This window comes from candidate division WOR-3 bacterium (genome assembly GCA_029858255.1).
In the GTDB taxonomy this organism is placed as follows: Bacteria; Hydrothermota; Tepidihabitantia; order SM23-42; family SM23-42; genus SM23-42.
On the sequence record JAOUFJ010000019.1, the window covers coordinates 1 to 48,625 of the forward strand.

Below are 48,625 nucleotides of genomic sequence, written 5' to 3' on the forward strand. Positions count from 1 at the left end.
TAATCGCTTGCATTTGCAGTTCCATTGTACCGTCTGACCCACGCAGTGTCGACCTGGGCAAACAAAGTGGTGATACAGAATAGACAGGTTAACACGGTCAATATTTTATTTACTTCAAAAGGTTTTTTGTTATACATGATAACCTCCACGTTGTCTTAGCGACCAATAATTCTTGGCCTTTTACTCCGCAATCCGCTGTTTTTCCGGCTCGCGGGATCCTATATTTATACAACCCACTCTAGTTATTCAATCACCTCCTCTCCATATTATTATAGTCTGATTTGTATTTGAATACCAGTGTTATATTATCTGAAAAATGTCTTTCTGAGGTTTGTTGTGCGTGGGGACAGCCTTGCGGAGCCAGGCACCATAATATCCTAATTCGTATTGCGAAATGCGGATTTAAACAAATACGTTTGGAACGTTATTCTCGCTAATTGCGTTATTACCGTTACTTTCGTTGGTATCGCTCACCTGCTGAGATTGTGCCGATTTTCGTCCTTGGAAGTTTCTGATACAATGAAAATCGAACATCCCGCAAGGCGGGACTTCGCCCTGGTTCATTGAATTCATGAAACAAGGTGAAAACCGGGGCTCGCAATGACGTTTCTTGCGGGCGAGTCAAAAGTTAACATCAGCAAGCTGCTATATTCTGTTTACTTTCACTCTTAGCGATGCATTTGGTATGTTCTCGATGCGCCGCTCAACAAACTCGCGGCTTACTCGAATAATAATAGAGACCATAGAGTACTGAGGTGTACAGCGTCGCCTGTTGACTTTACCCATATTTTTGTAATAATAGTAGGGGAGTCATTGTGGGGTATAGCATAAATGCAAGCACCAAGAACAGCATGAAAGATTTTTCTTCCAAAGGACAAATACAAGTGGTCACAGGGGGGCTGTCTTCTTCCCTTTATATGATGCCTGGAAGGACTAAATGACACCTTCTATCGACGCCAAGATATCCCGTGCAGAAGCATTGCTGAACGAGGGGAAAAACGAGAAAGCACTCGCATTGCTGAAGAAGATCACTGCGCTGAAAGGGTTATCCGAGGAGAACCGGCTCGCTTGCGCGTTGCTAGAGATTAGGATCAAGCTAAAGCTTGGCGAATCTAAAGATGCTCTAAAATTGTCAGACAAGGCTCTGCAAACGGCACTCAGGCAAAATGATGTTATGAGTGCCTTAGAATTGTATGCGTTGCAGGTCGAAATCGCCTGGCGATCAGGGGAATTTGACATAGGCCTCAGAGCTTTAGATGAAGGTGAGAGACTGATCAGGGGGATGCAGTTTACTCATGCAGATAAAAAAGCACGAGCATTGAGCAGAAGAAAGGCTGAATTGTTGTGCAACGGCGGGGTCATTCACTGGTATAAAGGTAATCTCGACAAGGCGGTTGAGTATCACAAATCGAGTCTCGAGATCATGGAGGAGTTGGAAGATCTGCCAGGTATGGCCAACGTGTTCAATAACCTGGGTCTTGTTTACTGGTCTAAAGGCGATCTTGAGCGATCAATAGAATACCACCAGCGGAGTCGCACGATGAATGAGGTTATTGGTGACAAACGGAAAATTGGTGCATCGCTCAACAACCTGGGCAATGTTTACATTATGAAGGGGGAACTTGACAGTGCACTGGAGGCTTATCAGCGAAGTCTGGCAATCAAAAAGGAATTTAATCTCACTCAGGAGATCGGAACTACCCTCATTAACATTGGAACGGTCTACCACCTTAAAGGTGAATTGGACCTTGCAATGGACTATTACCAAAAGACTCTCGTCCTGAGTGAGGAATTGGGGAATAAACCGAACATCGCACTGGCGACCAACAATCTTGGTGATATTCATATGCTGAGAGGGGAACTCGGCCAGGCGCTGGAGTACTTTCAGAAGGCTATCGAACTCTATCAGGAACTGGGATTCAAACAAGAAATCGCCCTGTCACTGAGCAATCTGGGTGAGCTCTACTGGAAAAAGGAGAACATCGAACAATCATTGCAATGCTACGAGCAGAGTCTGGCAATTTATCAAAAGATGGAGAACGCCCCGTATACTGCTTTGGTGCTGTTTAACCTGATCTGGATAGCCCTTGAACGAGAAGACCCATCCCTGGCACAGGAGTATCTCCTTAATCTGGAGCAGATCAATAAAAACTATCAAAACAAGGTGCTCGATCAGCGCTTTCGTATTGCCAAAGCCCTTTGGCTGAAGTCGAGCAAGCGATCTCGGCATAGATTGGAGGCTGTGAAGATCCTCGAAGAGGTGATAGAGGAGAAGGTTGGAGACCATACGCTGGCCGTCACTGCCATGGTTCATTTGTGCGACTTATTGCTAGCCGAGTTGAAAGTCACCGGGGAGGAAGAATTATTTGATGAGATCAAAGAATTGACGGGCAGGCTTCTTGACATTTCCAAGAAGCAGGCTTCACATGCTCTTCTAGCCGAGGTATATTTGATGCAATCAAAACTGGCGCTTATTGAACTCGATATGGGGCAGGCAAAGAAATTGCTCGCACAGGCCGGTACAATTGCCGAAGAGAAGGGATTGACGTCTCTGGCGCGATTGGTAACGCGGGAGAGTGATTCACTGCAATCTCAGGTGAAAAAGTGGGAATCGCTCGTGCATCAAGAGCCATCTTACCAAAGAATGATCGATATGACGAATATCGATGCACTCCTCGAGCAAATGATTCAAAAAACAATAACCAGTGTTATTGAAGAAAGACGGACGTCGGATGATGAGATACAAACGAAGAAGTACAAGCTCGTTCATCTTGACCGTCTTACGGAGTTTCAGAAAATTGAAAAAAGCAGATTCCGGATTGGCATTGCTCAGATCGGATTGTCGAAGGCAGGTGACATAGTTCACGAAATATACACTGAGCTGGCCCCTGGTCTTTTTGGTTTTAGAGAGGAGGCAGTAGATACTATTAGAAACAAGATCAAGAATATGGTTGAAGCTGCTTCAAATGAGGACATCGATCTCCTGATTTTCCCGGAATTGAGCATCGATCTCAATTACCTCCAGCTCCGTGAGGACGTAGTTTCTCTTGCAAAGACCTACAATATGGTGTTGGTGCCTGGGTCCTACCATGACCACAATACAAAAAGGAATCTCAGTATCGTTATGTCACCAAACGGCATCCTCTGTGAACAGGCAAAGCACATTCCGGCCAATATTCACTTCGCAGGAACCCGATTAACAGAAGGGATCATTGGACCTTCTTCCCCACAAAAGACCATTATCTGTAGCACTGAATTTGGCAGGGTGGCGATCATCATATGTAGAGATTTTCTTGATATGGACTTGAGGGTGGAGCTGAAGAATTCTGATCCGCCGGTAGATATCATTATTAACCCCGCCTTTACTCCCGTCACAGCCGATTTCAAGGCTGCTCATTTTGATGCACGCAGGTCTATCTATGCCTACTGCTTCTTCGCCAACGTCGCTGAGTTCGGTGATTCTTTTATCTATTCTCCCGAAAAGGAACGCGTCGAAAAAAACATCCCGGCGCGGGAAGAAGGTTTGATCTGGAAGGAAGTTGATCTCTTCAAACTCCGTTCAGAGCGGAAGAAATGGGAGATTGAGCAGGCGAAACGCAAGCCGTTCATACAAAGCACACGATAACATGCCAACGGAGTTGGCTGAATACACGCTTGCATGCTGCAAGCTGAAGATACGTCTGCCGATGGCAGACTGCAGACACGCTTCGCTGAAGTCACGTTCGCCATCACTCACTGAAGACACATCAACGCCCTCTGAGTTGCTAACAGACGCGGGTAGTGAGTAGATAGTTGACAGAATCGGCCTGTTTGCTATTGTATATTAGGTGTAGTTATTGCAGGGGGTGATCAAGTCGCAGGGGCATGTTTGCTCTTTGGTGAAGCGACTGGGATCGTAGAGATAGGCGGCTGCTTGAAATTAATGGTAAGAACTCCGCTACGTAATCATCGATCACGGTCATCCTTTTGCTGCTAGGTGATCTCAAGAATAATAGATGCATGACATTGATTATTTTCATATATGTTTGTTTGCCCGGTATATAGAAGGAGGTATGCAATGGCAAAAGAACAAAAAAAACTGACCAACAATTTTGGTAAACCGGTCGATGACGATCAGAATAGCATAACTGTGGGCATTCCAGGACCCACGATTTTCGAAGATATCCACCTTGCTGAAAAACTGGCGCACTTCAATCGTGAACGTATCCCCGAGCGGGTAGTGCACGCTAAGGGCGCCGGGGCCGGTGGATATTTCGAGGTTACGCACGATGTTACGAAATACACCAGGGCCAAATTCCTCTCCGAGATCGGCAAGCGTACCGAGGTCTTTGCGAGATTTTCCACGGTCGGTGGGGAAAAGGGTTCGGCAGATACGGCTCGTGATCCCCGTGGGTTTGCCGTGAAATTCTACACGGAAGAAGGTAATTTCGACATGGTGGGCAATAACACGCCGGTATTCTTTATCCGCGATGTCATCAAATTCCCCGATTTTATTCATACACAAAAACGCAATCCAGCCACCAACGCCAAGGATCCGGACATGTTCTGGGATTTTCTATCTCTGACTCCAGAATCGATCCATCAGGTCACGATTCTCTTTTCGGACCGCGGTACTCCGATGAGCTACCGCAATATGAATGGCTATGGAGGTCATACCTTCAAATGGTGGAATTCGAATGGTGAATATTTCTGGGTGAAAATACATTTTAAGACAGTGCAAGGTGTCAAAAACTATGGACGGCAGGAAGCAACGCGGCTTGCTGGCGAGAATCCCGATATCGCGACAGATGATCTATATCAAGCGATCAAGAGCGGTAAATATCCGGCTTGGGATGTGCAGATCCAGGTCATGAAGCCCGAGCTGGCAGACACCTACAAATTCAATCCTTTTGATGTGACGAAGGTTTTACCGCATGGTGATTTTCCGGTGATCCCGGTCGGTCGTATGGTTCTGAACCGGAACCCACAAAATTACTTTGCCGAGGTAGAGCAATCAGCCTTTTGTCCAGGCAACTTTGTTCCGGGTATGGGTCCTTCTCCGGATAAGATGCTGCAGGGGCGGATAATATTCTATCATGACGCCCATCGATACCGTCTTGGTCCTAACTATCATTTGATCCCGGTCAACTCGCCAAAAGGTGTGAAGGCCGACAACTATCAGCGTGACGGTGCCATGCGCGTAGATGATAACGGTGGTGGTGGTCCAAATTACTATCCAAACAGCTTTGAGGGTCCTGAACCGCAGCCGGAATTCTCAGAGCCGTCGCTGGAATTTTCGGGTAAGGGAGCTCGACAACCTTATGTTCATCCCAACGACGACTTCGTTCAGGCCGGTAACCTCTACCGAAAGGTTATGACTGATGTGGACCGGGAACACCTGGTCGGGAATATCATTGATCATTTAGGGAATGCGCAGAAACGTATCCAACTTCGCCAAACGGCGCTTTTCTACAAAGCTGATATCGAGTACGGGACCAGGGTTGCGCAGGGTTTGAAACTTAGTCTGAAAGATGTCGAGAACCTGGCGAAGATGTCACAGGAGGAACGGGCAGAAGCGACGAAGTAGAACCATTTTAACCGGGGAGTTAAGAACTGGGATGTAAGAAGTTGAAACAAAATTCCAGATACGTTTAGTTCGCTATTATCGTTACGTCCGTTAATCTCGTTATTTCCGTCAATTTCTCTGCTTCCACTAAACATGTTACGTAACAGGTGATGCGTCAAACGTCTTGACAGTTAAGTTGTTTGGTCTAGAATACTGCTGAATATAGCTTGTGGAGAAAAGCCTATGAAATGTATATGTAGTATTCATATTATTCTTTATTCATTTCGATCGGGTACCCCGGGTTCAGAAATATATTCATATTCTCGAATTGATGTAGTAAATACAAGGCATGTGAATGAGAGTTAAACGCTGTACCAAGTGCATTTTGCCCATAGAGTACCCGGGAATCAACTTTCGTGAAGATGGTGTTTGTTCATTCTGTGCTGACTTCAGACAGACTGATTGGAAGGTCCAGAGGTCTATACTGGATGACATTGTTCAACAAGCCCGATCGAGCGGTTCAAAATATCAGGCTGTCGTTCCGTTCAGCGGGGGTAAAGACAGCTCATATGTTTTGTATTACATGCGTAAGATTTGTAACTTGAGGGTCCTGGCGCTGAATTTCGACAATGCATTCCGTAGTGAAGCTGCTGGGGTGAATCTTGAAACACTGCCAAAGACGCTTGAGGTAGATTATACTTCGATACATCTACCGTGGCCCTTGATGAAGGGGCTTTACGCCGCGTTCATTAAGGATGCAGGTGAGTTTTGTACGGTATGCAATTCCGTCGGTTATCTGACTATCATGTCATACATAGTAAACCATGCCGACGTCCTTGGTGCCAATCCGCTTGTGGTCAGCGGATGGGTGCGATATCTAGAGGAGATGCCAAACGTCTATGCTTTTGATATAAAGTATTTTAGCGACATCATTTCCCGCGCTGGGTTACTTGGTCCTTTGATCGAGTCGGGGTTCGTAGATCAGAGATGTCTCGATGTTTTGGCGAACGTGTCTGATCCAAGGAAACTTAGTAATGACACCAAAATACCTCTCAATTTCATTGCACTACCTGAGTATATTTACTGGGAAGTTAATGCAATTTCCGAAACGCTTAAAGCGTTTGGATGGAATGCCCCGTCTTCCACCACCGGGGAAACACATTTTGACTGCACAATGTATCCTGTAGCGAAATACCTGGAGAAGAAGAAATATGGGTTCAGCCAGTCTACAATTACGTATAGTGCGTTAGTTAGACACGGTCAAATGACCCGTGAAGATGCGTTGAAAGAATTGGATAGAGAGTCGAATGACAGACCAGTTGAATTCGCGGATTTTCTCGGAATGCTCGGATTAGAGGATGATCAGGTGAATTGGAAAGGCAAATGGTATCCAGAAAGAAAGTGATGTAGATTCATGCTATTTATTCCCGCAAGGCTAACATCATTCAAACTGCCGAAGAGATATGTCCTGAAATCATGGTTCTTCCCGGGACGCTGGCTTTCAGACGCTGAGTTGGATATCCTTCGGCAGACGATCTATTCAATCACAATGACGAAATTAGGGGTATTGCCAAAATACGGCGTATATTCGAAGTCGCGTGAGCCGTACAAAAATCGCATTATATCAATTGCATACGACAAAATTACGCGAACACCAATAGGCTTCACTGCTATGGTGCATATCCAATTGCCGACCAATACAACCCGGGAACCTGTGATACATCTGGGTCTAGTGATAACGACGACGAACCGTTTGGGAAGAGCATTGTTATTCTTTATTTATTTCTGGCCACTGTTATATTTTCTTACCATAAGAAAATTCAAACCGTTCTGGATCACTTCAGTATCTATGGAGCCGAGCATAATAGGTTCGGTTTCCGATAATTTCGGGAGCGTTTTTCCACATTATCTTCAAAACACCACAGCAACAGCGGCGCAATGCGAGATAGCACAAAGACTTTTCTGTGAGCATGGTGACGAATTTGGAATGGGTCAGCACGCGCATCTTGATCTGCAGAATTTTGTAGTTAGGGGCAGTTGTCGAGGTCCCAGCGATGCGTTGCGCGTTAAGTACGATAATTCCGCAAAATATATCACCCTCAAATGCAACAAATTCTGTGAGCTCACACTTGATTATGAACGAGGTGACGAAATACTGCAGGTCGGTCATGTCAGCTTGCGTTCTAGTTTATCCGTTTTCGCTCGACTATTTAGAGATCAAATGGGACGGCTAGCATGCGCAATAGAAAAGCGGCGTCGAATCTGAAGATCCGTCCAATAAAAGAAACTGACAATCGTCAGTTGATCTCGCTTGCGCGATCAATCGGGGTTCCAGCAAGAGTTAAACTTGGGGTGGACAGGGCGCCGATTTTTTGGGCCTTCAGCGAAATGCAGAGTAAAACATGGGATATATTGGTTGCCGAGGATGGCAATGAGATAGTTGGGTTCATAGATTTGAGTCACAGGAAGTTCCGTCTAAGCAAAGTCGTTAAGCAGGTTACCTATGTCGGTCTTACTGGGGTTCATACCGGATGGCGTGGATCAGAGGTATTCCCCAGGTTGCTAAGGGCAAGCGAGAGATTAGCCCGGAAGCGCGGCTCAGAATGCGCCATTGCGCTCGTCAATGTCAACAACATGAGGTTTAACAAGTTATTGAGGTTCATATATAAAGATTCGATATGCTGTGAGAACCTACGAGTGTCATGCGTTTTGCTTGGACCTCGTTACAGGCGTAACAAGAATGTTCGTGTCGAGAGAGCGACACAAGAGGATATGCAAATGATCATGGATCTTATGATGCGATATTATTGCCGGTATCAGCTCGCACCTATATTGGATAGAAAGCACTTTACAGATTTGTTTAACTCGCAGTTGCTTGATCTTCTCGTAGTACGCGATGACAAGAAGAAAATAGTGGCGACCATGGGTCTTTGGGACCAGAGCCATATGAGGAGAATTATTGTATTGGATTACGCGCCACCCATGTTATGGATAAAAAGATTAATAAATGGCAGCAGATATTTTACTCGTATCGCTCGTGTGCCCGATCCAGGTAGTCACTTCGAATATTTCTACTCAGTCTTCGCCGCGTTTGAAGAAGGCTTTGAAAATTCGTTTTGTGAAATCTTACGTTTTGTCTGCAATAAATATGCAGACCGTAATTACAACTTTCTGATACTAGCAATTCCTGAATCTTCAAAGGTTATGAAAACATGCAGTGATTTGTGGATCATTTCTAATAACAACGTTCCAGTAGTTATTCCTTTGACAAATGATATGGTGACTTTTCTTAAGGAAATCGGATCTTGTAGTTTATACCTTGAATACGCTTTGTCGTAACTGGTTCGGAAATTGCAGCATTCGGACGTCGCCACAGGAGACTTTGTCAGTAATGACGTGATGCAAGCATCTCAACACTTTTGTCAAGCGGTGGATTTTTCTGCCCATGGTTATAGCTGGCAATGACTTGCATCACAGGATCGGGGGTAACCCTTTGGGTTTGCGACGTTTAATCGCAGAACTGATGCTCTGCCCTGCCTTTCTGGCAATGCTTCACAGGATGTGAACGATTGTTAGTCCCGTTACTATCGCTACTGCCTTTCGGTTTCTCAATTTCTTATCCTCTTAAGTTCTATCTCATCGGGGCTTCCTATCTTCTCGTTATGCGTGTCGCGTCATGCGTCCGGCGAAAAGTGTTTAGCGTATTGCGTTGAGGGTTCTTGACCTCCTGTGATTAAGCGGTATATTGTAATATAATATGAAGAAAGAGGATATTAACGCAAAGGAGTTGAGACAAGTCATTGGGGTATGCAAGATCAATGAGATCGGGAAACACCATTAGGAACGTAGTTCAGATTCTATTGAATAATAGGGGGTCACAGTGCCGGATAAGTCATCGGATGAGTGCGCAATGAATGTTTCTCCAAGCTTCCAATATGCATACAGTACTATTTCTATCAGGTATTTTGACGCGTTGCTGGCTGACATCGATAAATTGGATAGGGATGGCAAACTCAGCACAAATACAGTCTATAGGAAGTATTTGAATCACGCAAAGTTTCAAATCCCTGAAAGCACTACCGATTTTCAATCAGTAATAATCGTGGCTGTTCCTGGCAGTCCAATGCTGGTGAATTTTCATTTTAAAGGCGCAAAACACGAAATCATGCTGCCACCTAATTATTATGATGACGGATTAACAGAAGAGGATTTGTGCCGCACGATACAGAATGATGTTATACAAACTCCAGGATACAGCATCGAAAGGGCCAAGCACGTTTATTTGAAGCTTCTGGCGGTTAGAAGCGGACTTGGCAGGTACGGCAGGAACAATATTTGCTATGTCGAAGGAATGGGAAGTCTACCTGCGCTATATGCCTTTTTTACTGATTTTCGTTTCAAGTCGGATAATTGGCTCGAAATAAAGATGATGGATATGTGCGAAGAGTGTGAGGCGTGTATTCGTCAGTGTCCTACTGGTTGTCTGAGCAAGGCTGATTTTGTCATCGACGCGGGAAAGTGCCTTACCCTGTATAACGAAATCAAAGGAGAATTTCCCGGGTGGATTGACCCGCAGGCACATAACGCTTTGATGGGGTGTATGAAGTGTCAGCAATGCTGCCCGGCGAATCGGGGCGTGCTGAGACGAAGCGGCAGGATTGCAGAAGTAACCGAAAAAGAGACGGAAAGCATACTGAATGAGAGCCTCGACGATGAAACGGCGAATTCCTTGTCCGATAAACTCCGAATGTTCTCCCCCGAAGATGCACATCATTTTCTTCCGATTTTGGCAAGAAATCTGCGGGTTTTGTTGTTCAGATAAAAATGCCGTTTGTTTAACAGATTATATTGGAATTGTGGGAGGGGTTGAAATTCCAATGAAATTCGTTACGATAACGGTATAGGAGGAAGAATGGACGAACAAGGAAACAGGATAATTATCAGATTGTCTTTTCTTGTTTGTATACTCCTGGTGATCGTCAGCTGTGTCGGTTTGTTGTTCCCTAACACATATTCTGCTGATACTCCGAGCTGGACCGCGCAAGCATTGGGTCAGGATATTTTCGATCTGTTCCTGGTCGTTCCTTTTTTATTGATCACGGTGACATTCATCCGCAAGAGGAGTCGAAAAGCCTTGTTGATGTGGAGCGGTGCGGTCCTCTACCTCATCTATTCTTTTGTGATATATTGCTTTGCCGTTCATTTCAATAACCTATTCATAGTCTATTGTTCGATACTCGGACTATCGTTCTATGCTTTTGTGTATTATCTCGTTAGTCAACTCCGCCGGTCTGCTACAGATTGGTTCGGAGAAACAGTGTCTGTCAAATCAGTGGGTTACTACTTTATCGCTATTTCGTGCATTTTCTACCTGCTTTGGCTTTCGGAAGTAGTGCCTAGCATAATGGCTGGCACAATACCGAAGAACATAATTGAAATGGGGCTGCTTACAAATCCTGTCCATGCGCTGGACCTGTCTATTACTCTACCCGGAATATTAATCGTAGGTATATTATTGCTGAGGAGGAAGACATCAGGTCTATTGCTGGCGCCATCAATACTCATTTTCATGATCCTGATGGACATAACGATAGGTGGGTTGAATATCATCATGCAGATAAGAGGCCTTGAAGGAAACTACATAATATCTATGGTCATGGCGGTGCTTGCGTTGGTCAGCGCGTGGCTCTTGATCAGGTTTTTGAAGAGTGTAAAGCCAATTGCTGACTAGAATATAATATGGATAGATTGAAGAGGACTGCGGGCGAATTACTTTCCCTCGCGGGCGTAGAGATCAACGGAACAAATCCGTGGGATATACAGGTTCATAATGACAATTTCTATCGCAGGGTCCTGAGGCAAGGCTCGCTCGGTCTTGGCGAGTCTTACATGGATTCTTGGTGGGACTGCGCCGAGCTCGATCAATTTTTCTGCCGTGTTCTGGGTGCGAATCTTGAAGACAAGATCAAGGGGAACTGGAGATTGCTGCTGAGGGCACTTGCGGCGCGTGTATTTAACCTCCAATCAGGACGGCGGGCATTCCAGGTCGGCGAGAGGCATTACGATCTTGGCAATGATCTATTCAAAAATATGCTCGACAAGCGCATGGTCTACAGTTGCGCTTACTGGAAGAATGCCCGTTCGCTCGACGAAGCCCAGGAAAACAAGCTCGACCTGATTTGCCGGAAGATCGGCTTGAAACCCGGCATGCGGATACTTGATATTGGCTGCGGCTGGGGGAGTTTTGCCGGGTATGCAGCCGAGAAATATGGTACAGAAGTGGTTGGTATCACCGTGTCTAAAGAGCAGATGGCTCTGGGGAAATATACATGCGAGGACCTTCCAGTAGAAATAAGACTGCAGGATTACAGGGACCTCAATGAATCATTCGACCATATCGTCTCAGTCGGGATGTTTGAACATGTCGGCTACAAGAACTACAGGACTTTCATGGAATTTGTTAACAAATGTTTGAAAGACGGGGGTTTCTTCTTATTACATACGATCGGATTCAACATATCAGTAAAAACTCCCGAGCCCTGGACAAGCAAGTATATTTTTCCAAATGGTTTGCTTCCTTCGATTAAACAGATAGCGGCTTCGATTGAAGGCTTGTTTGTCATGGAAGACTGGCATAATTTCAGTGCCGATTATGACAGAACGCTCATGGCATGGTACCGTAATTTTGAAAAGAACTGGGATAAAATAAAATCAAAATACGACGAGCGGTTTCACCGGATGTGGAAATATTTCCTGCTGTCGTCGGCCGGCGGATTCCGGGCAAGAAGGAACCAATTGTGGCAGATAGTACTTTCTAAACAAGGTGTGCCGGGCGGGTATACTTCGGTACGGTAACCATATATACGGTCGCTTCACTCCCTGAGGGTATGCCTAACTTCAGGAAGTTGAAAACTTAGGAAGATGCGAACTTAAGACAAACTCCAAATTCCAAAACACAGAACTCAAACAAATCACAATTTCCATTCCGCTTCTAATTGGCAGTACCAGAAGGTTGACTGGTCGAGTTTTTTCCATATCATAATACTCGGGAGGATTATGATGATGAGAACATACAAAAAAATCCACTTTATACATATTGTTCTGGTCGTTTTTTTGATCTCTGGTTTTGTGTTTGCCCGGCAGAACAATACATTGACCGAACTGCAGCAGAAAGCGATAATCGATGAACTTTGTAGGAAAATAGAAAATATATATCCGTTCCCGGAAATAGCCGAACACACTGTATCTGGGCTGCAGGAATACTACAAACAGGGGAAATACAGAGACTATACCGACAAAAGCGAGTTCGCCAGTAATCTAACAGTAGACCTGGAGCAATTGAGTAACGATACGCATTTTTATCTTGCATACAATCCTGAGTTTGCGGCCGAGTTAACAGCGGCGGAAGATGAGGAAGTTCTGTTGGATTCGCTCACCGCACACGGGGCAGATATTGAGAGATGGAACAATTATGGTTTCAGAGAATTGAAGATATTGGATGGTGCTATAGGTTACATGGATTTGAGATTATTTTTTGCGCCCTACTATGCAGGGGACGTTGCTGTTGCAGCAATGAATTTTTTCACCAACTGCAACGCGATTATCATTGATCTCCGGCACAACGGTGGTGGCTGGGATTATATGGTGAATTTCCTTTTGAGTTACTTCGCCGAATCCCACGATGAGGTTATTTTTAGCGTAGAGCAGAATACTATAGATAGTATGTACTATGCTGGAAAGACCGTCTCTTATGTACCTGGCAAGCGGCTTACCGGTATTCCGGTCTACGTGCTTATCTCGAGCAGTACGGCTTCGGGGGCCGAGGCATTTGCGTCAAAGATCAAATACATAAACAGTAAGGCAGTACTGGTGGGTGAAACGAGTGCCGGCGCCGAGAATCCGATCGGCACAATCGTAATTGCCGCTGAATACATTTTGGACATTCCTTCATGGCGAACCGTGTACCAGAAATACGCGACGGACTGGGAAGGTGGTGGAGTTGCACCGGACATAGAGGTCGCGTCTGAAGACGCGCTCGCCGCGGCTCATATTCACGCACTCCGCAGATTGGGCGGGACGGCGGTTGAGAAGAAAGCCAAAGATAAATATGAGTGGGCGCTGGATGGGGTTCTGGCGATCTATGAGCCTGTATCGTTGCCGGGAGAAGTATTAAAATCATATGCCGGTAATTATGGGAATAGAGATATCTATTTTGAAGATGGCATGTTGTATTATCAGTACAAGAAGAGAACAAAAAGATTAATGCTGCCGGTACGAGAAGATTACTTTGTGATTGAAAATTACGATTTCTTCCGTGTCAGATTTGCGAAGGATAAAGGACGAGTTACTGTTCTCGAAGAGATATTCACCGACGGCAGTGTTACGCGGAGTACGAGAACTGATTAGTGGACTGTAAGCGCGTTTAGTTCGTTGCTCTTGTCATTTCGCTGCATGGTGATGTAACTATTCTGTAGACTGTTGTGTAATGACTCAGATAAGGTAGAAAGGAGTTTAATATGCAGCATGGTACGATCTTCAGAGGCAGGAACCCAGGTTTAGTTTTGCTCTGGACGTTTGGTCTGTACATTTTGATGCAGGCTCATCAGTATGTGGGTATTCTGTTGTCGTCCTTAATGTGCGGCGCCAGTTTTGATGCGATAATAGAGGGAGAGTTCAGTAATCATTGCAGCGTGCTATGGAAAGGCCTGGCTGCTGCTGTTCTCGGGATTCCATTGGTCATTCTTGTAACCAAGTATTTATGGAGACGGAGCTGGGAATGGATGCGTTTTCGGTTCTGCGGAAGGTTTTTCGGTTATGGCATTATGCTCGGGTTCATCTTGCCGGCGTTTATTCTCTTGATTCATTTTTCACTGGGCATGGCTGCGATAATTGCAACACCTGCGAGGTTCGGATTCATTGAATTGCTTTCGATCGTAATCGGAACGGTAGGTTTTACTATAGTAATTGCACTATCCGAAGAACTCATTTTTCGAGGAATGGCAATACGGGAGTGGGCATTGAAAATGGGATGGCCTCTTGCGACGCTTTTCGGTGGTTTGTATTTTGGGTTTGTACATCTGATTGGACTTCTCCCCCGGATTTCCGCTTTAAATAGCGTATGGATCATCATAAGTGCATTGATCGCCGGTGTCCTTTTCACGGCGATGTATATCAGAAGTAAATCACTATGGTTGCCGATTGGTTTTCATTTTGGCTGGAATCTTTGTTTGCGGCTCTTTTTCGGTACTACCATCAGCGGGCAGGAAGCAACGTTGGGCTTATTTCGTACTGAACTGTCGGGCCCTGCAATTTTGACCGGTGGAGCATTCGGCATTGAGTCATCCGTGATAACATACCTTCTTTATATAGTTGTTGCCGTTCTGTTCCTGAGATACTCCAGGCTCGGCAGACCGGCGTTATTGGACTCAAGGCTAGCGTAGATAATTCACGTCGGGTGTAACGCTATTGCCGCCGGCTTCTATCTTCCCGAATTTATCTTCTTGTTGTGCGGCGTCCGGAATACATGTCAGAGCGGTTCGTTGAAGTGTGAGTTGGGTTTGAGGTAAAGCGCCTTTCCTTTGTAGTCAAAAATAATGTTGAATCGTCTCAACGAATTGTTGCCGAGGATACCGTCGGCATTATCTTGTTTTGACCTGATCTCAGCAGGAGCAAAGGAAGTCGTTACATCGTTCAGGTGAAAAAAACCCAATTTCAGAGATGCGATCCTTCCGCTTTGTCCGTGAATATCGCCGCTCAATCCAGTGCCAAGGTAGGCATCCTCCAAATTGTCCGGCAGATGGAACTTCATATCTTCTTTTACCAGTAATTCTAGGGCACCGCCAGAAGCCAGATCGATATAGAGTGACACGGGTATTTCCTCAGCACCATCTATATTGACGGCGCCTTCTATCCATGGAATGTTGTTGGTTTTAAAGGTCATGGGAACGGCTTGCCATGAGGAGTCGACTTTGAGAGGTGGTTCATACAGCGCTATGATCATATTGTCATAGTCTATTTCGACGGCGTAATTGCCAAAGAGTGAGTATCCGGTAACACCTTCAGACGAAAAACCTTCCATCCGATCATTCTGGACAACAATTATCTTTTGGTTCTTACACTCCAGCCTGCCAACAAAGAAGGACATTGAATCGGCCATGAGCGCGGTGGACGGTTCGTCGCCTCCTGCACCGGGGACAAGAACCTGGACTGGCTTCTCCAGAGCGACACTGTCTTCGGGATCTATGTTGTACAGTAAAAGCCCTTCAAAATGCATGCCGGTGTCGAGTATGACTTTGAATTCACGAGAATCGCCCAATCTTACGGGCAAGATGATTACATTGTTTATCAGCTTAAACGGAATCTCGATCCTATCGGCCGCTGATGATGTTGTTGTCGGCGCATCGGATTTACACGTTGTTGCGATAATCAATGCGACGATTAGTCCCATGAAGGTCATTGTTAGCGTGTTTTGTCTTGGTATCATAGTATATCATATCGAAGACTCTCGGTTTGGCAAGGACGACTTCCGTAGTGTTGAATCGGGAATGTATAGACCAAACAGTTTGATGTGAAACTTTTCTACCTCGGGTGCGTATAACTTAACGTATATCGAAACCGCACGTTTGCGGAACCCTGTATCCATGAGCGCAGGTCATAAAGAAAGGAGGAGCTAGTGAGACCAGTGAGTAATGTGTTGCTCATAGTAGTCACAGCAGTATTCTCCATATCTGCTGCAGAAGCACAGAAGACAGTTGCCCCATCAATCAATGCCGTTCGGGCCGAAGAAGAGATAATCATTGACGGCGACCTGAGAGAATCAGTCTGGCAGGGTGAAGGTTATTCTGCATTAGTGCAGAAAGAACCCGTTGAGGGTGCCGCACCGACCGAAGAAACGAGTGTCTATGTTGCGTATAATGATGAAGGCATATTTGTTGCAGCGCGGTGTTATTATTCGGATATGAGTTTTTGCACCGGAGGACTCGGCCGGAGGGATGAGATGCTTCAATCTGACCGGTTCTGGGTTTGGATCGATCCCAACAGGAGTGGACGGAATGCTTTTGGTTTTGCAGTGAATCCTGATGGTTCAATTGTCGATGGTAAGTGCTATCAGGATATTGCCTGGGACGATAGCTGGGATGGTGTATGGCAGTCGGCTGCAAAGAGGCACGTAGACCATTGGACAGCCGAAATGTTCATTCCGTTCAACCAACTTCGCTTTGCTAAGAAGAATGAATACATAATGGGTGTTAATTTCGATCGATATATCATTTGTAAAGCCGAGGATGACTATTTTTCTATGGTACCTGACACCGAAACCGGCTTCGTTTCGAAGTTTGGATTACTAACCGGGATAGCAGGGATTGAACCTCCAGTTAGACTGCAGATCCTGCCTTACGTCATGGGAAAGGCGAGCTATCTGGCTGAGGGAGAGGATAGTCCATTCTATGAAGATAACAGATACGACGGCAGTGCAGGACTGGACCTCAAGTACGGACTGACAGGAGACCTTACCCTTGATGCAACAGTGAATCCCGATTTTGGCCAGGCCGAAGTCGACCCAGCCGAGATCAATCTATCTGCTTTTGAGACCTACTACGCTGAGAAGAGGTCATTCTTTATTGAAGGTTCTGATATTTTCATCTTCGGCGATAATCCTGCGGGTGGGGTATGGGGTTGTAACTGGCAGGAACCTGAGATTTTCTACAGCCGCCGTATCGGCCGAGAGCCAAAGGGATATGTTACGCATACGGGATTTGTCGACCGGCCTGAGCAGACCACCATAATCGGTGCTGCTAAAATGAGCGGACAGGTTGGCGATTGGGCACTGGGGCATATCAGTGCTGTTACAGACCGGGAATATGCGAGAGTTGATTCATCGGGCACGATCTTTGAAGAGGAAATAGAACCTCGTACATACTATGGTATTATCAGAAGCTACAAAGAATTCAATAAAGGGGATCAGGGTTTGGGTTTCATGGCGACCGGAGTTGCGCGAGATCTGAGGACCGAAGAATTGAGCCGGATAAACAACCGAAACGCGCTTGTCGTTGGGCTTGACGGGTGGTCATTTCTCAATGATGCAAGAGAATGGGCATTCATGGGACATACAGAATACTCTAATGTGAACGGGTCCGAAGAGAGAATGCTGGACTTGCAGCAGGAACCGGCGCATTACTATCAGAGTCCGGATCTCGATTATGTTTCCCTCGATTCGAGCCGCACTTCCCTGTCCGGGTATATGGGTAGATTTGCAATCAAAAAGACGAAGGGGAATTTGGGCTTCCATTCAAGCTTGGGTATCATCTCTCCAGGGTTTGAGACGAACGACCTTGGATTTACCTGGATCACCAATGTGGTCAATATGCATGTTGCAGCAGGGTACAACTGGTATGCACCGACCAACTGGTATAGGGACGCCAGTATCTGGTTGATGACATCAAGGAATTATGATTTCGACAGCAGAAAGCTGTTCGAGCAATACTACGCTATGGCGAACGCTACTCTTCCCAACTACTGGAGCGCTGAATCATGGGTCCAGTATACGCCGGACGGTCTTGATCTGCACGAGACAAGAGGTGGTCCGGCAATTGCCTATCACGGATATACAGCAACGTATTTATCGGTCGGCACAGACGAGAGGAAGAAATTCAGACTGAGTGGAAGCATTGGTTATGATTTCATCCAGGATGGAGGCTATGGGAGGAGTTACGGTCTGCAGTTTTCGTATAAGCCTTCGCCTTCTGTCAAATTGACTTTCAGTGCTGATATACTTGATCAGCTTGAACATCAGCAATGGGTGGCGAATATTCCTGACCCAACCGCAGTGTCGACCTACAATACTAGTTATGTGTTTTCGGACATCGACAAGAAGGTGACATCGGGGACGATTCGGCTTGACTGGGGATTCACTCCTGAACTTTCCCTGCAGATGTATGTTCAGCCATATATAGCGGCGGGTAGTTATTCGAACTACAAAAGACTGCTTGAAGGCGGAACGTACAACTTTGAGCCCTATGATTACCAGGGTGCTGATCCGGATTTCAATTTCAAATCGTTCAAGGCAAACATCGTACTGCGTTGGGAGTACCGCCCTGGGTCCCTGATCTATCTTGTATGGACGCACGGACGTTTGAACTATGATAATCCGGGTGTATATGATCTGGGCAATGATATAAAATCTCTGATCGAAGAGGATGCGGATAACATATTCCTGGTGAAATTATCGTATTTGTTTACGATATACTAACTTATGAACGAGAACGTTATTTTCGTTATTCCCGTTACTTCCGTTAATTCCGTTAGGTCCGCTATTCTCGTTAATCCCGTTGATCTCGTTAGCCTTATTCTTCGAGCGAACAGAGTGAGTCGAGAAGTGGAAACCCCGGGGACAGGCACCTTGCGGATTCCCTGTCATTGCGAGGACTCCGAGCTTGTCGAGGAGGACGAAGCAATCTCCGTTTCTAGTGTATGGAACGATGAGATTGCCGCGTCGCCCCGCCTCCTATTAGAAAGAATATCGGAGAGCGGTACTCCTCGCAATGACGGGGCAGGGCGTGAGGCATTACGGCTGGATCCCCCGATCGAGTCGGACGTTCAACGGGGACAGGCACCTTGCGGAGCCAGTCCCCCTCTTGACGTAATGTGATGAAGTGATATAGTGTAATATATGAAGAAAGATGATAATAGTGCAACAAGATCAAAGAATGTGGTTGGTGTGTGGCAGGTGAAGGAGATCGGAAGACAGAATATTGAGAGTCCGGTCATGGACAAGCCGGTCCCTAGCTTGTTTATCTTCACATCCCATCACTACAGCATGGTTTGGGTTCTGGGTGCTGATCAGCCGTTCGCTGAGCGCTGGAAACCTACTGATGAGGAGAAAATCAGGCGTTTTGATTCAATGGTTGTTAATGCAGGTACTTATGAGATTGATGAAGTTGCGCTCACCGTGCATCCAATGGTCGCACGGATCCCTGATTTCATCGGTGGCAAATTGATATGTGAATTTCAGGTTGAGAATGATACTCTACGATTGAAGTTTGTGGATGAGTATTCATTCGACGGAGTGCAGGCGCCATGGGTTGCGCAAGGCGGGCTTTTTCTGACACTCGTGCGTATTGGTTGACGGATTTCGAACGTTGGATCAATAGAGACTATCAACATTAGCGTGATTTTGTATTCTCGAAAAGTTGAGTAATAAAGCAAAGGAGGAAACAATGAGCAAAATGGCAGCGTTCGTTTTTGCGTTATTAATGTTTGCGCCATCGGGTTTTGGTCAGGCAGTCAAGAAAATGGTAACCGATGTCGACATGGTTCGGCATCATTTGAGAGAGTACCGAGAGGAATATGGTATCCCCGGTATTGCTGCTGTGGTTCTAACCAGTGATTCAATACTGATTATTGCCGTTGACGGGGTCAGGAAGTTGGGTGAGCCGGATTCGGTCCAAATCGATGATAGATTTCACATTGGCTCTAACACCAAGGCAATGACCGGCTTTGTAGCCGGAGTGTTGGTTGAAAAAGGTCTCATAAGCTGGGATACCAGGATACTTGATGTATTCCCCGAATTCGCGGAATCATCAAAGGATGTATACAGAGACAAGACGCTGAAAGATCTTTTGTCGCACCGCGCAAGAATAATGCCTTTTACGAGCGGAGTTGAATTCGCGAATTTGCCTGAATTTGAAGGCGGTAAGTCGGAGCGGAGGAGGGCATTCGCTGGTTGGCTCTTGCAGCAGGAGCCCGTTGAGGTCGATACGGTTCGTGGTTACGTATACTCCAACGCCGGTTATGGTATTGTGGCAGCAATGATGGAAAAGGTGAGCGGGAAGTCCTGGGAACAACTGATGACAGATGAACTTTTTGGTCCGCTTGGGATAGACGGTAGATTTGGCTGGCCTGCGTACGAAGATGCGGATCAGCCATGGGGACATTATTACGAGACAGACAGCCAGAGGGTATTTCCGCATGACCCGCACGATGAGTATCAGTTGCCAGATATTGCCTCTGCCGCCGGAGATGTGAGCCTATCGATTCTTGATTACGGCAAATTTTTACAGGCAAATCTGATCGGGTTGAATGGCAAAGATAGGGTTCTCACGGCGGCAACGTATGAAGTTCTCCATCCTTGTGTTGATTCTATGATACAGTACGGAGTTGGTTGGGGCCTGAGAGAACATGAAGGATACAAGGTGAGCCGTCACAATGGTAGTGCCGGGACATTTTATTGCACTGCGCTGGTTTTCAGAGATAAAGACCTCGCGCTTGGCATCATGACGAACGCTATTACGACGGAGGCAGAGAAAGCACTTGCTGATTTGCGGGTCAGGATTATGGAGGATTATCTGGAGTAAGTTTTCACGGTGCTTTGTATTCTGCTTAGTTAGGTTGCTTTGATACTGTTTATTAGGAGAAAATGTGGGATTTAAGATGTCAAAACAACGTTTATATGCTTGTTTATTGATTCTGGGGGCGTGCATCTTGCTCTTTCGTACGATCATGATGGTCTCTGATGGATCGCTGGGTGTGCTTGTTTTGTGGGTATCAGTCTTGCTCGTTCTGGAGATGTTGATCGACACTTGTTGGCTGGTCAGTGCAACCGTATGGTTGACCAGTGGTGAAAAAACCAAGGCCAGCGTTACATTGAAGCTTGCTGCAGCGGCGATCACATTGCATGCAATACGCGTCTTGATTTTTGTGATGGGACGGGTCGGGCCATGGGTTAATTTTGATGTTAGGCCGGAGCAGAGATTGCTGCATTACACACGTTGGACATGGTCCGGAGTATATTTTGCGGCAATCATGGCGGTCTTGGGTGTGCTGGGGGTGATAGTTGTCTGGAGAATAAGGCGACGCTCAATCTTGCATTCGCATACATAATCATTATTCTTGGATTGAGTAGCCCACAAAGTAAGCAGAGAAGAATAGGGAGGACAGTTTTGAAGACTATGATGGGTGTTTTTTTGTTGATTGGCTCATTAGGCGCGATCGAGGAAACGACAGCAATTACCGGTAATGGCGCAACTGTGACATTGCGGGATGATAAGACATGGATGCTCCTCGAATTGCCTGACAGTGCTGAGATGAAGGTTGCGCCGATCGCGATGACTGAGGACAGTCAGCTCGTGCTCCTGAAAGAACGGAAATGGCAGTTCGTGTCTCCAGATGACACGGTTGGAGAGTCATACGACACCATATTCAAACCGGTTGTGCCCTATTACAACTTATCCAAGGAACCTTACTTAAGGGATATCCCGGGCGTAGTCTATCCGTCGAGCGCTGCGCAAAAGCGACAGCAAGGTTCGGTTGTGCTTGGGTTGTTGCTCGATACTGACGGCAGCGTGCTGGATGTTAAGGTTCTTATATCGACAGGGTTCATGGAACTGGATAACGCGGCGAAGAAGAATGGCTGGAAGGCGAGATTCAGCCCTCCCGAATTCAACGGTATGCCGGTGAGGGTGTGGGTGTCGATGCCGATCGATTTCGAATTGCAGGAACCGTAACCACAGAAACGCCGATCTCGTTATTTTCGTTAGTACCGTTAATCTCGTTAGTCTCGTTATTGTTGTTACTTCCGTTAAGATAATGATAAGTAATGCTGGATTCTTGATAGACGGACGTTGAGATCGTTATTATCTCCGATACCGTTATTTTCGTTAGTCCCGTTATTATCGTTATTCCCGTTGCGTTCGTTACTATCGTTAATTTCGTTAATATCGCTGAAAAATTTATTTCGAAACCATACCTTTGTAATCCAATATTTTTATCGATGTTCTCAGATAAATCCATTGACATGTCCATTATTCTTCGTACAATGTGTTACTAATCATGAAAAAGTGGCACGTATTGAACACTTTGCCAATTCCTGGAAGGAGGGAAAATGAAAACAAGTTTCTTAAAAGTCGTCATTTTTGTTCTGCTGGCGATCATGCCGGTGGTGGGTCATTTTCAGATGATTATTCCGAGCGAGGATATTATTGAGGAGCAGTCCAAAAGCACGATAACTATCGATTGTAGGTTTTGTCACCCGTTTGAGGGTGAAATACTAAACATGGCATATCCCTTGGAATTCGGCGTAGTAATAAGAGGCGGCGATAAGGTGGACCTTCGTAAGACACTTTCTGAATACAAGCAAGAGGGATTATCCGCCTGGCAGACCAATTACAAAGTGAATCAACCAGGCGATCACGTTTTCTACGTTGTGCCAGAGCCCTATTGGGAGCCTGCAGAAGAGACATTCATCATCCATTATACCAAAGTTGTCGTCAACGGCTTTGGTCTGGAATCAGGGTGGGATTCCGAAGCTGGCATGAAAACGGAGATCATACCCCTTACCAGACCTTATGGTCTTTATGCGGGTAATGTTTTTCAGGGTCTGGTTCTTGTGGACGGAAAACCCGCATCGTTCACCGAGGTCGAGGTTGAGTACTATAATGAGGCCGGTAAATACATTGCGCCGGCAGCCCCGTTCATTACTCAGGTAGTTAAAGCAGATGCCAACGGTGTTTTCTCGTATGTTATGCCCGTGGCTGGGTGGTGGGGGTTTGCTGCGCTTAATGAGGCGGAAGCGAGGATCCTGAATGAGAAAGACGGAGAGTCATATCCGGTTGAGATAGGCGCGCTCATCTGGGTCAAGACGGTCGAAATGAAATAGCGAGAAAGAATATGCATATTTCCGAGGGAGTGATCGCTGCACCAGTTCTTGTTTCCGGTGCAGTTGGAGCCTTTGCCGGGTGCGCGGTGGGTTTAAAGAAGATGGATATCGAGAACACGCCCAAGGTCGCCGTCATGTCTTCTGCATTTTTTGTTGCATCGCTGATACACCTGCCGGTTGGTCCTACCAGTGTCCATCTGGTGCTCAGCGGTCTGGTCGGCATTCTGCTCGGGTGGATGGCCTTTCCTGCAATACTAGTTGCGCTGCTCCTGCAGGCCATTCTCTTTCAATTTGGAGGCATTACCACGTTGGGAGTCAATACTATGGTGATGGGAGTGCCCGCATTGGTATGCTATTTGCTGTACGCACGATTCGTGAGGGGACGGAATAAAGCGATCGCTGCGGTTGCGGGTTTTCTCGCTGGGGCAACCGGAATATTCCTGGGCGGCGTGATCGTCGCGCTCTTTTTAATTTCGACCGGCGAGCAGTTCATTGTCGTGGCAAAATTGTTCGTTATCGCTCACTTCCCCGTGATGGTCATCGAAGGAATTCTTACGGCATTCATTGTCACTTTCATTAGAAGGATCAAACCCGATGTATTGGGAGGTATTGTAAAATGAAAAAGACCAGGATCGTCTTCCTGATTGTGGTTCTACCTTCGTTGCTCGCTGCGCACCGTGTTAATATTTTCACTCAAGTTGAACACGATAGTGTAATTGGGCAGTGTTACTATAACGACGGGGCGCCGGTACGCCAGCAAAAGGTAGAAATCTTTAGACTATCGGGCGAGAGGTTGATGGAACTGAAAACGGACAGCGCCGGTTATTTCAGGTTCGCTCCGCCAATTAGGGAGGATCTGAAAATCGTGCTCTATGCAGGAATGGGGCATCAGTCAGAGACAATATTAGCAGCTGCTGACCTGCCGGAGATAAAAAAGCCGCGCACCGAGAAACCGAAAAATCCGCAAAAGGTGACTGTAACTAATACTGAGGAACCCCGTGTTGATGAGGAACGCTTGCGCAAAATAATCGAAGACGCGGTGGAAGAGAAATTCAACGCACTTAGAGAGTTGATCGTGAAACAACAGAGGTCGACATCGCTCATCACAATAATTGGCGGTATTGGCTACATTTTTGGCATTTTTGGTCTCCTGCTTTTTCTCCGAAACAGGAAACGGCAATGATCGAAGAGCGGTTTTCAAAAGGCGAAAGCTTTGTCCACGGTATTGATCCCAGGGTGAGGATATTGAGTGCCATTGTTTACTCGGTAATAATTGCGGTAACCGGTAAGTTGGAGGTGGCGTGTGCCGGGCTTGCTGCAGGATTCGTTCTTATCGCACTCGCGCGGTTGAGTGCTAAGCACGTGTTTTATCGTCTGCTTGTCGTCAATACTTTCATTCTTATGTTGTGGTTGATACTTCCTTTTAGTTATCCCGGAAGAATGATCTACAAGATCGGTGCACTGGTCATGACTGACCAGGGTGTCCAGTATGCTCTGATGCTTACGGTCAAGTGCAATGCGATCATTCTCATCAACATAAGCTTGCTCTCTACTTGCGGCATTTTCAATCTTGTTCATGCGTTGGATCATTTGAGAGTTCCGAATAAGCTCATTCATCTATTCTTCTTTGTCTACCGCTATGCTCACGTGATGCAATACGAATATTATAGACTAAGAGATACGCTGAAGATTCGCGGGTTCAAGCCAAGGACATCGGTGAATACCTACAGGACGTACGGAGCCATCATCGGAACACTCATGATACGGGGCTACGAACGCTCGGAACAAATTCATAAGGCGATGATCTGCCGCGGTTTCAAAGGACATTACTGGTTATTAGATCATTTCGTCTGGGGGAAATCAGATCTATTGGCAGCCAGTATGATGATGCTGGGTGTTATTTTACTACTTACACTACAATGGAAGACAATATGATTATCAATCTGAGCAATATATACTTCGGATACAATGGAGATTCTCCGTTGCTAAAAGATCTGAATTTCGCGCTCCGTAAGGGTGACCGCATAGGGATAATCGGACCTAATGGCTGCGGGAAAACGACGCTGCTCTATTTGATCATGGGGTTGCTGAAGCCGCAAGCGGGCGCGGTAGAAATTTTTGGTAAGAAACGATTGAGAGAAGATGATTTCACCGAGGTAAGGGAGAAAATCGGCTTTCTTTTTCAGAATTCCGATGACCAGTTGTTCTGTCCAAGCGTGCGTGAAGAAGTTGCTTTTGGCCCCTTGAATTTCGGCAAGAGAGGAAAAGAGGTAGAGAATATTGTCGATGAATCCCTGGGAAGTGTTGGATTGGAAAGTTTCAAGCAGAGAGTTCCTTATCACCTTTCCGGTGGTGAGAAAAGAAGGTTGGCGATGGCAACGATCCTTGCCATGAAGCCGCGTGTGTTGCTGCTCGATGAACCGACGCTTGGGCTTGATCTGCCGACGGTTGAAAAGATCGTAGAGATACTTGGTGAACCAGGACTTGCTTACATCATAATTTCACAAAACCGTGATTTCTTGAAGAGAACGACGCGGCAGCTGATTACGTTTGAGGACGGTACATTGAAAACGCTAGACTGAGAGACAAACGTTCGTTACTTTCGTTTGGCTCGTTAATCTCGTTATTATCGCTAAAACTTAGTAAAAGGAGAAATGTAGGGCAAACCTTTAGGTTTGCGATGATTTGCATGGCTAAAGCCCTGCCCTACGTACTTTCTCGCAGAATATGGTAGTTCTCGATTCGCTCGCTCACTCGAACAATAAGGCTCAAGGTCATTGCGAGTCGTGTCTGTCCTGAGAGAAGCGAAGGGAGCGTGTTGAAGGCGAAGTTCCGCGAAGTGAGAATCCTTGTGCTTGGCACGGGACAATCTCACCCTCACCTTAATCCTCTCCCATCAAGGGAGAGGAAAAATAGGGTGGGCGTATTGCGTCGAGCGTACTGGCTGGATTCCCCGGTTGAACCGGAGAATGACCCTGCTACGCAGGGTATCACCCTCACCTTGCTCCTCTCCCCTCTGAGAAACGGAGAGGGGGAGACAAGGAGAAATAGAGAACCTATATCGAATTTCGAATATGGAATTTCACAATAACGTTTGCCTCATTAATTTCGCTAATGTAGTTAGTATTGCTTAGCTTCTGAGGTTCAGAGGTTCGTATCTTCCGGTGGTTAGGCGTGTCGCGTAGGGCGTACGGTGACAGGCACCTACGGAGCCAGTCCCCTTGTCGCCAGCGTGCCTTGACGGATGGTCGGTGTCGGGTAGAATTGATGAGCAAGGAGGCTTATTATGGTAAATGTGACTGCGCTTTCATTATTAATGTTGTGTTTTGCAGTGCCGATTATGGCAGAGGGTCAGTTTGAAAAGGACGTCATCGAGACATCTGCAGGAGATCTTGAAATTACTTTCATCGGGCATGGTACGTTGATGTTTGAAGTTGATGGCAAAGTCATCCATGTTGATCCCTGGAGCAGACTGGCAGATTACTCGAAATTGCCGAGAGCCGATCTGGTTTTGGTGACTCACCATCACGGTGATCATCTTGATCCTGCTGCGATTGAGAAGATCAGTAAAGATAACACGATAATTGTGCTTACAGAAATCTGCGCAGAAACCTTTGAAGGTGGTGTTGTCATGAAAAACGGCGACGCACAGAATTTCATGGGGATCGATGTTCTTGCTGTACCGGCTTATAACATTGTGCACAAGCGGGACAGCGGAGAACCATTTCATCCCAAAGGTGAGGGCAACGGTTATATTCTTGCTTTTGGAGATACTCGTGTCTATATTGCCGGTGATACGGAGAATACGCCCGAAATGAAAGCCCTGGAGGATATTGACATTGCTTTTCTGCCGATGAACCTTCCGTATACCATGACGCCTGAAATGGTCGCAGATGCGGTAATTGCGTTCAAACCGAAGGTGTTGTACCCGTATCATTACGGGGAAACAGACCTTTCTAAACTTGATGAATTACTCAAGGATAATAAGAATACAGAGGTGCGGATACGAAAAATGGAGTGACTAAATTACGAACGTTGTGCTCGTTATTTTCGCTAGTCTCGTTATTATCGTAATACCACTGAAGGTACAAAGCGAATTGCGAAATGGAAGACCCTAAAAACGTTTGGCTCGTTATTTCCGCTAATATCGCTCAAGATCAAGGAAGAAAGAATATAATGTCATGATGTTTACTAGAGCAATAGTCAGGACGCCGGGGCGGTCAATAATCAATGGTGTGACGACTGCGGATTTAGGAATACCCGATTACAAAAGGGTTTTACAGCAGCATGAGAGGTATATTGAGGCGCTGAGACAGTGCGGACTCGAGGTGACGATAATGCTACCGCAGGAGGAGTATCCCGATTCCACGTTTGTTGAAGACTGCGCCGTGCTTGCGGAAAGATGCGCGATAATAGGAAATCTCGGAGTTGGCAGCAGAAAGGGAGAGGAGTCCAGCATCGAAAAAGCCCTGCGGAGTCATTATGCTGACATCAGATTCGTGAGACACCCGGGAACACTTGAGGGCGGTGATGTGTTGAGAGTTGGTGAGCATTTCTACGTCGGTATCACTAGAAGGACGAATGTTAAAGGAGCAGAGCAATTGATTAGTATTCTGGGTGATTTTGGCTATACCGCGTCAACGGTTCCCGTGGTCAGCGCCTTGCACCTTAAGACCGGGGTGGCGTACCTTGGTGACAATAATATTGTTCTGGCAGGCGAATTTGTCGATAATCCTGCTTTTGCTGATCATAACGCGATTGTCATAGATGACGACGAAAGTTATGCGGCGAATTGCATAAGAGTTAACGATTATGTTCTTATGCCGGCAGGATATAGAGAATCCAGAAAGAAGATCACAGGCGCCGGCTTTTCGGTTATTGAGATCGACGTTTCAGAATTTCGCAAAATCGACGGCGGAATCAGTTGCCTGTCCCTTAGACATTAGACGATTATCTTCATTATTAAGTACATAGTTTATTAATGCATGAATCTGCACTTTCATTTACCGCGCAGTCATGGAAGTTATTGACAGGTGGTGAGGATATCATATAATCACTCAAGGTCTATGGATAAGGGAGGAATTATGAAAAGTGTTATGCTGGTGTTTTTTGCGGCTTTTTTGCTGCTGTATGTGGGTTGTGGAGGTGAAGAGGAAGCTGGTGTTTCGCTCAGGTTGACAAACCCGCAGGGTCTATCAGTACCGTTTTACGGTTCTTACATGATATCATCGGCGACCGACAGTGTCATCATGGATGACTACACTGATATCGAATACAACTTCACGCTTAGCAGTGGCGAGAGCGCAGAGGGATGGGTACGCAAGGATACTGTTGATGTAGTTGATACACTGCATTTCCAGGCTTTTGTAAACGGCGAGGAGGAAGTGAGTCTCAAGACCACATTGATAATCGAGCTTATTCAATTCTCGGTAAGCGCACAGTAACTAAACACTGACCTGACTTAGAAACGGAGAGACGGAGCGCCGGAGATACGCTCTAGGACAAGAAGTTGAGAAATTGAGAAGGTAAGAAGCGGAGAAACTATCGAGAGCGTAGGGCTTGGCACAGCGTGTGGCGTCTCGGCTATCTAATCTTCGTTATCTTCTGCCGGTATTCCTTTGAAGCGGTTTTGATGACAATGTAGTAATTGCCTTCAGGCACTCTCCTTCCAATCTCATCAACACCATCCCACTTTACCGATGAGTGATAACCGATGGCTGATAACTGCCCAAAATCCCTGACCAGCCTACCGCTTGCGTCATATATCCTGAGCCTTACACCCTTTTCGCCGTTCACAATCCTGTTATCCGTTATCTGATATCGTATATCAGTCGAATGGCTGAACGGATTAGGATATGCACTGAGCGACTGTGTGGCACCACTGCCGCTTTCGCCGATCCCCACAGGTTCCTGTCCACCTGAGAAGACCATGAGCGGTAGATCTGTGGCCGGTATGCCCAGAGCATTGATTATTGCCGTTCTTTCTGTCGAATCGAAGCCGGCCGTAAAATATCCCTGCAATTCCATTGAGCTCGCCTGAAGCAGCGCACCGGCTGCGCAGTATCCAGCTTCGATCAGTTGCCATCGGTCTGCCGTCGCCGCACAGTAAACAAAATAGGCGGGTGCGGTCTGCGGGATGCGTGGTACTGCGGACCGCAGTTGCGGTCTCCGGTCTCCATCGGTCACGCGTTCGATACGGTGATCCCTGGTTGATGGTTGGCCCGAAGGCAGGCGAATATGATATCTTTCAACGCCCTCAGAACGAACCATGTAGATACGACCGGTCAGGTAATAATTTGCCACGGCCGAAGCTGCTGTCAGGCCGCCGCGATTATTGGATGTAGTGTGGGGCGTATTGCCATAGGATGCCCAGGCGAGTTGAGAGAGCTGCTCAAGGTTCAGCTCAGTGCTCATGAACTCGTCACCATAGTTGAGGTTACCAAGAGCAGTTTCCAGAATTACTGGGCCGTCAGTCGACGGATCCGGCAGACTGCCGTTTGATGAAATGGCGACGCATTGTGAAGTCACGCCGCTGACCGTACCCATCAGTCCGTAGCAATTGGCTATCTGAACGCTCTGGCTTGGGTTCCAGGTACTGTTGGCATTATTCCGGGCGCTTTCTTTTGGACAACAGGAAGGCTGGCTGCTCGTGGTATTCCAAAAGGATATCGCCGCCAGGTGTGCATAATGAAGCGCTGTGCCGGCATCTTCAGCAAGGTTGCTGGCAACACCGATCTCAAATGCGAGGTTTGATTCAGATAGATGGTTACCCGATTGATGTAGTATGATGTCGTGCAGCACCGGATCATATTCGTATACATTGTCCGGCAGTGCTACATATATCGTACGGTCCGTACCGATGACAGGTGCCCTGGAACCTGCCCACAGCGCATTTGCAAGGATCTGTTCGGATAATGTACCGCTGTATCCGCCGTGATATGACCTGCGGCTGTTCATTATTATCTCTGACGAAAATGTGTTGACCTGAGGAGGTGGTAAGGTTGCCGAACGCTGGAGTAGCGAAGGTAGATGATGAGCATAGGTACGGTTAAGTAAAACACTGGCTCCCCCTCCCAGCAAAATCTTTATGAATTCTCTTCGGTTCATAATGCCTCCGGTCAACTATAGCCGATATCGACCGATTGTCAATTTGGGATTTAACAGAAAAACGTTACGTGCGTTAATTTCGTTAATACCGCTATTCCCGCTAAATGACGATACTTAATACTGAGCCGTCACCAACGGGAGCCTTAGGCCTCGAGCGAACGCAGTGAGTCGAGAAGTAGGAAGATTGCCGCGGCTGGCTACGCCAGCCTCGCAATAACAGTGTTAGATGTTTGGTGTAGAGCGTCTTGCGTCAAGCGTGTAGCGTGAAGCATCGCGAGTCGTTCTCAGCAGCAGCCGCAATCGCAAGTGGGTTCTTTAGTTCGCCTAAGGGCGGCGATCATCTGCGCGGTGGCGCAGCCGGTTCCTGAGTCAACAGTGATGGCGCTGACCGGACAGTTGAGTGCGCACGCGCCGCATTCCATGCAATCAGCTGGTCTGACAAGTTGGGCAGTGCCGTCATTTTGAGCGAAGACACCGTGCGGGCAAACAGTGCTGCACATGCCACAGCCCGTACACAGTTCGGCATCATATTTCAGCGTGGGTTCGAGGTATTTACTTCTCATTTCCTTCCCTGCTAGCGGACAAACCTGAACACCAACCCGATGATTGCGCCAGCACAAAACATCCAGAACATTATGGGAAAATACGAAAATATCTCCCGTGCCACGCCGCTTTTTGAGGTAAACGGCGTCGCACCTGTGTAATTGAGGGTTATAAAAGCAACGAGAGATGGCATGACCAGTAGATAGGGGAACGCCCAGCCGATGCTTTTCCACCACGCTGCCATTGGATTGGTTAAGAGCACTATGAGAAAAAAGGGTAATGCGACAATTCCACCAAGTATGAATCCCTTAGTGCTGAAGTTGGGTGTGGGAATCCACGGAATGACAATTGGGAATATCATCAGACCGGTTACGATAATCACGAGCGCGGCGAGAGCAGGAATCGGACCGCTAACATAATATAGTATGGCCACGAGAAGTGCTGTCGGCAGTATCATGTGAGTTAACTCGACGGGGACCAATGTCAATCGGTCCGATAGGTCAAAACGCACGAGACGCATCTGAGGTGTTGCCTTATGAGTTTCTAGATATGCAGGAATATCGTCTGCTCTTACCGGACCATACTCAACTTTGAAACCGGTTCTTTTCTCTGTTTCGTGGGCCGCGACTCCTGAAGCGCCGAGTTGAGGCAGGATAAGCAAACGGTGACTGACGTACTGTTCAAGCTCCACATCCTTTATTCGATGGATGAGTTCTTCAGTACCGAAGGTGCCCTTTCCGGCAGCGCACCATACGTTGATCCCTTTTGTGTCAAGAACGAGAATGTAACAATCGACCCCGGCAAGAGCTTCGCGGAGTTTGTTAAAACTGAGACCGTAGTTTGCAGTTACGAACACATGTGATTCTTTGTTGGGTTTTCCTAATGTGTAAAGACCTGGTTGGACGCGAAACCTGTTACGTCTCAAGCCGACACGCGCGAAAAAGTGTTGAAGTTTGTCGCTCAAAGTAATGTTGCTTGTTGTCGGTTTTATCATTTCAGGATCAGAGGGAACTCAGGTCATTATAATGCAGAGTAGAAAAAGGTCAAGGTGATAGGTGTATGCTGCAAACCATGATTGCGTCCGCTATTGTGTCCGTGTCTTCTTGCGCAGAGCTTTGTGCAGATATGGACTCTTGACATGTATGTAGAATCTTATAGGATGGTGCTGGTACAGCTGTAGAGGAGGTAGTATGAAGCGTACTGTTTCGATTCTGGTTCTTTATTCTTTTCTGCTCAACTGCACATTTGCTCCAAAGTATGACATTCAATATGAGGTAAAAAGACGGGTTACTGTCAGCGAAAGAGTAGGAGATACGATCGATTCTGAAGAGCGCGAGCACTTCGGTCTCTTCCTACCTGAGATATATGTGAGGCCAATGACCTATAAGTTTGAGTCGGCAGCTATCTACGCGATACCTGGTAGTGGGTATGAATTGAGGTTGTCTGCGGCGTCAAAAACCATATTGGTGGTGAATAAAGACCCCCGTGGTATCGATATCCTAACAGATTATATAGACAATTACGAAAGCGTGGCAGAGTCGAGAGAGGACTTCGAGAAGAAATGGGGTGTTGTCGGTTATGACAACTTGGGGTTGTTCATTACGACCAGTGAATTAGAAATAACAAGAGAATATTTTGTTGCTGAACGGAGTCGGTCAGCAAGACGCGACCCGTTGATCTGGGGCACTACTGCAGGACTGTGCGTGGGTGGAGCGGTGGGTCTTGCGATATTCCTTAATACAGAGAGGGAATATGACATGAATACCAACGACGACTTCGGATGTTTTTATTCAGGGGCTGAAGAGACTGCTATTCTCGGGGTTGCTGCTTGTGTTTCTGGTGGTTTTTCACTAGTTGGCTTGGCAATCGGGGCAGTAATTGGACATGCGAGGGGAAAGGCAATGGAGTCAAAGGCGGCCAATGCTGAAGATTCAGAAATCATTGATTTTATCAAGGAGCAGAGAATGCCGAGGATCCTGGACTGACCAGTTGAAAAGGAATCATGAAGCGTAAAGTGGCGATCATTGCACTTTGTGCCTTTTTGCCAAACTGCACATTTGCTCCAAAGGGCGACATTCAACCCGTGGCAAAAAGCAGGGTCGTTGTGAGTGAAAGAGTAGGAGATACGATCGATTCCGAAGAGCGCGAGCACTTCGGTCTTTTCTTGCCTGAGATACGCGTTGGATCCGGTACTTACCAGTATGAGGAAGCGGTTATCTACAGCATACCTGGGGGTGGCTGCGAGATAAGATTAGCTGCGTTGTCCGATACTTTATTAGTTGTGAATAAAGATCCGTGCGCCATTGATATCTTGAGAGATTATATAGACAACTATGACATTATTGCCGAGTCCCGGGAATCATTTGACGTAAAATGGCGCATTGTAGATCATGATTACGTCGGTATGCCAATCACAGAGAGGGAGATAAATACAACCAAAGATTATTTCATCGCCGAACAGAAAATGGTCGCACGCTCAACTAATCAAAAAATTCTGTTTTGGAGCGCAGCGGCCGGTTTTTTGTTTGGTGGGGCGGCATTTGCGATAGTTCTTGCCGCGGACAGGGAATTTGAAACAAGCACTCAAGACGAGTTCGGGTGCGGTGCTGCGCTGGAAAAAGAAATGGCAACCTGGATGGTTGCGTCGTGCGTATCAACCGGTGTTTGGTTGACCAGTACACTTGTTGGTGCTCTTATTGGACGTGCCAGAGAAAAAGCGATAATATCGAAGGCGTCCGGTATTGAGGATTCGACAATAATTGATATCATAAAGGACCAAAGGATGCCGAGGGTACTGAGATCGAACCGTTAACTACCGTCTTTTTATGTCATAATTTCTGTGGTGTCAGATGAGTATGATTTGATCTGCGCGATGCGTGCTGGTTGCGACGTCGCGCATCTGGTCGGCTTGACTTCTGTGGAAGACGTAGTACAATGATCCAGAGTTTTCTTGCACAATATCAGATAATATGACGCGGTTGACTCAAGGGAGGAATGAGATATGAAATTACTCTTGATATTTGGGTGCATGGTTCTATCGCAAAATCATTTGGGTTTTGCCCGGGAGAGAAAAAGCGGTGTCCGTGGCGACCCGTTGGCGATTGCTGAAGCCGAGGCAATGGTCGCAACCATGGGCGGAATTGAAAAGTGTTCATTTCGTTCACGAATGGTATCCTTGGTACAGGATCGATTCTTATGTTGAGAATGAGATACTCGACCTTACCGGCCCCCGGTCATGGGTAGAGGAGAAGAGTGAGGTTCAGCACAGGATACGAGCATACAGTCCGGAACACAAATACTGGTCGATCACTGACGGCAAGTTCGCGTTCGGTAGTGAAGAATCTTTCAAAAACGCCATGGAGCGGGCTCCCTACAGTGTCTACCGTATTGCCCGGGGCATTGCGATCGGTGATTCATACTATGAAGTACGGTTCGGTGAGGGAGACATACCGAGGAGCCGCCGGCTCGAATTCTACGGTCCGGACGGTGTCATGCACGGTTGGATAATATTGAACGCAAGGAAAGAGCCTCTGGTGTGGGCTACTACGCAATACCGATATACGTTCGGACCGATGAAGAGATTCGGAAATCTTCGAGTTCCAAATTGGGCTGTGTACGAAAACGGGGCGACCATGTACGAAATGATATCACTCACTGGTAGTAATCAGCCTCCGGATCCTTCCTTGTTCGTGCCTCCTCGTGAGTGACCGTTGGTAAAACAAGAAATTCAGAAGATTGGAGGATAGAAATAGTTTGTTTTTGTGCAGTGAGAGGAAAAGAGGCTAGCGGAGACAATGGATATTCTTGAAATAATCTTGTTCATCGCCGCACTATTGATCATGATAATTGGCCTGGCTGGTGTTATTCTACCAGTGCTGCCTGGTATCCCACTCATCTTCGGCGCCACAGTCCTGTACGCAATTCTGACCCGGTTTGAAAATATAGATATCTATTTAATTCTTGTGTTTTCCGGTCTCACGATATTTGGTTTGATAGTCGACTACTTGGCAAATTATTTTTCCGTGAAGAAAATGGGTGGAACCAGAGCAGGTGCACTAGGCGCGGTGATCGGTTTAATGATAGGAATTTTTGTTGGCTTGGTTTGGATCATTGTATTGCCGTTTGTATTTGCAGTTACGTTTGAACTGATAGCAGGCAGAGAAACACATCAGGCCTTGAAATCAGGTATTGGTTCTTTTGTCGGTTTGTTGTTCGGAGGACTCACGCGATTCATCATAGGTTGTGTGATGATCGGTATCTTCGTCTGGAAAGTTCTCTTTTAGAGCAGGGATAGGCATACACTTTTAAACTTTCCTGCTTTGCAGGTCGATGACAGCGATAAAAGACAGATTACAGTGATAATAAAATTATGAAAAGTGTATGCCTGTCCCCGGGTACTTATTTCACCATCACGATTTTTTCCTGAATTCTCTGCCCGTCGAATTCCATGACACAGAAGTACACGCCATTAGAAACAACACTATGGTTATCGTCGGTTCCGTCCCACATTACCGATGACTGATAACCTGGAACAGATATCTGCCCAAAATCCCTGACCAGCCTGCCGCTCGCGTCGTATATTCTGAAACTGACACCTGTCTCGTTGTTCGCAATCCTGTTGTCCGTTATCTGATATTGTATATCTGTAGAATGGTTGAACGGATTTGGGTATATGTGGAGTTGTATCCTGTTGGCGATGACTGCATCGTTTTCTCCAATGCCTACCACGGTTTGGTATTTAGCTGTGGCCATGTCGTAGTATGTGCCTACCCCAATGCTTCGTCCGCAAACATAGATACCGCCCAGTGTGTCGACGTCAATATCCAGCGCAGTGTCAACACTGTCACAGCAGTTATATCCCGCGACCCATTGCTCGACGCCGTCCGGATCATACATGATCGTGACATAATCGTTGACAGATGTTACGCCGCGGCTGATCCCTGTGACATAGATATTGCCTAACTGGTCAACTGCCATGCATTTACCGCCGTCTTCCGTTGAGGGAGTATCATAATCGTTTGCCGGTCCGTTGTATCTTGTCACCCATTGCTGATTTCCAAGAGAGTCATACTTAATCGTAACTATGTCCGATCCAGTGCCGAGACCCTGACTTTGGCCGACGACGAAAACGTTGCCTTCAGCATCGGCTGCAATTCCATACCCGCCGTCGCTCAGACTTGTATCGGGATTGTTATACCGGGCAGTCCATTTTTCAGTTCCGAGCGAATCGTATTTTATCGTGATTATGTCGCCTAGCGTTCCCGTGCTTCTGCTCGATCCGGTCACGTATACATTGCCTACTGCATCGACTGCAATGTCTCGTGCCATATCAGTGCTGTCAGCTGTACCGTTGTATGTTCTTGCCCAGACCGTATCGCCTGTCTCAGTATCATATTTTATTGTTATGTAGTCCCAACGCGTACCCGTACCATACGGGTTGACATGTCCAACGACATAGATATGGCCGTTATTGTCGGCGATGACCTTGTACCCTTCGTCGCTGTAATTACCGGGCCCATTGAATAACGCGACCCACAATTGTGTGCCGCTTGAATCGTACTTCACCGTGGCAATATCGTTCTGATAGGAAAGGGCCCTGCTGTATCCCGTGATATATACGTTTTCTTCTGAGTCGACAGTGACCCAGTTGGCAAAATCGTAACCACCGCCTATTCCGTTGTACCTTCTTGTCCATGCGGTATCACCGTCTGGCTTGTACTTTATGGTGAAATAATCGCCTGAGCCCGAACTCATTGTATAGCCCGTAAGGTATAGTCTCCCTGATGGCCCTATTACTATTGAGTTTGCCCGCTCGTTGTAACTTCCCGGGTTGGCGAAATTCCTCACCCATGCGGTATCGCCGTTTGCCTTGTATTTTATCGTTGTCCAGTCATCCTCGGTTCCCGCGTTGTTAGTCTTGCCGGTGACATAGACGCGACCCTCGTTGTCGACCGTGAGGGCGTATGCCCAGTCTGATTCGGCCCCGGGACTGGTCCACCTGTTCACCCACACTGTGTCAACCAGTTGGGCAACCAGGAATGCGGGCGCCAGACACACCGCAAGGACCAGAATTGCAGTAACCGATCCTAGATTTTTCATATTTTCCTCCCTTATTTTGGCTTAATGAAGTCTGATACATAAAAAGGCTTGAACAGGGTTCCTCTCCGTACTCCATATGATATGCCCTGCTGCCTCAATGTCAAGGGCTTCTTTGGAAACGGCGAACTTCCGTGCGGCAGAAATCAAGAAGATGGGAGGTCTTTAACAAGAAGAAGTCAGGAACTTAAGAGGGTAAGAAGTTGAGGTAAAATCCGGATGCGCTTAGATCGTTAATCTCGCTACTTTCGTTATTATCGCTAGCTTCTAGAGTTCTGAGCATCGTGTCTTCTCGTTGTTGGGCTACTGGCGTTTAGCGTGAGGCGTGAAGCGTAGGGTGTACGGGGACAGGCATCTTACGGAGCCAGTCCCCTTGGGGTGCGGTCCCCCACAATAACGGTGCCGCGTTAGGCATGTTGCGTCAAGTGTAGTGAGTGCTTGACTTCGTCCCGTGATTCTGGATAATTAATGGGGAGGTGAAAATGAGAGTTATGATTTTGTTGTGTCTCTTCGCGGTTGGCAGCTTGGTGGCCGGTGATTTCCAGCATTTTGTGCTGGATGTTGAATCAGGTATCACATTCCTCGGTTACAGTGATATCCAGATACCAAAATCGACCGGCACCTTGATATCGTTCTCCGATGAACTGGAGACCGACCCGGCATTTTTCATACGCGGACGGTTCACCTATTACTTTAATAAGGGTAACATGATATCAGTTCTCTTTGCACCGCTCACTCTGAATGCCGCTGGAAGCGTTGACCACGACGTAGTATTCGAAGGAGAAACTTTCGCGGCAAATACTGCATTGAATACCGTGTATACATTCAATTCATACCGCCTGACCTATGAGCACCTCTGGTTTGTCGGCGAAAGATGGCGCTTGGGGTTGGGAATAACTGCAAAGGTCCGGGATGCAGCGATCAGTATTGCCGTTGCCGACTCGGCAAAGATTTCAGAGAAGACGGATCTGGGGTTCGTGCCGTTGATAAAATTCAGCGTCGCCTGGCAATTCATTCCAAAATTCGCTCTTGTTCTGGACGGCGACGCGCTTGCTGCTCCGCAAGGCCGGGCCGAAGATGTGTCCCTCGCGGTTCAGGGTGATGCCAGTCCAAATCTGTCGTTAAAACTTGGCTATCGTGTGCTTGAAGGCGGTTCGGATATCGAGGAAGTATACAGTTTTACCTGGATAAACTATCTTTTCGCCGGCGCCACGCTAAGGTTCTGAGCCATAAGAAGTGGCAACCACTTGAAATCCACCACTTCATTATTCGTATAATCCCGTTGAGGGTAATGAGATTTATCGACAAGTATCTCCTGATGAAACCCGCGATAAGAATGGTCATTGAATGGCCGGTGTTGATTGCCTTTGGTATTCTTGGTGCGCTGTTCACACCCTGGAGGATCCCGCTCTTCCCTGTTTCGAATATTGTCGGCATCGTCGTTTTTGTCTCGGCGATGTCATTCCATATGAAGGGACACGCCGTCCATAAACAAGCAGATCAGGATTCTGAAAAGATCGAGGAACTGGTGACAGGCGGAATGTTTTCGCGCGTTCGTCACCCCATGTACTCGAGTCTCATTCTGATTATCCTCGGCATGACCATTGCATCGGGAGTAGTAATAATGATTTTGCCAGCCGTGATCCTTTCGTTATTGACCATCCTGACCGCGCTCAAGGAAGAAGAGTTCCTGATAAAAAAATTTGGGGGTGAATACAGGGAATATATGAAGCGAGTGCCGTATAGGTTTATACCGAGGATTTTTTAACAAAAAATGCGAATTTTGAAATTTGTCCAAATGATTTGTCACGAATGTGTCGGAAGGGAGTGTTAGATGAAGTGTTTGAAATACGTGCTTCTGCTGGTAGGTGTTGTTATCTTTTTCTCAAATCTTGCTGTCGCCTGTACGACATTTTGTTTCATGAACAACGGTGAATGGGTGTACGGTAGAAACTATGACTGGTACACCGAACACTGTTTGATAATGGTCAACAAACGAGGGGTAGCCAAGACCGCGTTGACTCGAGACGACCCCGCAAGTTGGGTGTCAAAATATGGTAGCATCACGTTCAACCAGTACGGCAGAGAGTTTCCGCTCGGCGGCGTGAACGAAGCCGGACTGGTCATTGAGATCATGTGGCTTGAGCAAACCGAGTATCCCCATCCCGATTCGCGAAAAGGACTGTCGGATCTGCAGTGGGTTCAGTATCAGTTAGACAACTGTTCGACTGTCGCTGAGGTGATTGCCAGCGATGATGTGGTAAGAATAACGGTCAGGCGCGCAACCCCGTTGCATTTCTTTGTTTGTGACCGTACTGGCAAGGCGGCCGCGATTGAATTTTTGGAGGGTGAGATGGTCGTGCACACCGGCCGTGATCTCCCGGTCTGTGCGCTCACCAACAATACTTATGCATATTCTCTTAAGCTCTTTGAAGAATACGGCGGTAATGAGACGACAGAGCCTTTTTCGTCGGCAAACAATTCGCTCAAGCGTTTTGTTTGGGCGGGCAATGGTGTGAAGCAGTGGAGTTCGAAAGGGGAAGATTCTCCTGTTGATCATGCATTCGGGATCCTGGAGAAGGTTTCGGTGAGCCCGACCATGTTCAGGATCGTATATGACGTGGGGAATAGCCGCATCTATTACCGCTGCAAATCCAATCCGGTTGTTCGTTATATCGAGTTCGATCATTTCGACTATTCGTGCGACAAACCGGTGAAGGTCCTTGATATTATTACCGGTAATGCCGGTAATGTGACCGGCCTATTCGTTGATTATACATACGAGGCAAATTATGATTTGATCAACAGATCATATGCGGACACAGAATTCCTCCAAGGAGTGCCGGATAGCCTGCGGGTGATGGTCGCGCGGTACCCCGAAAATATGCCATGTAGTGAGCAATAGTACAGTTCATCGAGAATAGCATTATCTCTTCGGGCTTTGGACATAGTATCAGGGTGGAATTGTGATAATATCTGTGAGTTTGTCGTGAAGATTGGCTTTATCATACTGTCATGAACCGAACGATGGCTCTGATATTCAATCGAGTCACTCAATGGTTCATATCAAGGAGGTTGTATGCAAAGCACGTTACGGATCTTTGTTGTCTGTGCTCTATTGGTTCTCGGCATTCAGATGTCGACAGCAGATACCATTGCGGAGCAAAATGTTTTGGACGAGGAGGTTGAGATGAGTAAGGCGTATACGTTCAACAGTGTAAACAACCCGCATGATGAACTGGCAGAAATTGAGAAAACAATAAGAGCCAACATCGAGTGGGCAGTACATGATAAAGATACCGCGATGTCGTACTCAAGTATCGTGAATAACGATGAGTTGTTTTTCTTCCAGACCGATTCAAGGAGCACGATTAGAGGATTTGATGCTTTCAAAAATATGACCGAGAAGTTCTTTATGCGTGACGACTTCAAGGCGATCAAGGTCGTGATAAAAGACCTTCGCATTCACATGTCGCCGAGCATGAAGACGGCATGGTGGTCCTGCATACTAGATGACTATAACGAATTTCAGGGGAAACCAGCGAACTGGGAGAATGTACGGTGGAGCGGCGTGCTGGAAAAGATAGACGGAAAATGGAAGATATTCCAGATGCACTTCTCCAAGGCGGAGGATCTGATCACTGAATGAGAGGGAACGTTCTATTCGCTATTCCCGTTATTTTCGCTATTATCGCTGCAACACCATTTAGAATTCCCCTCGGGAGCTGCCTCGGGACACTGAATTCTGCGGCCAAACTTTGTACTTGGGCAGAATTCGTGTCGAAATTCGAATTGCGAAATTGTAATTTGGCTTCGTGGGAGGGTGAATGATATTCTACCAGGATCCATTTTTTTGGGCGCTGATTAGTATGTTCTCCCTGGTCGGCGGTGGTGTGATAGTAAGCAGCAAGAAGTTGGGGAATTCTGTTATTTCCGGCGCGGTAATAGTGACCACATTCGTCTTAGCAAGGGGTATTCTTGTGCTGCCCTTCTGCCCGCAGCCTCGTTTCATCGCGAATGGCTGGAACTGGATTGTCGGTGGTGCGATATTTACCGTAGGATTGATCTTCAGTATCCCTGCTTTGTCGATCAAGCCGCTCACCAAGCCACATGGGCAGATGAAAATGGTGACAACGGGATTCTACGCGATCGTCAGAAATCCGATATACCTGGGTGAAGTTCTCTGGTTTCTTGGTTGGGCCGTAATGTTCCGTTCCACTATCGGCCTGGCGCTCGTACCCTTGTGGTGGGTTGCACTGCTACTTCACACTCTGGTTGAGGAAGAGGCGCTTGAACATGCTCTAGGTGAGAAATATCTCGATTACAAAAGAAAGATACGCGGCCGTATTATCCCAGGCCTTCCGATATAAAACAGAAGCTCCGCACCAGGAAACAATCCGGGTTGGTCTCCAGGTCTATTTTTCGATGTAAATTCCTTCTGTGGTGTATGACTTGACACGAAAATCTTAATTGTTATAATCGCTCAGTGTGTGATTGACGCAGACAGTATTCGTCGCGTCGTTATTCTGTAGAGAAAAGGAGAGTGGTATGGAAATTGTGAATCTGTACGTAGCATGGGTATGTATGCTTGCAGGTGCCATATTCGGTGCACTGAGCGGTTTGTTTTTCCATAAACAGGAATGGATGGGCGGATACGGTTCATGGCAGCGTCGTATGATGCGCCTTGGCCATATATCATTCTTCGGACTTGCCTTCGTGAACTTCGCATTTGTCTTCACTGTATCCTATCTTGGTCTCAATAACCATATTATCTTGCCGTCTCGGTTACTGGTCATAGGCACGTTGACCATGCCGCTCGTTTGTGTCCTTTCGGTCCATAGAACATTCTTCCGGCACTTCTTCTTCATTCCGGTATTGAGCATCATGGCGGCAATGATAATTTTTATAGTGAGGGGGTTAGTAACATGAAGATAGGTCTTGTTGCCATGAGCGGTATCCGCTGTCGTGACAATGAGTTGCTCGAGCTTGGATTGACCCTGCCCGGATTTGTCGAGCGCAGCAAGGTGATCGCTGCTCTGCCAAGCCTTGGGTTGCTGACCCTGGCCGGTATGACTCCAAAGGAGTACAAGGTTGATTACACAGAGATCCCCGATATCAAGGAACTCGATTCGTTGCCACTACAGTGGGATCTTGTCGGCATTTCAAGTTACTGCGCTCAAATCGACGAGGCTTATGAGCTTGCCCGGCAGTACAAAGCTGTCGGTGTGCCGGTTGTGCTAGGTGGTCCGCATGTGAGTCACATGCCCGACGAGGCAGCCAAATACTGTGATTCGGTAGTCATCGGAGAGGGCGAAGTCACCTGGCTTGAAGTCTTGCGTGATTGCGGGAAGGGCAAGCTCAAGAGACAATACGGTTCAGTCGAGAACAGCTTTGACCTGAAGAATGCACCGATGCCGGCGTTTGAGTTGCTCGATATCTCCAAATATAATCGCCTCACAGTGCAAACCAGTCGCGGTTGCACACATCTTTGTGAATTTTGTGGCAGCTCGCCTTTAATTACCAAAAGGTATAGTCAAAAACCAGTCGACAAGGTGATCGCTGAGATAGATAAGATAAAGAATCTCTGGGAAGGCAGGTTCATTGAATTTGTCGATGACAATGCGGTCGTTGATAAGAAGTATTGGAGAGAGTTGCTGACAAAATTGAAGACAAGAAGGATACGGTGGTTTGCAGAGACAGATCTGTCGGTCAGCGAGGATGATGCATTGCTTGATTTGATGCGCGCGAGCGGCTGCGCGCAGGTCTTGATCGGGCTAGAAAGTCCGGTCGAGGCGGGTTTGGACGGCCTCGAACTGCGTAGCAACTGGAAATACAAGCAGCTGCCGAAGTACCGGCAGGCGATAAGGAAAATTCAGTCTCACGGGATCCGCGTGACCGGTTGTTTTATCTTTGGTTTGGATGGACAAACACCGGACATTTTCGATACTGTCTGGAAATTTGCCAAGGAAACCGAGCTTTTCGATGTACAGATGACTTTCATGACACCTTTTGCCGGGACGCCTGTATATGATCGTCTATCGAATGAGAAAAGACTGCTCGAAGAGAGAGATTGGCAGAAGTGTACCTTGTTCGATGTCATGTTCAAGCCGACCGATATGTCGGTAGACGAACTGAGAAATGGGTTCAGGAAACTAGGAGTTGCGATCTATGGCGAGGAGGCAACCCTGCTCAGACGCGAGACATTCAAGAAATACCTGAGAGGAGCCATCAGAAAGGAAACGGAAACCAGCTAAACCTTCTTAGCGATCCTGCTCAGGAACATGCGGCACTCTAGCATTAGTACAAAGAATATGAGATCACAGCCTCCAAAAAGATACACGAAGATCATGTGTGGCACGTCTTGGGCGATCGTGTAGTAGATCGCCACCGAACAATAAGCCAGTTTGTAGAGAACACCAACAGTAACCAGATCGCGATTTCTCTCCAGGTTCCCCCGGTACAGCAAATAGTATGCAACACCAATGACAAACAAGAAGCTGCCGATCAGTGATAGATAGGCACCGTGGGCAGGTAGTCGATCTGCTATGCCGATGATATCGAATGCGGTCCTATAGAAAAGAGTGAAGATAATGCCCAGTGATATGTCGTAGATGGCCGCGATGAGGAAAAGCGCTTTGTAGTATTTCTCTCTTACTTTACTCATATATCCTCCTTTTTACAGAGATACGCTAATGCCGTTGCTTCGATATTTGCAGAAGAGACGGAACACCTTCGGCGCACAACATAGACCCGTGCACTTTGGGGATTATAGGCTCACCCGCGACCCGTGTCAATATTCTGATGGGAATATTCTTCATCGCTGCCGGAATTGTTGACGTGCATAGCCCATGCAGCGTAATCCATAGCGTTTGGCGTTGACAGGCTATTCATTATTCTATACAATGACAGAAGGAGAGGGCAATGGAGCCTAGAATCATCGAATTATCGCAATTCTAGGTTGCAGGCGTTGCAGTTTGCATCTAAATGTCAGCAACCGAAAAACAAGGAGGATAACATGAAATTATTGATACGCTGGATAATTGCTGCCTTTTCGCTCTTTGTTGCGGCCTGGCTGGTGCCGGGCATCAGGGTCGAAGGTAATGCATGGCTCATTTTCACGGTGATGGCGGTCATCCTTGGTTTCGTAAATGCAGTGATTCGTCCGATACTTGCCCTGCTTACCTGTTCGCTAATTATCCTGACATTGGGTTTATTTGTACTGGTGATAAATGCATTGACGCTGTGGCTGGCTTCGGCTATTGCAGTCAACTGGTTCGGTGTTGGTTTCTACGTGGATGGTTTCTGGTCAGCATTTCTGGGCGCACTCATCGTAAGTATAGTAACCGTAATACTTTCTGCTGTGCTTAAAGAACCGGTGCGACAGCGTAGCACGTAAGCTTCGCTTACGTTGATTACAGCGATAAAAATACGTATCTCTGTGCCGTCTAGTGAATAATGTGAGTAAGAGACAGAAGATCGCTGTGTTTGCGCCGATTGCATTGTTGGCGTCGATGTATTTTGTCTACCGGCAATTAGCACATGTGTATGGCAGTCAATTAGCCTGGTACGCAGGGTTCTGGATATACTGGCTAAGTTGGGGTGTCACTTTCTCATTCGCGATAGCCAGGAAGGAAGATATATTAAGGTTGATCCGTCCGCGAAGGCCCGATACGAAGGTTGTGCTGCTCGTCATTTTTCCGTTGATAATGACTGTAGTGTTCAGAGTCCTTACCGGATCACAGTATATTAAGCCGAGTGCTCTCTGGACGGTTCTTTTGATATCGACTGCGTTTGGTAACGGGTTTTTTGAGGAAGTCCTGTGGCGTGGCGTATATCTAAATTTCTTTCCCGAGAGCATCTTCTATAGTATAATATGGCCCGCATTCTGGTTTGCTCTCTGGCACTATATTCCAGGTTCGCTTTCACCGAATTCGAACGTAATAGGACTGATGATTGGTTCTGGATTATTCGGGCTTTATCTGGGGTTTTTGGCTAAGAAAACCGGATCAATTTGGTGGTGCATAGTTTGTCATACACTGGGCGGGGTTGTTATGATCGTCTGAGTGTATGATTTCAGATGCCTTATTCACGATGTTTGAACAATGTTGACAGTTTGTTAGTTTTCGTGATAATAACAGCGGAGCGAGTATGGCGCGAGGATGCAAACACAGATGGTATGTTGTACATTCTGGTTCGATTTTTTCTGATTCTCCAGGATGCATAAAACTGAATTCATTCATATTATCATGCACGTTATGCCTTTGTATTTCATGCACGCAGGGGCCAAAAGAAGAACAGAAGTTCTGGGCACTGGCAACGACCGGGGTTCTTACTGAATACAATCACGAACGACACGATATTTTGGAGGGCGTCGAGCGCACTGACGAGAACATAACAAAACATGAGAATTTGCTCAACTACTGGTGGGGGATTGACAGCCGCGATGGACTCTTTTTTGTATTGGACTGGCTTGAGCAGGTCGGTCACCGTAAGCGCTTCGATGAGATGGGTCAGTACATGCACACGCTCACTGATGAACAGTTCAGTGAAATGATCGGGAAACTTTCTGCGGAGGACAGAAGTTCGTGGAAGATAGTGCAGGAACATTGGTCGCGTCTTGGCGGGAAGAGTCTGGTCGGCTGGGATTTTTGCCGGTACATACACCTGTGCCGCAGAGGCTATCTATTAGGTTATTTGAGTGAGCGTGAAGCGTGGAACTTGATATTGCCGAAAGCAAGATTCTTGCAGGTGGCTTTTGATACGTGGGCAGATTTGGGCGATAATTATCTTGTTGGCCGGCAGTTTTGGTCATTAGAAAGAACTGAAGCAAGCGGGGAGTTTTTCCAGCAGGCATACGAAAGGCTCCTCAGCGACCCTGGCAGTCCCTGGAATACAACTCCCTGGGACCTGAATTTGGAATGATGCTCGGTTGACAGGCGGAAGAAAATGTGTATCATAAACATACTTTTGGCACATAAGTATGCAAAGTTATCATGTTGGTGAAAACACCCAGACGATTGACGGTTCACGGCGGTAGCATCAATTAGCATGAACCGGTAACCCCAACTATTTACTTTCTATAGTGTCAATTGTTCGTTTCAATGTCTTGAAAGGAGGCAATGTGACTCAGGCAAAAAACGGTGATAAAGTCAAGATTCACTATACCGGCAAACTGGAGGATGAGACAGTCTTCGATTCTTCGGTTGAGCGTGAACCTCTCGAATTCACCGTCGGTGACGGTAAGATAATTCCGGGGTTTGAAAGAGCGGTGGTTGGCATGGCCCCCGGGGAATCGAAAACCGTAACGATCTCGCCCGATATGGCCTACGGCATGCACCGCAATGATTTGGTCGTTGACGTTGAGCGCGAGCGCGTATCGGACAAACTGGAGCTGAAAATTGGCGGCTTTGTGCAGATACGTCAGCGCGATGGTGGGGTCATTCAGGCAAAAGTGACCGGTATGTCCGAATCGAAGGTCACCCTGGATGCGAACCATCCCCTGGCAGGAAAAGACCTGACATTTGATATCAAGCTGGTTGAAATCGTGTGACATACAGTATGATATGGGATGCGGAATTAAGGGCTAAGATGTGTCTTGACATTGGGCATTTTCTATATATAATAATGTTTAAGCTAAGTCATTTAGTTTGTTGATGGTTCAGTAGAATACTCATATTCTAGATCCCCTCACTAATTAAAGACTTGAAAGGAGAAATATGACTTACGGAAAAGTCAAATGGTTCGATGGCAGAAAAGGCTATGGTTTCATTGAGAAAGAAGACGGAACCGGTGATGTTTTTGTCCATTATGGCGACATAGCGGGCAACGGTTATCGGTCCCTTAATGAAGGCGATAGAGTTAAGTTTGAGCTTAGCCAGTCCCCTAAGGGTGCAAAAGCCACCCAGGTCGAACTTGCATAATATGCAATAAATGCATAGGTGAGGGCCCCCTCTTGGGGGCCTTCACTTTATAAAAAGATGTTACCTTAGTATTGACAAAAGCGATATTGTTCTTAGAATATATTATAGGTGACGAGGACTGCTTCTGATATGTAAAATACGCCTAGCGAATTCAGTCGAGTGTACATGCGGTGAATGTGCATAATTTTCTTTCCAGCACCATCACCTTTTGCAGGGATAGAAAGGAGTTATCAATATCATGAAAATTCTTCTGGTGTATCCGCAAAATCCGGACACGTTTTGGTCGTTCAAACATGCGCTGAGATTCATTTTCAAGAAGGCGACAAATCCGCCGCTTGGATTACTCACTGCCGCTGCTATGCTGCCGGATGAATGGGAAAAACGACTCATTGATATGAATGTAAGAAAGTTGAAGGACCGGGATATCGAATGGGCAGATTTTGTATTTATCAGTGCGGCAACCATTCAGAAAGAGTCGGTAGATGAGGTGATCACGCGCTGTAAGGCGAAAGGTGTAAAGATTGTTGCTGGGGGACCTTTGTTTACGAGCTCCTATGATGAGTATGAGCATGTTGATTATCTCGTGCTGAATGAGGCGGAAATTACGCTCCCACAATTTTTGGATGATTTGCGTCAGGGAAAACTTAGACATATCTATACATCGCCAGAGTGGGCAGATCTGACAAAAACGCCGGTTCCGGATTGGGGATTACTCAAGATTAAGAAATATGCCTCCATGAGTATTCAATACTCGCGCGGGTGCCCGTTTGACTGCGATTTTTGCGACATTCCGCTGCTTTACGGTCACAGACCACGGATAAAAGACAAGCAACAGGTCATCACCGAGCTCCAGAATCTTTATGATCGGGGTTGGCGCGGCGTAGTGTTTTTCGTCGACGATAATTTCATCGGTAACAAGCGCGGTCTGAAGTCGGAAGTTTTGCCTGCCGTCGCTGAGTGGATGGAGCGTATGAAGTATCCGTTTACGTTCCTCACGCAAGCGTCGGTTAACCTGGCAGATGATGAAGAGTTAATGAACTTGATGGTCAAGGCTAACTTCAATACCGTTTTTGTGGGCATCGAAACGCCGGATGAAGAAAGCCTGGCAGAATGCGGCAAACTTCAAAACAAGAACCGCAATCTGGTTGAGTGTGTCAAAAAGATACAGCGGTTCGGCCTTCAGGTTCAGGGGGGTTTTATCGTTGGTTTTGACAGTGACCCGCTGACGATTTTCGAAAGGCAAATACGTTTTATTCAGAACAGCGGAATAGTGACTGCAATGGTGGGTTTGCTCAGCGCGGTGCGTGGCACAAAACTCTACCAACGGCTTAAGGGGGAGAACCGGTTGTTAACGGAAGCCACTGGCGACAATACAGATTGCTCGATTAATTTTGTTCCCAAGATGCAGTACGCGACACTTCTGGAAGGGTACAGGAATATCGTCAAGACGATATATGCGCCCGATCAATTCTACGCGCGGGTCAAGAGATTCCTGGAGAACTACAAACCATTGCATAACAGCCTGGGACGTCTCAGCATGAGCGAGGTGAAGGCTTTCATCATGTCGATATTCGTGCTGGGAATAAAAGGGAAAGAGCGTTTTCACTACTGGCGTCTGTTCCTGTGGAGTGTGTTCAGCCGGCCGCGGCTCGCGCCTCTGGCAGTGACCTTTGCCATCTACGGCTATCACTTCAGGAAGGTTTTCGAGAAGATCTAGAAACTCTACACAACATACCGTTAGTATCGTTTAGTTCGTTAATCTCG

46 protein-coding genes are annotated in these 48,625 nt (G+C 46.8%); 40 read left to right on the plus strand and 6 right to left on the minus strand.

What is annotated here, in order from left to right; translation table 11 throughout:
* Positions 1–937: 937 nt before the first annotated feature.
* The 10 genes from OEV79_08515 to OEV79_08560 all read left to right on the plus strand — a co-directional run bounded on the left by OEV79_08515 (position 938) and on the right by OEV79_08560 (position 14,985).
* Positions 938–3,625, plus strand: coding sequence for a tetratricopeptide repeat protein (locus tag OEV79_08515; GenBank protein MDH4211477.1), 2,688 nt, complete (start codon positions 938–940; stop codon positions 3,623–3,625).
* A 432-nt stretch (positions 3,626–4,057) separates the two neighbouring features.
* The gene (locus OEV79_08520; GenBank protein MDH4211478.1) at positions 4,058–5,566 is read left to right on the plus strand and encodes a catalase; all 1,509 of its coding nucleotides are present in this window, start codon (positions 4,058–4,060) and stop codon (positions 5,564–5,566) included.
* Between the two features lie 334 nt (positions 5,567–5,900).
* Positions 5,901–6,950 (plus strand): hypothetical protein, encoded by a 1,050-nt coding sequence (locus OEV79_08525; protein ID MDH4211479.1) that lies wholly within the window; start codon positions 5,901–5,903, stop codon positions 6,948–6,950.
* A 9-nt stretch (positions 6,951–6,959) separates the two neighbouring features.
* Positions 6,960–7,811: a hypothetical protein gene (locus OEV79_08530; protein MDH4211480.1), complete on the plus strand. Its 852-nt coding sequence runs from the start codon at positions 6,960–6,962 to the stop codon at positions 7,809–7,811.
* On the plus strand, positions 7,781–8,884 hold the full coding sequence (locus OEV79_08535) for a GNAT family N-acetyltransferase (protein MDH4211481.1): 1,104 nt from the start codon (positions 7,781–7,783) through the stop codon (positions 8,882–8,884). Before OEV79_08530 ends, OEV79_08535 begins: the two co-directional genes overlap by 31 nt.
* A 541-nt stretch (positions 8,885–9,425) precedes the next feature.
* The gene (locus OEV79_08540) at positions 9,426–10,367 is read left to right on the plus strand and encodes a hypothetical protein (protein ID MDH4211482.1); all 942 of its coding nucleotides are present in this window, start codon (positions 9,426–9,428) and stop codon (positions 10,365–10,367) included.
* A 90-nt stretch (positions 10,368–10,457) separates the two neighbouring features.
* Positions 10,458–11,276 (plus strand): hypothetical protein, encoded by an 819-nt coding sequence (locus OEV79_08545; GenBank protein MDH4211483.1) that lies wholly within the window; start codon positions 10,458–10,460, stop codon positions 11,274–11,276.
* Positions 11,277–11,284: 8 nt separating this feature from the next.
* On the plus strand, positions 11,285–12,400 hold the full coding sequence (gene cfa / locus OEV79_08550; GenBank protein MDH4211484.1) for a cyclopropane fatty acyl phospholipid synthase: 1,116 nt from the start codon (positions 11,285–11,287) through the stop codon (positions 12,398–12,400).
* 207 nt (positions 12,401–12,607) lie between these two features.
* Positions 12,608–13,951, plus strand: a complete 1,344-nt coding sequence (locus OEV79_08555; protein MDH4211485.1) for a S41 family peptidase — start codon at positions 12,608–12,610, stop codon at positions 13,949–13,951.
* A gap of 110 nt (positions 13,952–14,061) precedes the next feature.
* Complete coding sequence (locus OEV79_08560) at positions 14,062–14,985, plus strand: CPBP family intramembrane metalloprotease (GenBank protein ID MDH4211486.1); 924 nt, start codon at positions 14,062–14,064, stop codon at positions 14,983–14,985.
* 86 nt (positions 14,986–15,071) lie between these two features.
* On the opposite strand, the gene OEV79_08565 is transcribed toward OEV79_08560, so the two are convergent.
* On the minus strand, positions 15,072–16,028 hold the full coding sequence (locus OEV79_08565) for a hypothetical protein (GenBank protein ID MDH4211487.1): 957 nt from the start codon (positions 16,026–16,028) through the stop codon (positions 15,072–15,074).
* Between the two features lie 189 nt (positions 16,029–16,217).
* Between OEV79_08565 and OEV79_08570 the strand changes: the two genes are divergently transcribed.
* The 13 genes from OEV79_08570 (at position 16,218) to OEV79_08630 (ending at position 28,639) form a co-directional block, all read left to right on the plus strand.
* Positions 16,218–18,791 carry a carbohydrate binding family 9 domain-containing protein gene (locus OEV79_08570; protein ID MDH4211488.1) on the plus strand — a complete coding sequence of 858 codons (2,574 nt, stop codon included), beginning with the start codon at positions 16,218–16,220 and terminating at the stop codon, positions 18,789–18,791.
* Between the two features lie 420 nt (positions 18,792–19,211).
* The gene (locus tag OEV79_08575) at positions 19,212–19,667 is read left to right on the plus strand and encodes a lipocalin-like domain-containing protein (protein MDH4211489.1); all 456 of its coding nucleotides are present in this window, start codon (positions 19,212–19,214) and stop codon (positions 19,665–19,667) included.
* A 91-nt stretch (positions 19,668–19,758) separates the two neighbouring features.
* The gene (locus OEV79_08580; GenBank protein MDH4211490.1) at positions 19,759–20,895 is read left to right on the plus strand and encodes a beta-lactamase family protein; all 1,137 of its coding nucleotides are present in this window, start codon (positions 19,759–19,761) and stop codon (positions 20,893–20,895) included.
* 64 nt (positions 20,896–20,959) lie between these two features.
* Positions 20,960–21,421 carry a hypothetical protein gene (locus OEV79_08585; GenBank protein ID MDH4211491.1) on the plus strand — a complete coding sequence of 154 codons (462 nt, stop codon included), beginning with the start codon at positions 20,960–20,962 and terminating at the stop codon, positions 21,419–21,421.
* Positions 21,422–21,489: 68 nt separating this feature from the next.
* The gene (locus OEV79_08590; GenBank protein MDH4211492.1) at positions 21,490–22,044 is read left to right on the plus strand and encodes an energy transducer TonB; all 555 of its coding nucleotides are present in this window, start codon (positions 21,490–21,492) and stop codon (positions 22,042–22,044) included.
* Positions 22,045–22,421: 377 nt separating this feature from the next.
* Complete coding sequence (locus tag OEV79_08595; GenBank protein MDH4211493.1) at positions 22,422–23,195, plus strand: DUF4198 domain-containing protein; 774 nt, start codon at positions 22,422–22,424, stop codon at positions 23,193–23,195.
* Between the two features lie 11 nt (positions 23,196–23,206).
* On the plus strand, positions 23,207–23,815 hold the full coding sequence (gene cbiM, locus OEV79_08600) for a cobalt transporter CbiM (GenBank protein ID MDH4211494.1): 609 nt from the start codon (positions 23,207–23,209) through the stop codon (positions 23,813–23,815).
* Positions 23,812–24,378, plus strand: a complete 567-nt coding sequence (locus OEV79_08605; protein ID MDH4211495.1) for a hypothetical protein — start codon at positions 23,812–23,814, stop codon at positions 24,376–24,378. Before cbiM ends, OEV79_08605 begins: the two co-directional genes overlap by 4 nt.
* A complete protein-coding gene (gene cbiQ, locus OEV79_08610) occupies positions 24,375–25,130 on the plus strand; it encodes a cobalt ECF transporter T component CbiQ (protein ID MDH4211496.1) in 756 nt (251 codons plus the stop codon). The genes OEV79_08605 and cbiQ overlap by 4 nt, the downstream gene beginning before the upstream one ends.
* Positions 25,127–25,777: an energy-coupling factor ABC transporter ATP-binding protein gene (locus tag OEV79_08615; protein MDH4211497.1), complete on the plus strand. Its 651-nt coding sequence runs from the start codon at positions 25,127–25,129 to the stop codon at positions 25,775–25,777. The genes cbiQ and OEV79_08615 overlap by 4 nt, the downstream gene beginning before the upstream one ends.
* A 704-nt stretch (positions 25,778–26,481) precedes the next feature.
* Positions 26,482–27,216 carry an MBL fold metallo-hydrolase gene (locus tag OEV79_08620; protein ID MDH4211498.1) on the plus strand — a complete coding sequence of 245 codons (735 nt, stop codon included), beginning with the start codon at positions 26,482–26,484 and terminating at the stop codon, positions 27,214–27,216.
* A 163-nt stretch (positions 27,217–27,379) separates the two neighbouring features.
* Entirely contained in the window at positions 27,380–28,141 is a 762-nt protein-coding gene (locus tag OEV79_08625) for an arginine deiminase family protein (GenBank protein ID MDH4211499.1), read from the plus strand.
* 138 nt (positions 28,142–28,279) lie between these two features.
* The gene (locus OEV79_08630; protein MDH4211500.1) at positions 28,280–28,639 is read left to right on the plus strand and encodes a hypothetical protein; all 360 of its coding nucleotides are present in this window, start codon (positions 28,280–28,282) and stop codon (positions 28,637–28,639) included.
* 139 nt (positions 28,640–28,778) lie between these two features.
* On the opposite strand, the gene OEV79_08635 is transcribed toward OEV79_08630, so the two are convergent.
* The 3 genes from OEV79_08635 to hgcA all read right to left on the minus strand — a co-directional run bounded on the left by OEV79_08635 (position 28,779) and on the right by hgcA (position 31,839).
* Entirely contained in the window at positions 28,779–30,302 is a 1,524-nt protein-coding gene (locus OEV79_08635) for a T9SS type A sorting domain-containing protein (protein MDH4211501.1), read from the minus strand.
* Between the two features lie 284 nt (positions 30,303–30,586).
* On the minus strand, positions 30,587–30,865 hold the full coding sequence (hgcB, locus tag OEV79_08640) for a mercury methylation ferredoxin HgcB (protein ID MDH4211502.1): 279 nt from the start codon (positions 30,863–30,865) through the stop codon (positions 30,587–30,589).
* 11 nt (positions 30,866–30,876) lie between these two features.
* Positions 30,877–31,839 carry a mercury methylation corrinoid protein HgcA gene (hgcA, locus tag OEV79_08645; protein MDH4211503.1) on the minus strand — a complete coding sequence of 321 codons (963 nt, stop codon included), beginning with the start codon at positions 31,837–31,839 and terminating at the stop codon, positions 30,877–30,879.
* Positions 31,840–32,035: 196 nt separating this feature from the next.
* On the opposite strand from hgcA, the gene OEV79_08650 reads away from it, so the two are divergent.
* The 4 genes from OEV79_08650 to OEV79_08665 all read left to right on the plus strand — a co-directional run bounded on the left by OEV79_08650 (position 32,036) and on the right by OEV79_08665 (position 35,128).
* The gene (locus tag OEV79_08650; protein MDH4211504.1) at positions 32,036–32,830 is read left to right on the plus strand and encodes a hypothetical protein; all 795 of its coding nucleotides are present in this window, start codon (positions 32,036–32,038) and stop codon (positions 32,828–32,830) included.
* A gap of 17 nt (positions 32,831–32,847) precedes the next feature.
* Complete coding sequence (locus OEV79_08655) at positions 32,848–33,657, plus strand: hypothetical protein (GenBank protein MDH4211505.1); 810 nt, start codon at positions 32,848–32,850, stop codon at positions 33,655–33,657.
* 328 nt (positions 33,658–33,985) lie between these two features.
* Positions 33,986–34,552, plus strand: coding sequence for a hypothetical protein (locus tag OEV79_08660; GenBank protein ID MDH4211506.1), 567 nt, complete (start codon positions 33,986–33,988; stop codon positions 34,550–34,552).
* 87 nt (positions 34,553–34,639) lie between these two features.
* Entirely contained in the window at positions 34,640–35,128 is a 489-nt protein-coding gene (locus tag OEV79_08665; protein MDH4211507.1) for a DUF456 family protein, read from the plus strand.
* Positions 35,129–35,243: 115 nt separating this feature from the next.
* Here OEV79_08665 and OEV79_08670 read toward each other — a convergent pair whose 3' ends face one another.
* Positions 35,244–36,944 carry an SBBP repeat-containing protein gene (locus OEV79_08670; GenBank protein ID MDH4211508.1) on the minus strand — a complete coding sequence of 567 codons (1,701 nt, stop codon included), beginning with the start codon at positions 36,942–36,944 and terminating at the stop codon, positions 35,244–35,246.
* A gap of 479 nt (positions 36,945–37,423) precedes the next feature.
* On the opposite strand from OEV79_08670, the gene OEV79_08675 reads away from it, so the two are divergent.
* From OEV79_08675 to OEV79_08705, 7 genes are all read left to right on the plus strand, one after another.
* Complete coding sequence (locus OEV79_08675) at positions 37,424–38,167, plus strand: hypothetical protein (protein ID MDH4211509.1); 744 nt, start codon at positions 37,424–37,426, stop codon at positions 38,165–38,167.
* A gap of 65 nt (positions 38,168–38,232) precedes the next feature.
* Positions 38,233–38,709 (plus strand): isoprenylcysteine carboxylmethyltransferase family protein, encoded by a 477-nt coding sequence (locus OEV79_08680; protein MDH4211510.1) that lies wholly within the window; start codon positions 38,233–38,235, stop codon positions 38,707–38,709.
* Positions 38,710–38,775: 66 nt separating this feature from the next.
* The gene (locus OEV79_08685; GenBank protein MDH4211511.1) at positions 38,776–39,846 is read left to right on the plus strand and encodes a linear amide C-N hydrolase; all 1,071 of its coding nucleotides are present in this window, start codon (positions 38,776–38,778) and stop codon (positions 39,844–39,846) included.
* Between the two features lie 174 nt (positions 39,847–40,020).
* Complete coding sequence (locus tag OEV79_08690; GenBank protein ID MDH4211512.1) at positions 40,021–40,590, plus strand: nuclear transport factor 2 family protein; 570 nt, start codon at positions 40,021–40,023, stop codon at positions 40,588–40,590.
* A gap of 178 nt (positions 40,591–40,768) precedes the next feature.
* Positions 40,769–41,311, plus strand: coding sequence for an isoprenylcysteine carboxylmethyltransferase family protein (locus tag OEV79_08695; GenBank protein MDH4211513.1), 543 nt, complete (start codon positions 40,769–40,771; stop codon positions 41,309–41,311).
* A 178-nt stretch (positions 41,312–41,489) separates the two neighbouring features.
* A complete protein-coding gene (locus tag OEV79_08700) occupies positions 41,490–41,870 on the plus strand; it encodes a hypothetical protein (GenBank protein MDH4211514.1) in 381 nt (126 codons plus the stop codon).
* Positions 41,867–43,195 carry a B12-binding domain-containing radical SAM protein gene (locus OEV79_08705; protein ID MDH4211515.1) on the plus strand — a complete coding sequence of 443 codons (1,329 nt, stop codon included), beginning with the start codon at positions 41,867–41,869 and terminating at the stop codon, positions 43,193–43,195. Before OEV79_08700 ends, OEV79_08705 begins: the two co-directional genes overlap by 4 nt.
* Here OEV79_08705 and OEV79_08710 read toward each other — a convergent pair.
* Positions 43,192–43,605 (minus strand): hypothetical protein, encoded by a 414-nt coding sequence (locus tag OEV79_08710; GenBank protein ID MDH4211516.1) that lies wholly within the window; start codon positions 43,603–43,605, stop codon positions 43,192–43,194. The two genes, OEV79_08705 and OEV79_08710, sit on opposite strands and share 4 nt — an antisense overlap.
* A gap of 351 nt (positions 43,606–43,956) precedes the next feature.
* Between OEV79_08710 and OEV79_08715 the strand changes: the two genes are divergently transcribed.
* From OEV79_08715 to OEV79_08740, 6 genes are all read left to right on the plus strand, one after another.
* A complete protein-coding gene (locus OEV79_08715; protein MDH4211517.1) occupies positions 43,957–44,337 on the plus strand; it encodes a phage holin family protein in 381 nt (126 codons plus the stop codon).
* A gap of 61 nt (positions 44,338–44,398) precedes the next feature.
* Complete coding sequence (locus tag OEV79_08720; GenBank protein ID MDH4211518.1) at positions 44,399–45,004, plus strand: CPBP family intramembrane metalloprotease; 606 nt, start codon at positions 44,399–44,401, stop codon at positions 45,002–45,004.
* A gap of 85 nt (positions 45,005–45,089) precedes the next feature.
* Positions 45,090–45,863, plus strand: a complete 774-nt coding sequence (locus OEV79_08725) for a DUF1266 domain-containing protein (GenBank protein ID MDH4211519.1) — start codon at positions 45,090–45,092, stop codon at positions 45,861–45,863.
* 199 nt (positions 45,864–46,062) lie between these two features.
* The gene (locus OEV79_08730) at positions 46,063–46,491 is read left to right on the plus strand and encodes a peptidylprolyl isomerase (protein ID MDH4211520.1); all 429 of its coding nucleotides are present in this window, start codon (positions 46,063–46,065) and stop codon (positions 46,489–46,491) included.
* A gap of 166 nt (positions 46,492–46,657) precedes the next feature.
* A complete protein-coding gene (locus OEV79_08735) occupies positions 46,658–46,861 on the plus strand; it encodes a cold-shock protein (protein ID MDH4211521.1) in 204 nt (67 codons plus the stop codon).
* Positions 46,862–47,099: 238 nt separating this feature from the next.
* Positions 47,100–48,578 carry a B12-binding domain-containing radical SAM protein gene (locus tag OEV79_08740; GenBank protein ID MDH4211522.1) on the plus strand — a complete coding sequence of 493 codons (1,479 nt, stop codon included), beginning with the start codon at positions 47,100–47,102 and terminating at the stop codon, positions 48,576–48,578.
* The last annotated feature ends 47 nt before the right edge of the window (positions 48,579–48,625 follow it).

Excerpts from the sequence above, each read along its gene's own strand:
- OEV79_08515 (MDH4211477.1), top strand. The coding sequence starts at position 938 with ATGACACCTTCTATCGACGCCAAGATATCCCGTGCAGAAGCATTGCTG.
- OEV79_08520 (MDH4211478.1), top strand. The coding sequence starts at position 4,058 with ATGGCAAAAGAACAAAAAAAACTGACCAACAATTTTGGTAAACCGGTC.
- OEV79_08525 (MDH4211479.1), top strand. The coding sequence starts at position 5,901 with ATGAGAGTTAAACGCTGTACCAAGTGCATTTTGCCCATAGAGTACCCG.
- OEV79_08530 (MDH4211480.1), top strand. The coding sequence starts at position 6,960 with ATGCTATTTATTCCCGCAAGGCTAACATCATTCAAACTGCCGAAGAGA.
- OEV79_08535 (MDH4211481.1), top strand. The coding sequence starts at position 7,781 with ATGCGCAATAGAAAAGCGGCGTCGAATCTGAAGATCCGTCCAATAAAA.
- OEV79_08545 (MDH4211483.1), top strand. The coding sequence starts at position 10,458 with ATGGACGAACAAGGAAACAGGATAATTATCAGATTGTCTTTTCTTGTT.
- cfa (MDH4211484.1), top strand. The coding sequence starts at position 11,285 with ATGGATAGATTGAAGAGGACTGCGGGCGAATTACTTTCCCTCGCGGGC.
- OEV79_08555 (MDH4211485.1), top strand. The coding sequence starts at position 12,608 with ATGAGAACATACAAAAAAATCCACTTTATACATATTGTTCTGGTCGTT.
- OEV79_08560 (MDH4211486.1), top strand. The coding sequence starts at position 14,062 with ATGCAGCATGGTACGATCTTCAGAGGCAGGAACCCAGGTTTAGTTTTG.
- OEV79_08565 (MDH4211487.1), bottom strand. The coding sequence starts at position 16,028 with ATGATACCAAGACAAAACACGCTAACAATGACCTTCATGGGACTAATC.
- OEV79_08575 (MDH4211489.1), top strand. The coding sequence starts at position 19,212 with ATGAAGAAAGATGATAATAGTGCAACAAGATCAAAGAATGTGGTTGGT.
- OEV79_08580 (MDH4211490.1), top strand. The coding sequence starts at position 19,759 with ATGAGCAAAATGGCAGCGTTCGTTTTTGCGTTATTAATGTTTGCGCCA.
- OEV79_08590 (MDH4211492.1), top strand. The coding sequence starts at position 21,490 with ATGATGGGTGTTTTTTTGTTGATTGGCTCATTAGGCGCGATCGAGGAA.
- OEV79_08595 (MDH4211493.1), top strand. The coding sequence starts at position 22,422 with ATGAAAACAAGTTTCTTAAAAGTCGTCATTTTTGTTCTGCTGGCGATC.
- cbiM (MDH4211494.1), top strand. The coding sequence starts at position 23,207 with ATGCATATTTCCGAGGGAGTGATCGCTGCACCAGTTCTTGTTTCCGGT.
- OEV79_08605 (MDH4211495.1), top strand. The coding sequence starts at position 23,812 with ATGAAAAAGACCAGGATCGTCTTCCTGATTGTGGTTCTACCTTCGTTG.
- cbiQ (MDH4211496.1), top strand. The coding sequence starts at position 24,375 with ATGATCGAAGAGCGGTTTTCAAAAGGCGAAAGCTTTGTCCACGGTATT.
- OEV79_08615 (MDH4211497.1), top strand. The coding sequence starts at position 25,127 with ATGATTATCAATCTGAGCAATATATACTTCGGATACAATGGAGATTCT.
- OEV79_08620 (MDH4211498.1), top strand. The coding sequence starts at position 26,482 with ATGGTAAATGTGACTGCGCTTTCATTATTAATGTTGTGTTTTGCAGTG.
- OEV79_08625 (MDH4211499.1), top strand. The coding sequence starts at position 27,380 with ATGTTTACTAGAGCAATAGTCAGGACGCCGGGGCGGTCAATAATCAAT.
- OEV79_08630 (MDH4211500.1), top strand. The coding sequence starts at position 28,280 with ATGAAAAGTGTTATGCTGGTGTTTTTTGCGGCTTTTTTGCTGCTGTAT.
- OEV79_08635 (MDH4211501.1), bottom strand. The coding sequence starts at position 30,302 with ATGAACCGAAGAGAATTCATAAAGATTTTGCTGGGAGGGGGAGCCAGT.
- hgcB (MDH4211502.1), bottom strand. The coding sequence starts at position 30,865 with ATGAGAAGTAAATACCTCGAACCCACGCTGAAATATGATGCCGAACTG.
- hgcA (MDH4211503.1), bottom strand. The coding sequence starts at position 31,839 with ATGATAAAACCGACAACAAGCAACATTACTTTGAGCGACAAACTTCAA.
- OEV79_08650 (MDH4211504.1), top strand. The coding sequence starts at position 32,036 with ATGAAGCGTACTGTTTCGATTCTGGTTCTTTATTCTTTTCTGCTCAAC.
- OEV79_08655 (MDH4211505.1), top strand. The coding sequence starts at position 32,848 with ATGAAGCGTAAAGTGGCGATCATTGCACTTTGTGCCTTTTTGCCAAAC.
- OEV79_08665 (MDH4211507.1), top strand. The coding sequence starts at position 34,640 with ATGGATATTCTTGAAATAATCTTGTTCATCGCCGCACTATTGATCATG.
- OEV79_08670 (MDH4211508.1), bottom strand. The coding sequence starts at position 36,944 with ATGAAAAATCTAGGATCGGTTACTGCAATTCTGGTCCTTGCGGTGTGT.
- OEV79_08675 (MDH4211509.1), top strand. The coding sequence starts at position 37,424 with ATGAGAGTTATGATTTTGTTGTGTCTCTTCGCGGTTGGCAGCTTGGTG.
- OEV79_08680 (MDH4211510.1), top strand. The coding sequence starts at position 38,233 with ATGAGATTTATCGACAAGTATCTCCTGATGAAACCCGCGATAAGAATG.
- OEV79_08685 (MDH4211511.1), top strand. The coding sequence starts at position 38,776 with ATGAAGTGTTTGAAATACGTGCTTCTGCTGGTAGGTGTTGTTATCTTT.
- OEV79_08690 (MDH4211512.1), top strand. The coding sequence starts at position 40,021 with ATGCAAAGCACGTTACGGATCTTTGTTGTCTGTGCTCTATTGGTTCTC.
- OEV79_08695 (MDH4211513.1), top strand. The coding sequence starts at position 40,769 with ATGATATTCTACCAGGATCCATTTTTTTGGGCGCTGATTAGTATGTTC.
- OEV79_08700 (MDH4211514.1), top strand. The coding sequence starts at position 41,490 with ATGGAAATTGTGAATCTGTACGTAGCATGGGTATGTATGCTTGCAGGT.
- OEV79_08705 (MDH4211515.1), top strand. The coding sequence starts at position 41,867 with ATGAAGATAGGTCTTGTTGCCATGAGCGGTATCCGCTGTCGTGACAAT.
- OEV79_08710 (MDH4211516.1), bottom strand. The coding sequence starts at position 43,605 with ATGAGTAAAGTAAGAGAGAAATACTACAAAGCGCTTTTCCTCATCGCG.
- OEV79_08715 (MDH4211517.1), top strand. The coding sequence starts at position 43,957 with ATGAAATTATTGATACGCTGGATAATTGCTGCCTTTTCGCTCTTTGTT.
- OEV79_08725 (MDH4211519.1), top strand. The coding sequence starts at position 45,090 with ATGGCGCGAGGATGCAAACACAGATGGTATGTTGTACATTCTGGTTCG.
- OEV79_08735 (MDH4211521.1), top strand. The coding sequence starts at position 46,658 with ATGACTTACGGAAAAGTCAAATGGTTCGATGGCAGAAAAGGCTATGGT.
- OEV79_08740 (MDH4211522.1), top strand. The coding sequence starts at position 47,100 with ATGAAAATTCTTCTGGTGTATCCGCAAAATCCGGACACGTTTTGGTCG.